The following is a 57054-nucleotide window of genomic DNA, read 5'->3' on the forward strand; positions in this document are numbered from 1 at the left end:
TAGCTAGCGTCTAAAAGTCTTTTTTTAAAAAAGACCGATTATACTGTATTCTGGTCTTTCTTATCTCCTTCGTCGTTCCCATCGTCCTCTACCGCGAGATCCATAACCTCTTCGTCCACGTCTATTACAGGGGAGGGCAGGTCCATATCTTCGTCGGAGTCTTTCGGGTCTTTGCCGATGTCGAATCCGAGTCCTTTTGCCGCCTCATCCAGAACGGCCTTGACTATTTCTTCGTTCAAGTCCGGATGTTCCTCCAGATAGTTGGCCACGTTGTCCTTACCCTGTCCTAGGGTCTCGCCTTTATAGGCCAGCCAGGAGCCTTTTCTCTTTATGACCCCGGCGTCTATGGCCATATCCACCGTAGACATGTTGTTGGGGATACCCTTTCCGTAAACCAAGGTGGTATGGGCGGTCCTGAAGGGAGGGGCCTGTTTGTTCTTGACCACCTTTATCCAAAGTTCGTGTCCTATGGTGTCGTCCCCTTTGGTTACGGACTTTCCTCTTTTTACCTCTACCCTTACGGATGTATAGAATTTGAGGGCTCTTCCTCCGGTGGTGGTCTCCGACGGTCCTCTGCTGTATCCGGTCGATATGGTCGCTCTCAGCTGGTTTATGAAGACCACTATGCTGTTGCTCTTGGATATGGCAGAGGTCAAACGACGAAGACTGTAGGACATGAGTCTAGCCTGTAGTCCGACCTGGGTGTCGCCTATCTTGCCGTCTATCTCCGCCTGAGGGGTCAGAGCGGCTACCGAGTCCACCACCACGATGTCTACGGCACCGCTTCTGACCAGGGTCTCCAGTATATAGAGGGCCTGTTCCCCGCTGTCCGGTTGAGCTATATAGAGATCGGCCACGTTGACGCCTAGAGATTGGGCCAGTCTGGGGTCCAGAGCATGCTCGGCGTCGATAAACGCCGCTACCCCTCCCGCTTTCTGAGCTTCCGCTAAGGCGTGAAGGGCCAGGGTGGTCTTTCCGCTTCCCTCGGGACCGAAGACCTCAACGATCCTTCCCCTGGGAAAACCTCCGATGCCCAGCGCTACGTCCAGAGGGAGAATACCTGTCGGGATTACCTCCACATTTGCCAAAGTATCGTCTCCGAGACGCATTATGGAGCCATCGCCGAATTTGCTCCTGATATCGTCTATGGCTACCTCCAGGATATCCTCTCTGGTCATGGTCTTTTTCTTTGCGGCCACTTCATCGACCTCCTCGTCGTGTTGTAAGTGGGTATTCTCCTTCTACGGAGTATATAGGACCGGTTGGGGTAAGCTCGCTCCTCAGGAGGAGGGCTTTCTCCACTGGGAAAAAGGGAGTAGGAGACCATCTTTCCCTTACGCAATCGTAGGCGACTATGTCCTCGCTTCGGCCGTGACACCTGGCCAAGGTCATGTGAGGCCTGAAGGGCCGTCTCTCCGGCGATAAACCGGTCTCGACCGCCGTTTTTTCCGCCAATTCCGCCAGCCTGGTAATTTGACGGTCTCTTTCCTCCACTGCCATCCAGATAACGGAGATGGATCCCTTGCGTCTGAAACAGCCGACCTCCCCCAGGGCCATTCCCTCCACCGAGGGAGCGTCAGAGAAGGCTGTCTTCAGGCTTTTCGCCAATCTCCGGTAGGCTTTCTCCTCCAACTCTCCGAAAAAACGTAGTGTAAGGTGGAGGTGCTCCCCTCTGACCCATCGGGGAGACCTGAATTCCCTTCTTCCCTGGACGATGAGCTCTTCCGCGAGAACCCTGAGCTTTTCCGGAATCGGAAGGGCCAGGAACGACCTGACGATGGTCAAACTAAAGCTCCTCCCAGCCCGGATATCAAGGTCTCTAGGGCGACACGGACCGTTTTCATACGGATGGTCGAACGTTCTCCGGAGAAGTTCTTCCTGAAAGACGACGGACTCCTTCCGGTTCCGGCGATACCGAACCACACAGTTCCGACCGGCTTCTCCTCCGATCCTCCATCCGGGCCAGCTACCCCCGTCACGGAGATAACCATGTTAGCTTCGTATAGTTTCAAGGCTCCTTCCGCCATGGCCTCCGCGCATTCGGAACTGACGGCTCCGTGTTTCGCGATCACCTCGGGAGATACGGACAGGATTTTTTCCTTGGCTTCGTTGGAGTAGGTTCCGGCGGTTCCCTGAAAGTAGGCGGAGCTTCCTGCTATCTCGGTGACTGCCCCTCCTATCAGCCCGCCTGTGCAGGATTCGGCGAGGGCTATCTTGACTTTACCGTCTAGGCATAGTTCCTTCAACCGTAGGCTCAGGTCCTTTATATCCGCGGGGAACAAGTCAATCACCCGAAAAGACGGACGAAACCGTCTCCTATGAATATCCATCTGAAAACCCACAGCAACAGGTTGGCCAATATGCCTGCCACGACGTCGTCGGCCATTATCCCCCATCCTCCGGGGAGTTTCTCGGCGGTGGAAACCGGGATAGGCTTGAGTATGTCGAAGACCCTGAAGAGGAACAAAGCGGGAAGCAGATAGCCAGAGGCAGCTACCGAGGTGACGTGACCAAGCATGGATATCCACACCCCTACGGCCTCGTCCACTATGACCTCCGACGGATCGGATAGTCCTCTATCCCTAGAGTATTTTTCCGCTCCCCATACTCCGAGAACGGAGAAGAGTACTATGAGAAAGAGCAACAATGGAGTCGATACCACCGGCATCACGATCAGACAGCATACGGCGGATCCTACAGTACCTGGCATGGAGGAGAAAGTGCCCAGACCGAAAAGGGTGGATAGGGCCCAGGGGAAATCCCTCCGTATTTCCTTCGTAGGACTAGCCATCAGAACGTACCCTCTCCCCGAAGAGGTCGTATTCCGAGGCGTCGGTTATAGAGACCCTAACCATGTCGCCCGGCACATCGTCCTTGGCTCCCGATATCGACACCAAACCGTCTATCTCGGGAGCGTCCCTGAAAGATCGGCCCCATCTGGTTCCGTCTTCCTCGTCCACCTCTTCTATTAGAACGTCCATCTCTTTTCCTACGAACCCTCTTTGTCTCGCTAGAGATATGCCCTGTTGAAGCTCCATCAACTCGGCGTATCTTCTGTCCTTCTCGTCCTGAGGAATCTGATCCGGCATGAGAGCCGCCGGGGTACCCTCTTCGGGACAGAAGGTAAAGGCCCCTAGTCGATCGAAGGCTACGTCCTCCACGAAGTCAAGCAAGGACTGAAAGGCTTTTTCCGTCTCTCCAGGGAAGCCCACCATTATGGTGGTTCTGAAGGCGAAGTCCGGGAACATCCTTCGTCCGGCTTTAAACAGCTTTCTGATATGCTCTTCCACAGGAGGGCGATTCATCCTGCGCAACACGTCTGCGTCTACGTGCTGTATCGGTATGTCGAGCCAGGGCAATATCCTGGAGCTGTTCAATACCCTCTCCAGGGAAGCCTCGTCGACCCTTGACGGATGAAGGTAAAAAAGCCTGAGCCATATATCCTCCGGGAGTTCGGCTTCCATAGCGTCCAAAAGTCCGGACAGGGAACCCCGCTTCGAGAGATCCGAGCCGTAAACGGTCAGGTCCTGCCCCACCAGACAGAGCTCCTTGGCTCCCTCCTCCGCCAGTTTGACTGCTTCGGCCACGATATCCTTGGGTTCCCTGCTTCTAAGAGGGCCTCTGATGGAGGGGATGGTGCAGAAAGAACACCTGGTATCGCACCCCTCGCCGACCTTGAGATATCTGGTCCAAGGCGATTCTGTCAGAATCCGTCGGCCTCGTCGAGGCGAATCGATCCCTAATGCCCTCGACAGGGAGTCCCAATCCTCAGCCTCGGCCCAAAGGTCGACCGAGGGAAACTCTTTTTTGAGGTCCTCTCCGTATCTGTTGACCAGACATCCGACAACACAGATTTTCTCCAATGTCCCCTGTGCCTTCATCTCCTCCAGATCCAGGATAACATCGATGCTCTCCTCCACCGCTGGCTGAATGAAACCGCAGGTATTGACTATGGCTATATCGCATTCTTCCACCCGGTCGACCAGGGTCCAATTTTCTGGCTCGAATCTACCGGCCAATACCTCGCTGTCCACCGAGTTTTTAGGACAGCCTAAGGTGAGGATGTAGATTTTTTTCATTGTTCGGACACGTCCCTGACGGAACCGTCCGTTTCATAGACAATTCGCCCGACCCGTCCGGGAGTCCCGGGACGCCCGGCGTCCTTGCCGTCCAATGATACGGCCACGGCGGTAGGATTGCCGAAAATAACCTTTATCGAGGACGTCAGATCCATCTCCCTCTGGTCGCCTTTTTTCAGGGTACCGACGTAGACGGTCTTTCCATCTCTGGTGGCCTTGATCCAACAATCCCCCTTGGTGGCTCTTATAAGCAACTTTTTGGGGACTGGAGCCGGCTTTTCTTCCGTATCGGCCTTTTCGGCGGATACGGATCGACTCGGCTCCTTCCAGAGGGCCTCCGCCTCATCGGAGGTGATGGCCTTCTGGGTTCCGTCGGAGGAGTAGACGAAGTGCACCGGACCGGCACCCTCGGTGGAGGGATCGACCCGCTTGCCGTTCCAGTTCACACTCAGGGTTTCTGGACGACCGTATATTACGTGTATGAGGCCGGTGGCCTCCACCTCGGAGGTGGCTCCGGCCTTGAGGGTTCCGCCGAAGACCCTTTCGCCCTCTCTGGTTATTCGAATCCAGGAATCCTTCAGGGCCTTTATAGTCAATATCGGGATGTCCGATTCAACCGAGGCAGGGGACGATGACACGGCTGAATCCACCGAGGCCCCGGCTAATGCCACCTCGGAAATATCGGAGGAGGCCAAGTCGGCGGAGGCCGCAGCTATCTCTCTCTGTCTGGCAGCCAAGAGCTTGGCCTCTCCCTCCCTCTTCTCCTGTTCGGCCACTTTTTCCTCCTGTATTCTGACCACCTCGTCGTGTAGCCCCTCCCTGTTGGACCAGACGTACCATCCGGCAGAGATGATCACCGCCATCAGCAACAGGAAGACTCCTTTTCTAGAGCCCTTGCGAAACCCCCTGGCCGGAGGGGTGAAATCTCCCAGCGCCGGCTGGGGTTCGGGTTTTTTATCACTGACATTCTCAACCAGAATGGGATCGTAGGATTTCCACAGATCCATACGGCCGAGGAAGCCCAGATATTTCTTGACGAATCCCCTCCTGTAGACGTTTCCGTTGAAGACGTCCATCTCTCCGAGCTCTATGCTCTCCAGGTAAGACTTTCTGATCTTGGTCTCGTCCGCCACGTAGTCCAGGGTAAAGCCCTGTCTGTTTCTCTCCTCTCTGAGCCTGTCTCCCAAAGATGCCAAGGACTCGTAGTTATCGGAATTAAGATCGTCGAAGCGATCTGGTTCTCTAACGTCAACATCGTCAAAGGATTCATTCATATTTTTGATCCCTCCAAGGCTATTTTTCTGATCTTTTCTACCGTTTTCCCCGGATCGTCGGTGCCGAAAACGGCGCTGCCCATGACAGCCACGTCGGCACCGAACCTGACTATCTCAGCTACATTGCCGGCACCGACGCCTCCGTCGATCTCTATCAGGAACGAAAGTTTTCTCGACGCCCTGAGCCTGCAAAGGTCGACGAGCTTGGATAACGTCTCCGGTATGAAAGACTGTCCACCGAAACCGGGATTTACCGACATCACCAGGACCATGTCCACCATGGACAACACCGGGAATATCGCGTCTACAGGGGTGCCGGGATTAAGGACAACTCCGGGACGTGCTCCTCTCTCCCTTATACGGCTCAGGACCCTGTGAAGATGAGGAGTCGCCTCGACGTGTACCGTGAGAAAATCGGGATTTTTATCCAGGAAGCTCTCTATGAAAGACTCCGGAGGCTCTACCATCAGGTGGACGTCCAGGACCTCGTCAGGATAAGCCTTCCTCAGAGCCCCTACCAAAGCGGAGCCGTAGGAAAGATTAGGGACGAAATGACCGTCCATCACGTCGACGTGAAGCCAGTCGTGAGTTCCGTTTAGCGACGCTATGCTGTCGGACATGGACAGGGGGTCCGCCGACAACAGGGAAGGGGCTATCCTGAGGCTCCCCGGGTTTAGCGATATCTGTCTTGCCATACGAATTCTCCTCCGAGATATATTGTAACCGCGGCCTCTCCGACGTAGGTTCCGTCGAGGGAGACATATTCACCACCTGAAACCTCTTTCTCGACCAAGGTTCTGGCTCCCTTTTTGTCGATGATCTCTATCTTCAACTGCAACGGCTTGGTAAGAGGCGGCACCTGATACCTGATCTTGGCAGTCTTGCCGGGCTCCGACGTCGAGGGAGGAGTCTCAGGACGACCCTGTGCCGGTTTCTGCTGAGACTGTCCGTCTTCTGGTCCCGGAGCAGGTCTCGGTCCAGAAGCATCCTCCCCGGGAACCACGACGATCCTGGCTCCGCCGGAAGAGGGCTTCGATGGCTGAGTGGAAACGGTCGTCTGGGTCCCTAGCTGGGTAGTACTTCCGGGAACGGTTATCTCCATCGGGGCGCTAGATGCAGCAGGTCTTTCGTCTTCCACCGGCCTGGGAGGTTTTGCCGATTGCCTCATAGTGGAAACCTTCACCGTAACGTTGCCCCCAGGTGGCAGAGAGGTTCCCGCTTTAGGCTTCAGTGATATGGCCATCCCTGGAGGCGAAGACTGGGTGTAGACGTACTCCACAGAGACGGACAAGCCGCTTTGAGCGACCAGTTTTCTGGCTGACTCTTCGTCCTTTCCCAGGACATCCGGAACCACTATTCTGCCGGAGCTGCTTTTCTCCGGTCCCATACTCACTAGAAGGGACACCGGCCTAGTACGGCTTATCATAACGGGAGCGGCCGGGTTCTGAGCAACAACGACTCCCGAGGGTTTGTCGTTTACAACTCTTATGACGTCCCCAAGAAGAAATTCCAGTTCCTGGAGCTTTGCGGTGGCCCTTGAGAACTCCATTCCCCTCAGGTCTGGAAGGGCTTTTTTATACCCTCCCTTGCTGACCTTGAGTATGATGATCTTCTCGCTGTTCACCTTGACCCCGGATTGAGGCCACTGGGCTATGACGGTTCCCCTCGGCTCGAGAGATTCCTCCTGATCCACTCTGACCTGGAGTCCCATACGTTCCACCATGTCCACGGCGTCGAGGACGGAGGCCCCAACCATAGGAGGCACGACCACCGACTCTCCGCCGAAAAATACCAAGTAGAAGACCGCACCGGCGGAACCAAGGATCGCCAGCAGCACCAATACCAAGCTCAAACGGATGACTTTCTTCATAAAAAACCTCGACCTCCTCAGGCGGTAACAGTCAACAGAGCCATGTAGAATCCGTCGGTCCAAGGATTGTCCGGCCATGTGTAATAGCCCCAGGGACGGCCTTTTCTACATCGGGAGACAAGCTCGTGAGGCGGCTCCAACTCTACGACGTCGGACCTTCCGGACATGACCTTGGCGACGACCTGTTCGTTTTCCTCTCGGAAAAGGCTACAGGTACAGTAAAGCACGGTTCCCCCGGTGGAGACGAGGTCCAGCGCTCTACCCAGCAGTTTTGCCTGCATAGCTCCGTAGCGTGCCAGTTCGTCCTGGGAAAGCCTCCATTTGGACTCGGGATGACGACGCCATGTACCGCTGCCGGAACAGGGAGCGTCCAGAAGTACACCATCGGGAAGGAAAGACGGATCCAGTTCCATAGAGTCTCCAACGGAGAGTTTAACCCTATCGGAGATTCCCAACCGCTCCATCTCCTTGAGCGCCGCCTTTATCCTAGGTCCGGACAGATCCCACCCCTCCAGGCAAGCTTCGGGAAAAGCCTGAGCCAGCTGTCCGGTCTTTCCGCCTCTGCCGGCACACATATCCAAAAGACGAGAGAACTTCCCTCTTCCGGTAAAGGCGAGAGGGACCAACATGGAGGACTCGCTCTGAGGGGTTATCTTGCCCTCGTCGTAACCGGGCAATATGGTGGGCAGAGCCGTGCCCTCCAGCCGAATGGAAAAGGGCAGATCCGGTGACTCGACAGCGGGGACCCCCCCCTCCTCAAGACGCTGGACCATCTCGGACCTATCAACTCCTGTAGAGACCCTCAGTGCCAGGGATACGGGCTGAGAGTGGAGCTCTATCAGGGCACGTCCTTCGATTCTACCGAAGGAGCTTTCCCAGGATTTCGCCGCCCACAGAGGTACCCCGGACCTCATAGCGAGGTCCGAAAAGGCGACACTGCGTTCTATCTCTGCCAGAATCTCGGGGCCGCCCTCTACTATGCGACGCAGCACGGCGTTCACGACCCTGGAACCCCGTTCGTCTCTACACTTCGTCCATTCTACCAGGGCGTTAACTAGGACCCTTGGTTCGAAGGTCCTAAGTTCCAGGCTTCCGGCGGCTCCTACCATCAAGGCGTCGCGAACCGCAGGTGAAACCCCGCTGCTCCCGGTTTTCAGGAACCGTCCCACTATCTCCTTCCAGAGAGATTCCCTCCGTATCAGAGAATACACCAAGGTGGCCGCCAAGGGACGATCCTTCTCGGATACCCTGTCGGAGATGGCCCTCAGACTCTCGCTGGCGAAGCGCCCTCTTCTAACCTCTCTCCATACCTCCAGAGCCGCCTCTATCCCTCTAAGGGGGCCCTTGTCCCCGCCATTTCCGCTCTTTCTAGACCCTTTTCTGTCTCTACCGATTCCTCCATGAGGCCGGCTGCCCTCTTTTTTCCTTTTTTCTATCACTTTAAACGACCTCCGCATCTATCACTCCGCTATCGTCGACGGTGCTGACGTAGACGGAATCGGCCATCCGTACAGCCGCACCAAACACCATTCTGTTCGACGAACGCAGTTCCACACCGGCAACGCGAAGAGATCTCACGTCGGGATCGATAGTCACGTGTCTCTGCACCCAGGGGCTGACCAACGGGCCCAAGATCTGAGCCGCCACCAGAGCCAATATCACGGAAAACAGACTCATGGATCCGGTGGTGATCAACAACGCTATGAATATCAGGGACGAAAGGGTATTGACCACCACCACGGTGGTGCCACATCGGGGATGTATGGCAAGCTCCGACTCTCCCGAGACCAGACGATCTCTGGCCTCCTGAGCGGCATCGAAGACCAGCGAAGGATCGGGGAGACCTCTGATGCTGAACCCCCTGCCATCGGCCTCTCCGGCGAGACCGGGATATCCTCTGTAGGATAAAACTCTCGCTGTAGCGTGTTCCAGAGCGTGGTTCTTTCTGACCTTTTTATCGAAAAGCATCTTAAAGAGCTGGGACGGGCCAGCCAAAGCCCAGAAAAAAGAGCTCGCCGCGAATCCCAAGGGGATCATTACCACGAGAAACAATCCCACCGTCAGAAGCAACATAAAGCCCAACCAGGGCATGAAGAACATCAGGGCCAATATTATCAAAAGGGGCACTGTGAGACCTCCTCTCTCCACGATAAAGGGTGGCCTCTCCATAATCAGGAGGGCCACCCTATCTTAGTATAGCCTCTACCGGCTGAAAAGCCTTTTCTGTCCGACCGGAGGGTTAATCGTCCCCGCCAAACATATTTCTCAAGACCAAAAGCCGGATCAGCTGAGCCGCGGCCATCACCGTGGCCGAAACGTATGTCAGTGCGGCTGCGTTGAGCACCTTTCTGGCACCTACCAACTCGTCGGAAGCCAGCATTCCCGTTCCGTCCAGGACCTTAAGGGCCCTCGAACTGGCGTCCAGCTCGACCGGCAAGGTAACCAGATGAAAAACCAACACTCCCAGAAACAGCACTATTCCCACGTTCATCAGGGTCTGACCTCTGAAGAGAAGTCCTATGAAAAACAACGGAAATGCGGCCATGGATCCGATGTTGACGACCGGAACTATGGCGTTTCTGAACTGAAGAGGCATATAGCCTTCCTGGTGCTGTATGGCATGGCCTACCTCATGGGCGGCGACGCCGATAGCCGCTATGCTGGTGCTTCCGTATACCGAGTCGGACAGGCTAAGGCTTCTGCTTCCGGGATCGTAATGATCCGTCAGGTTGCCCGCAATAGGACGGACCGGAACATCGGACAGGCCGAACTGCATCAGTAGGGCTCTGGCGACGTCCGAACCGGTAACTCCCCTACGGGAAGCCACATGGCTGTACTGAGCGAAGGTGGACTTGACCCTGGCCTGAGCCCAAAAAGCGAGCAGAAGAGCCGGCAAAAGCAAGACCATCGTAGGATCGAAAAAGAAGGGGAACATGTCCTCACCTCCAGAGGGGTCTTATTTTCTTCGACGATGATACCCTCGGAGAGTCTCCCGGGGCAACAGTATTTTTACATATCCAGAGCAAAAGGTCAAATTACATCAGACGAATCTGGGCTATTTCTTTCCGTAAAATGCGGCTATGGTGGAAACCACCCACTCCTGCTCCTCCTCGGTGATCTCCGGGAATATGGGAAGAGCTATTGTCTGCTCGGTCAAGCTCTCGGATACGGGAAAATCTCCCTTATCATAGCCCAGGAAGCTGAAACACCTCTGCATATGCAAAGACAGAGGATAATAGACTCTGGCGGTGATGCCCTCCGAACCCAGATGCTCGAGAAGGCGGTCTCTGTCCCTTATCACCTTGGGGACATACTGGTGGTAGATATGGTAGTTGCCCTCGTCTTCGACGGGAGGGGTGACTATCCCCAGAAGATCGTGCTCCGCGAAGAGGACCCTATACCTGTCGGCCGCTATGCGGCGCTCCTCGTTCCAGCTGTCCAGATGACGAAGTTTAACCCTCAACACAGCTGCCTGGATAGCGTCCAACCGGCTGTTCATCCCGACCTCGTCGTGGAAATAGGTCGTACCGGCTCCGTGAACCCTGAGCTTGGCGATCCTGTCCGCCATCTCCTGGTTCCTGGAGACGACCATGCCACCGTCTCCATAGCCTCCCAGGTTTTTGGTAGGGAAAAAGGAGAAACAGCCGAGAACCCCGGAAGCACCTGCTCTGACGGGAGTTTCGTCGATGGATCTCCAGGAACCGAAGGCCTGGGCGCAATCCTCCACTACCGCCACGTTTCTGACCTCGAGCTCTTTCGAGAGCTCCTCCATGTGGACCATCTGGCCGAAAAGGTGGACCGGAATAAAGGCCTTGGTCTTATCGGTGACCTTAGACAATACGGTCTCTGCCGTAACGTTATAGCTGTCGGGATCCACGTCGGCAAACACCGGAGTACCCCCTAAGCGGGTTATGCAGCTTGCCGTGGCGAAGAAAGAATAAGGGGTGGTAATGACTTCGTCTCCCGGCTTGAGATCCAAGGCCTTAAGGGCAAGCACCAGAGCGTCGCTGCCGGAGGCGCAGCCGATAGCCCTCGGGACCTCCAGATATCTCTCCACGTCGGACTCTAAACCGGATACCTGGGGTCCCATTATGAAGTACTGGCTCTCCAGCACCTCCTTGACGGCCTGATCGATTTCATCCTTGATACGAGCGTAACCTCTTTTAAGATCCAAGGTGGGAAGCTTTCTATCTTTCACAGTAAAATCCTCCAATTCGGTGTGGTCTAAACTCAAGGTTTCTATATCTTTTTCCCCTCAAGACGGCCCATTTTCTCATGGCACGGTGTTTTTGACAAAAAAGAGACGGGGCAAGCCCCGTCTCTTTCGAATTATCAGTCGTCCGAGTCCGGGTTCTTAAGACAGGACATGGACCTCCTCAGATGAGCTCTCATAAGGGCTATCGAGGCCTCCCCGTCTCGATGGGACAGGGACTCCAATATGGATTTGTGTTCCTCCAACGTGGGGTTTTCATCCTGTTCGTAGAACGGATCGTAAAACACGACGTAGGCGTTAGTCCTGGCGAGTATGTTTCCCACGAACTCGGCCAAGACCTTGTTGGCCCCGGCATCGGCTATGGTACGATGAAACCATTCGTAAGCCTCCAGATAAGCCTCCAGATTTCTATCCTCAACGGCTCTGACCTCGTCCAGGACGAGCTCTTCCAGTCGTCTCAGATGACGATCTCCTATCCTTTCAGCTGCCATGGCGATGGAAAGACACTCCAGTTTTTCCCTCACTATGAATGTGTCCTCCATCTCCTTTATAGTAGGAGATGCCAGACGGGCCCCGCTGTTGGGGATTATGTTGACCAGCCCTTCGCTGGAAAGACGCCTCAGCGCTTCTCGAACAGGAGTCCGACTCACCCCCATCTGAACCGCTATATTTACCTCAGGAAGCCTCTGTCCAGGCTTGAGCTGCTTGGTGACTATCTTGTGTCTCAACTCCTGATAAGCGTAGTCGGCAGAGGTAGTGTAAAGCCGAGGTTCCCTCATGTATTATCCCCCCGTTCGGTGTCACGGATTGTACAATCGTTATAATAGTACCATGATATCGGGATAATACACAATGGAGCCGGCTAGATCGTGTACCAACTGATATCACCCTATGAATTCTCTATCGTAGGGTTTTCCCAAAACTACAGGTCCACTGTCCTTGGACTTGAAGGAAAATGCCAGGCAACCTATGACTAAAAGATAGGGGAAAACCACCGCCAAGTCGTAAGGGAAAGAAAAACCGTAGACCTGTATCGAACGCTGAAGGGCGTGAGCCATGCAGAAGAGAAGGACCCCTCCGGCCACTCCCACGGAGAAAATCAAGGTCGACATCTGCGACGAAATCCATAAGGCTACCTCCCTTTAGGGAATATGATATCATAGTGGCTCGCTGCGACAAAAACACCTTACCCACAGGGAACTTCTAAGAAATAACGGCCGATACGACTTAACGGGGAACTTGCACTCTTAGAAATTACACCACAGTTAGGAGGAACTGTATTGCGTATAATCGTTCTCCTGCTATCCATAGCCACAATCGTGCTGTATGGTTACGCCTTAGCCGGCATGGGAGGTTTTCTGATCGGAAAAGGACGGCTGGACTACATAATATGGGGGCTTACCGGAGGAACCGGAACGGCTGTAGCCGCTCTATGGATCTGGAAAAGATCCCTCCACCTTTACTTCAAGGACGAAAGTTGACCTCTCCAGGCATCGGCTAGGACCTTCACAGCTTCAGGGATATCGTTCAAGGAGATATCGCTCACTGAGAGACGGACGGCCTCCACTACCTCGCTAGTCAAGGAAAAGCTACCTCCGGAGGCGACATCGACCCCCCTGTCCGAGGCCAACATAGCCGATCTTCCCCCACTGAGACCGGGCGTCTTCAACCACAGGTAGATACCTCCCTGAGGTCTTGAAAAGCTATCTAGCCCCGAACCGACGAGATACGTGCAGAGAGACCTCATCCTACAGGCCATCTCGAGCCTGGCCCTTTCCAGAGCCTCCTCCAGACCGCCGGAAACGATGAACCTCTCCAAAACGTGCTGGACCAAAGACGAAGCCGGGCCGCCTTTTTCCGCGAGAGAACGAAGAAAATGACCTCTTATATCCCCTGGAACCAGGGAATAACCCAGACGTATTCCGGGGAAAAGGGCCTGGCTAAAGGACCCCAGGTATACCAACCTTTTCCCGTCGTCCATCGCCCTTAGGGCGGGAACGCTTGAATCACCGTAACGAAGCTCGCCGTAGGCGTCGTCCTCCACTATCCACATTCCCTTTCTATGGGACAGAGCTAGAACCTGCTCCCTGATGGATCCGTCCATGGTATGCCCTGTGGGGTTGGAAAAACTGGGGACCAGATATAGAGCCGTATGGGCAGAACGGCTCTCCATGTCCTCCCGAGGATCCCCTGGCCGGGAAAAGGGAACGACGGAAAGCCCCTCAGCCATGGCTAGGGTCCAGGCATCGGGATAGTTCAGCCCGTCCATAAGGATCTCCGATACTCCAGCGGATTTCAGAGCCCCGAAGGAAACGGCCAAGCCCTGACGGCCACCGGAGGTGACCGTCACATCCTGCCAATCCGCCGGGATCCCTCTGGAAGCGGCGTGGACTACCAAAGCTCTACGGAGCTCGTCTATGCCAGCCGTAGGATTTTCCCTAAGAACGTCCCCTCCCCTTCTGTAGAGGACCGACTTGGCGATCTTGGCCAATTCCTCCGACGGAATGAGAGAACGAGACGGCAGCTCCCCGGCCAAAGACCACTTGTTACACGAACGATTCCGAACCTTCTCCCTTTCCCCTACGATACCGGCGATGTAAGCCCCGCTTCGTCCCCTTTGGACTATCAATCCCCGATCCTCCAGACGACGGAAGGCCTCCATCACCGTCATTCGACTGACGCCCAGGCTTTTGGCAAAACCTCTGCTTCCCGGCAGTCTCTCCCCCGGAGAAAAAGCACCGCTTTTTATCATCTTCTCGAGATGATCGGACATCTGGCGATATAGGGGAATGGTCGAGCTCTTTTTTAGCGGTATCTCTATCATGGCGAAGACCTCTCTTGATTCTAAAAGGTGTATTTGACCCTTGCCACCTCGGTTCGATAGCCTTAAAATGGGTAGTCATTCTCTATATCTTGGAGGTTTTTCATGTCCATTCTATCACCGCTAAAGGCTGATTGCATCATATTTGATGTAGACGGAGTTTTAATGAACACCGGCAAATCCTTTCCTAAGGTCATAAAGTATGCGATACCCAGAATATGGGAGGGGCTTCTCGGAAGAAAGATCGACGTCAACCCCTTCTCTCAACGTCATTTCGAGACGTCCAAACAGTTCTCGCTGCTGAACGACGATTACGACATCTGTTGGGGTCTCGTCTCTCTGGCGGCGTCCAAGGGGAAGGAGAGCCTGGAGGAGAGCTTTCCCTCTCCCTGGGAGTGGGAGGAAACGATGAAAAAGATAGAGTCCTCCGGCCTTACCTTGGTAGCATGGATGGAGGAAAACCTGGATTCGACCGCTCCATACGACGAGACCAGGAGATGCTGCGAGGAGCTTTACTTCGGATCGGACAAGACCAGGGAGCTTCTAGGCAGGGAACCGAAAAACCAGGATGACTGCGGCTTCTGGCTGGAGGAGACTCCCATGATAAAGCGTCACTGGAAGAAGATCCCTCTTCCTGTGGGCATATATACCGGAAGGTCAAGAAAGGAACTGAGCCTGGCTCTGGAGGCTATGGGCTGGGAGGACCTCCCGAGAGACATGGCCATATGCTCCGACGACGGCATAAAAAAACCCTCTCCGGAGGGATTGGACCTGCTCTGCAGGAGGCTGGACAAAAGATGGCCCCTTTTCTTCGGCGATACCGCCAGCGACAGAGCTTCCCTAAGAGCCCTCGGAAGAGGTGACTTCATGGCGATAGGGAATATGTTGAAGGACGTCGAGTTCCGCTTCTCCAACGTGGAGGACGCCATAAGGGCTCTTGGGTTGTAAGGCAGAAAACGGGAGACCGAGGCGTAAAACCGGTCTCCCGTTAAATTCTTTTTCATCGTCCTTTATCTCGATCCTCGATTCAAGTTATCTCGTAGGACCCTTCTCAGCACCTTTCCCAGGCTGTTCCTGGGAAAATCCTCCACCGTCTCTATTTTTCGAGGAACCTTGTAATGGGGAAGGTGTCCCTTGCAGTAAGAGATCAGTTCCGCCGAAGTCACAGAGGCACTGGGATCCAATATCACGTAGCCACAGGGAATTTGACCGCTGAATGAGTTCTCCTTGCCGACTACGACAGCCTCTTTTACTCCAGGATAAGAGGAAAGCACCGCCTCGACCTCCTGAGGGTGAACGTTAAACCCTCCCACAATTATCATATCCCCTGCTCTGTCCATGATACTGACGTATCCGTCGCCGTCTATGGACACCACGTCCCCCGTGTTGAACCAACCGTCCACGAACTTCTCCGCCGACACCTCGGGATTCCTGAAATATCGGGAGACCACCGAGGGACCTTTGACCCAGAGGACACCCTCTTCTCCATCCTCCTTGACCTCTCCGTCCAAGCCTCGGATCTGCCACTCCAGACCGTCCAGAATGGGACCGACCGTGCCTAGCTTACGGGTCTGGTAAGAGGGATTTACCGCCAATATAGGTGAACATTCGGTCAAGCCGTACCCTTCCAGGACCGGCACCCCGAAAACCTTCTCTATTCGGGAATCGAGATCCACGGAAAAACGATCGCCTCCGCTTATGACAAGACGAACCGAGGAAAATCTCATTCCCATCCTCAAGCTGGCGGCAACCATGAATCTCAACATGGTTGGCACCGCGACTATCGCGGTGACTCCGGAGGCCTCTATGGCCCTCAAGGTCCTATCGACCGGCATGAACGAAGGGAGAATCGCCTGACGAAAATGAAAAAGCAGAGGTAGAATTCCACTCACGATAAACCCCAGTGTATGAAAGTTTGGAAGGACGTTGAGAAAGACCTCGTCGTCCGAGATCTCCGACACCTGCTTCAGGGCCTGATCCATATCGCTTAGGACGTTCTCGTGAGAGACAGGAACGACCTTCGGACGTCCGGTCGTTCCGGACGTGGAGAAAAGCAATGCGATATGGTCCTCCGAAATTGAGGTATCGACACCTCGAAAGCCATTAAGGGGAGCGTCCAAAGACATGGAGATGACCGGGACGGGACTTTCCGATAGAGAGGTAAAAGATCCCTCCAGAGGGGCTCCCACTACGACAGCACAGGGATCGACCGCATCGATAGAGGACAGGACAGCCTCCGGGCCTGCCTGGGGATTGCCCGGAACCACCGTACCACCGAGACGCCAACATGCTATAGACAAAGCAAGCAGGGCGGGACAGTTGGGCATAAGGACCATGAGCCTGTCACCCCTTCGAAAGCCACCGCCGTACAGGACCATTTTGGAATCTTCGGCCATATCGAACAGCATCCCAGCGGTCATCCATTCACCGTTCCACCACAAAATAGGATCGCCGTCCCTCCAGACCTCGGACACCCTGTCTTCTATACGAAAAGGCTCCTCCATCATCGTCCCACCTGCCTTATCCATCGTTTGATCACCTCGGGGCAGCTCCAAAGCTCTACCCTGGCGTGACTGCCGATAACCTCTCCGACCTTCCAGCCAGCCTCTCCCAGAGAGTCTTTATTCCTGAGATCCTTGACGGACCAACCGCACATACCTCTTCCGGGAACACCCAACGCCTTTTTCATGTAATCTGGGAGGAACCCTCTCAGCTTGTCCCCTTCGTCGAGAGGCAGGACCTTCGTGATCCCTCCTTCGAAAGGAACCATCTCGACGGGAACGCCGGTCCCCTTGAAATAGGGCCCCAGGACGAAACCGTCGTTCTCCATGACGTTGAAACCGGGCATACGGTCTCTGGCCTCGGAGGATAAAGCATACCACCTGCCCCACAGGGCGGACAAACCACCGTTGATGATGGCGGAAGCCCTCCTAACAGGCATGCTCTTTATCTGATTGTACAGTTTTTCGTTCAGCTGAAGTCTTTTCATCGCCACGTGAGGCAGACCGTGGGGAACGTATATAACCGCGGCGCCGGAAGGGATCGATCCCTGAAGCAGGGGAACCTGTTCCACCCTACAGCCGATGGTCTTGAAAAAAAGCAGGTCGTTCTCCAACCCGAGGGATGTGGAATGATCGGTGATCACTGAGACCAGGGGATTCCCTGCGACAGGCTCGATCCGTCTGTCCGGCACGGACATATCCAGCGAACGTTTTCCGAAGGCCAACACGGCCTCCCAGTCGATCTGGCCTGTCATGCCCTTGAGTTGATGCCCCAGGGTCTTTATCGGCTGGGCCACTCTGGGATCGGAGCAAAGCTCCACCAGGGGTAGAGACCTTCGTTCCATATAACGGGGTATGTAACCGAGGGACATCGACGGGATCATCCTTCCGAGCTCGACCTCCAACAGCTGAAACTCCCGAGGGTTCAGAACCGATGAAAAAAGAACTCCATAAACCTCGACGTCCCTTTCCTTCAGATCCTCGTAGACACCCGTCATTATCCTCGAACTGAGAGAGGCCACCGGGTTGGCATGGGGAAGGGCCAACAACCCTACGTCCAGCATCCGGGCCAAATCGGCGGTGCCTCTATCCACCGACATATGGTCCTCCGAAACCATCGATCCAAGAGGGGATAACACCAGGTTTAGGCTATCGCTCCTGGCGGCGGTTCCGAAAAAAAGACGAAGATCCGCCTCGCTCCGAAACTGGAAAGGGTCGATAGAGAACACCTCTTGCTCACAACCGAGAGATAACATCCTGAGATAACTCTCGTCCATACAGCCACAAAAAAGCCTCAGAGGAATCCCGAGGGACTTCAACGTGGCAGCGATAACTATACCAGGAGGAATAGTCCCCTCTCTCCGTTCATCGGCTATAAGAAGTCTAGGTAGATCCAACGGAACCCCTCCCACCATTGCAAAATGGAATCTCAAACTTAGTGTATCATATACATGCCCTATTTCGGGAAGATCGAAATCCGACGAGGAGGTCTCGCTTATGGCAGCACCGTGGATAACTATCAAAGACATGCCGCAACACGTCGAAGAAGAGGTTACTATCAAAGGATGGATGTACAACAAGAGAAGCTCCGGAAAAATACATTTCCTCCAGATAAGGGACGGCTCGGGATTCGTTCAGGCCGTCATGGTAAAAAAAGAGGTCTCTCCGGAAGAATTCGAAGCGGCCAAAAAACTCTGGATGGAGGCGTCGGTGGAGATAACCGGGACGGTCAGGTCCGACGACAGGGCCCCGTCGGGGGTGGAGCTCACAGTCTCCAATATAAAGGTAAACCACAACCCGACCGACGAATATCCCATAGGCAAGAAAGACCACGGGGTGGACTTCCTGTTGGACAACCGCCATCTCTGGCTGAGGAGCCAGAGACAGAGGGCCATCATGACCATAAGAGAGAGGATAGTCTGGTCCTGGAGACAGTTCCTCCACGACAGAGATTTCCTGTTGGTGGACAGCCCCATAATAACCGGAGCCATAGGAGAGGGAGCATCTGGCCTCTTCGAGCTGGACTACTTCGACCAGAAGGCTTACCTGGCCCAGACGGGACAGCTGTACGCTGAGGCGGCAGCAGCGGCCTACGGCAAGGTCTACTGTTTCGGCCCCACCTTCAGGGCGGAGAAATCCAAGACAAGAAGGCACCTCACCGAGTTCTGGATGCTGGAGCCCGAGGTGGCCTATTACGACCACAAGGACAACATGGACCTTCAGGAGGCCCTGGTAAGCTACACGGTGGAACAGGTACTGGAACACTGCAAAGAGGAGCTGGCCCTACTGGAGAGGGAGCTCTCCCCACTCAAGTCGGTTCTCGAAGGTCCGTTCTACCGCATATCCTACAGGGACGCGGTGAAGAAACTTAACGAATTGGGAAGCTCCATAGAATTCGGAGACGATCTGGGAGCGGAGGACGAGACGATACTGACCCAGCAATACGACCGGCCCGTCTTCGTAGAATGCTACCCAAAGGGGGCCAAGGCCTTTTACATGAAGGAAAACCCCGACGACAAAGAGACCGTGCTATGTGCCGACCTACTGGCTCCGGAGGGATACGGAGAGATCATCGGAGGATCCCAGAGGGAGGACGACCTGGATAAACTGACCGCCAGGATGGAATCGGATGGTCTGGACATGGACTCCTACGGCTGGTATCTTGACCTTCGCAGATACGGCACCTTCGTCCACAGCGGCTTCGGAATCGGTCTGGAGCGAACCATAGCCTGGATATGCGGCCTGCATCACATCAGAGAGGTCATTCCATGGCCCAGGACCATCTACAGGCTGAACCCTTAAAAATCGACAAAAAGCAGGGAGGACCGATCTCGAGATCGGTCCTCCCTGCTTTCAAGCATTGGGGCGACATCTTTCGCATGGAGATATAAGCAAAAGCCTGTATTCCGCCTCGGCGAATTCCTCCGGGAGCGAATCGCGAGCTATGGGATCCCCGGAGGGCCAGACATCCCTTATCTCTCCACATATGGGACAGACGGCGTGAAGGTGTCCGTCCGGATTTCCCTCGTAGCGGCAGGGCCCTTCCTCCATCTGGATCTTCCAGATCATTCCGGCCTCGCAGAGTTGGTCCAGGTTCCTGTAGACCGTCCCGAGACTGACGTTGGGGATCTCTTTGCGAACCTCCGATAGTACTTCCTCGGCGGTTGGATGGGCCCCCTTCACCTCAAAAACCTTGAGTATGGCGTCCCTCTGTCTCGATCTTCTCTGCATGGCCATAAAATCACCTACTCCGGGAGTCCGTAATAACAGCGTTTAGGGGATACCACCTTGCCCTGAGTCTTCAGGGTCTTCAACAACTTGGAGACATCGTCCTTCTCCAGACCGATAGATTCGGCTATCTCTCCGGCTTTCATGGCCTTCTCGGAAAGAGCCTCCAGAATTTTTTCCTCGGAACCCATGATATCATCTCCTACTATATTTTTCCTACAAGATCCTTCCCTGGAACCATACCCTCGTCACCGGGCTCCCAGCTTGCAGGACACACCTGACCGTGAGTGGCGGAGAACTTGGCAGCCTGAAGCTTTCTCAGAGCCTCCTTGGCGCTTCTGCCGATATCGAGATCGTGTATCTCCACCGCCTTCAACACTCCCTGAGGATCGATAACGAAAGTACCCCTCAGGGCTACTCCATCAGCATCCAAGTATACCCCGAAATCCCTGCTTATCTTGCCGCTGGGATCTGCCAACATGGGAAAGCGGATCTTGGCTATCGTCGGCGATGCCTCGTGCCAGGCCATATGGACGAACTCGGAATCGGTGCTCACACTGAAGATTTCTGCTCCTTCCTCCACGAATTTATCGTAGTAATCGGCCATTTCCCCCAGTTCAGTGGGACATACGAAGGTAAAATCGGCGGGATAGAAGAACAAAACCTTCCACTTCCCCTCGTAATCGGACATTTTTATCTCCTTCAGGTCTCCCTGATGAAAAGCTTTCGTCTTGATATCCTCGATCTTGTCTCCTATACGATACATGTAGCGACCTCCTATCAATATTAGTAGCGATTACTGATATTTTAAACTCGATCTTTTCATTCGTCAAGCCCGACAGAGAAAAAAAAACGAGGCCGATCGAAAAATCGATCGGCCTCGTTCAAACAGCTTTATCTTCGGTCCTACATAAACACGCCTCTCATCTTTACAGCGTCGGCGACACGCTGGATAGCGGCCATAAAGGCGGCTCTGCGCATCTTGACGTTCTTGTTCTGAGAGTAATCCCAAACTCTCTTGAAGTTGTCCTTCATGATCCTGAGAAGACGGTTGTTGTAGTCCTCCTGGGTCCAGAAGAATCCACCCAGGTCCTGACACCACTCGAAGTAGGACCCGATGACTCCACCGGAGTTAGCCAGGAAGTCCGGAACGATCAGGATTCCCTTACCGTCGAGAACGGCATCCGCCTCGGGAGTGATGGGACCGTTGGCTCCCTCTACGATGTACTTGGCCTTGACTTCGTCGGCGTTCTTACCGTTGATGGCTCCCTCGAGAGCGCAGGGCAGGAGGATGTCGCACTCGGTCGTCACGAGGGCAGCGAGATCCCTCTTCTCGAGACCGGGCTGCTCGAATCCCTCGAGAAGCTTTTTGGGATGATTGGAGACATGATCGAAGGCCTTCTTGATATCCAGACCGTCCTTGCAATAGTAGGTTCCGGTAATGTCGCTGATGGCTATGACCTTGGCTCCGGCGTCTATCATCGTCAAGGCGGCGAAGGTTCCAACGTTTCCGAAGCCCTGAACGGCCACGGTGGCACCCTCGACTGGCTTGCCAAGTACATTCATCAGCTCGATGGCACAGGTAGCCACTCCGAGTCCGGTAGCGGCGTTACGGCCCTTGGAACCCCACAGAGGGATGGGCTTGCCTGTGAAGATCGCTGGCTCGAGGCGTCCGCGCATCTTGCTGATGGTGTCCATAAACCATACCATCTCCTGTCCACCGGTGTTGACGTCGGGGGCTGGGATGTCGGTCCAAGCTCCTACGACCGGCTCGATCCGAGCGGCGAAGGTCCTGCAGATACGTTCTTTCTCCTTGGGAGAGATCTCGAGGGGGTTACAGCAGACTCCGCCCTTGCCTCCGCCGTAGGGGATACCGGCCAGTGAACATTTCCAGGTCATCATGAAGGCCAGAGCCTCGCACTCGTCAAGACACACCTCGGGATGGAAGCGAACGCCACCCTTGGCCGGTCCTACCGCCGAGGAATGAGCTACGCGGAACCCGTCGAATACCTTGACCGTTCCGTCGTCCATCTCGACCGGGATGGAGACGCAAGTCTTTCTCTCCGAACGGCTGAGTATCTCTACCAGTCCGTCCTCGAGTCCCATCTCCTCCGTCGCGGCGTAGAAGTTCTTGAGGGCCGTATCGAGCAGTACGTTATCGGAAGTACGTTTCACCACTGCCATGAAAATACACCTCCTGCAAAATATGCGACCTCTTTAGGTCGCAAGGTGACCACAATCCTTGATGATATTAACACCATTTGGGCGGCAATACCAACCGTATCCCGCAATTTGATCAAAAAATATCAAGAATATATATTTTCAATATTTAAAAAAGCCCTACAGCTATACATACACCCGAGGGACCCGCTTGCTGAACATTATGGGAATTTCGTAGTTTATGGTGTTATGTCTCGCTCCGGCAAGCTCGTCCGGGGTTATGGTCTCGTCTCCCTGGGAACCAACTATAACCACCTCGTCTCCGACCGAGACGTCCAGACCGGTCACGTCTATCATGGTCTGATCCATGCATATGTTGCCGACCTGGGGAACCCTGGTTCCCTTCACGAGCATCTGGATCCTCATAGAGAAGGCTCTGGAGAGGCCGTCGGCGTAGCCTATGGGCAAAACGGCTATACGTTCGTCTCCCCTGGTCATATATCTGAGTCCATATCCGACCCCGCTTCTTGGAGGCAGATTTCTTATCATGGCTATGCTAGTCTTGACCTCGAAGGTCGGCTTGAGCTCTATAGGCCTGATGCAGTCCCCCGAGGGCCACATACCGTACAGTATCACCCCGGGACGACAGGCGTCCAGATGTTTTTCCGGAGAATTCAACGTTCCGGCACTGTTGCAGACGTGTCTGACAGGTATCCTCACTCCCTTGTCCTCCAGCATGGCCAACACATCTAGATATCGGCGATACTGGGACTCGGTGTAGTCCAGTCGTCTCTCGTCGGCGGTGGCGAAATGGGTGAAGAGCCCCTCCACCACTACCCCTGGAAGGGATATCAGCTCATCCAAGATAGCCGGAACCTCCTCGGGAAGAAATCCGATTCGTCCCATTCCCGAGTCGACCTTGAGGTGCACGTAAGCCGGGGTTCCCTCGCTCTCGGCGGCCTTGGAGAGGGCTCTGGCCATATCCATATCGGTGAGAGCGACCGATACGTTCCGTCGCACCAGCTCACCCGCTGAAGCGTAGGACGTGGGCCCCATGACCAGAAGCGCCTCTCCCACCCCTCCATCCCTTAAGGCGAAGGCCTCGTCGGACGTCGCGACGGCGAACCGCTGACACCCCTCCGAGGACAGACGTCTGGCGACCTCCATCACCCCGTGACCGTAAGCGTCGGCCTTTATAACCGACATGAGCTGCACCTCGGGACCGACGTGGTTCTTGATCGACCTGTAGTTGAAAGCCAGATTGTCGAGGCTTACCTCCATCCGGCTCGGCCTGTAGTTCACCGATAACCGCCTCCTCAAAAGACAAATTTTACGCAAAAGAGGGGCGCAGGTGCCCAGCGGACACCTCGCCCCGAGATTCGCCCTTTATATGTTACTCCAGAATTCCTTTGCGACGCTTGTCGTCGAAGTCCTTGACGAGCTTCTTAACCTCGTTGGAAAGCCAGAGCAAGGCTATGAGGTTGGGTATGGCCATGAGGCCGTTCATCGTGTCAGACATATTCCAGATGTTGGCCAGGAACTTGCCGCCACCGCCGGATGCACCGACCAGAAGAACCAGAATCCACATGACTTTAAAGCCCATTATAACCGGCTTGCTGTCTCCTAGGATATAGGTGACGCTGGTCTCGCCGTACCAGTACCAGCCCAGTATAGTGGAGAAGGAGAACAGGGCAAGTCCGGTAGATAGTACCATGACCCCCGTCTGTCCCAGAACCTCCTGGAAAGCGGTAAGACTCAGCTGGGCTCCGGTGAGCTCAGGCTGCCCGACCAGAGTGCTGGTGGTGAGGATGGCAAGAGCAGTAAGGGTGCAGATGACTATGGTGTCGGTGAATACCTCGAAGAGGCCGTAGACGCCCTGGCGGACAGGATGGTCAACCGTAGCGGCGGCGTGGACCATGGGAGCCGATCCGAGACCGGCCTCGTTGGAGAAGACCCCTCGGGCGAGTCCCTTGGTGAGAGCCATCTTTATGCTCCATCCGGCGATGGCTCCAGGCATGGCCATGGGGTCGGAGAAGGCGTACTTGATGGCTCTGCCGAAGGCGGCGGGCACGTCGGCTCCGTTGACTCCGACGGTTATGAGAGCACCTATGATGTAGAAGATGGCCATGAAGGGAACCAGATAGGTGGTGACCCTGGCTATCCCGTTGATTCCGCCCATTATGACGGCGGCGGTCAGTATGGCCAGAACTATACCTGTGGCAAGATGGGGAACTCCGAAGCCCAGGGCGAGACCTTCGGCGGTGGAGTTGGCCTGGATGGCGTTACCGATGCCGAAAGACGCGAAGGACGCGAAGAAGGCGAAGAGCCAGGCGAGCCATTTCTGTCCCGTTCCCTTCTCGAGGACGTACATGGTGCCGCCCCTCCACTGTCCGGTACTGTCCTTTTCCCTGAAGTGGACCGCCAACGTGACCTCGGCGAACTTGGTGGTCATGCCGAAGACCGCGGAGATAAGCATCCAGAACAGAGCTCCCGGACCTCCAAGGTGAAGAGCCGTGGCGACACCGGCTATGTTGCCCGTGCCGACCGTGGAAGCCAGGGCGGTTGCCAGAGCCGAGAAGGACGAGATCGAGCCCTCCGTCTTTTCCTGTTTCTTACCGAGACGTCCTATAACCTCTTTGAACATAAAACCGAAATAACGAATCTGCGGCACACCTAGGATGATCGTCAGGTATATGCCGGTACCTACCAAAAGGGTGAGAGTCCATGGACCCCACACAAAACCGTTGACTATTCCATTAATCCTCATTACTGCTTCCATAAAGACTGATACCTCCTCGCACGCATTATCGATGAATCGCTCGACACTCTCCACACGACAAGGTTACTGGATTTCATATCGTCCCTGTTCCTACCACCTCCGTCGAGGCCTCTCTGCCAGGCCAAAATATACAGTATATTGCATAACCAGGTCGACCAATACCGCCAAATAAGGTCCTGATAGACAATCTTCAAAGCTCTATCGCAAGACCAATTATTCGCAATATAAAATCGACCGGTTCTATGGTATCATGAACCTGGGTAATCTCAAAATTATCTTTTTCAGGAGGAGATGTTGTCCGTGAGGTTCTCTGATCGTATCAACGCAATGCAGGAATCACCGATAAGAAAGTTGGTACCTATAGCAAACGCGGCAAAGGCAAAGGGGAAGAAGGTGTATCACCTCAATATCGGACAGCCCGATATAATCACGCCCCCGTCGTTCCTCAAAAGCATCAGAGAGTTCGACCAGGAGGTTATAGCCTACGCCACCTCTCCGGGAGATCCCAAACTGATAGAGGCGATAGCGGCCTATTACAAGACCTACGATATGCACTTCGAGCCAGACGAGATCCTCGTCACCAACGGAGGCAGCGAGGCCCTTATGTTCGCCATGATGGCTCTCTGCGATCCCGGCGACGAGGTCATGGTTCCAGAACCCTTCTACGCCAACTACAACGCCTTCACCAGGGCCATCAACGTAAAGATAGTACCCATAACCACCAAGGCGGAAGAGGGGTTCCATCTCCCCTCGGAAGCCGAGATCGAGAAGAATATAACCGAGAAGACCAGGGCCATCGTGCTCAGCAACCCCGGCAACCCCACGGGGGTCATCTACACCAGAGACGAGATGGACATGCTCTCAAGGATCGTCAGGAAACACGACATGACCATAATCGCCGACGAGGTCTACCGCGAGTTCGTCTACGACGGCCTGAAGTACACCAGCTTCGGCAACCTTCCGGAGATCTCCGATCGGGTGGTCATAGTCGACTCGGTCTCCAAGAGGTACAGCGCCTGCGGAGCCAGGATCGGATCCCTGGCCTGCAAGAACAAGGACTTCTCCAAACAGGTCATAAAGCTCTGCCAGGGCAGACTCTGCGTTCCAACCCTCGAACAGGTCGGAGCCACGGCTCTTTACGGAACTCCCGCAAGCTACCTAAACGAGGTCAACACCGAGTATCAGGAGAGGAGAAACACCCTCTATAAGGCCCTCAAGGAGATGCCGGGCGTCATATGCGAGGAGCCCAAGGGGGCCTTCTACGTGGTCATAAAGATGCCGGTGGACGATGCGGAGAAGTTCGCCATATGGATGCTCGAGAACTTCGACGTGGACGGAGAGACCACCATGGTAGCCCCGGCGGCTGGATTCTACGCCACTCCCGGCCTGGGTAAAAACGAGGCCCGTCTCGCCTACGTGCTTAAAAACGAGGACCTGGCCAAGGCCATGGACATCCTCAAGGCCGGACTGGAGGCCTACCCCGGAAGGATCGAGTCTCCGATCCCGTCGGCGTAAAACAACAGCGCACAAAAAAAGATTGCGGCTTCCTTTTGGGAAGCCGCAATCTTTTTTATTTACCTGTTCGCTTGAGAGCTCTTTCTAGCCGCAGGAAGTGCACCCGGCGCAGCCTCCGGCGGAGGAGCCCGGAACGGCGGTAGTAACGACCAGGTTCACCATCCACAGGAAACCCTGAAGGTCTATAGCGACTACGTCGTCGTCGAAATCGACGGCGTCAGGGATCCAGACGGACATGTCCCCTTCCTTCAGGACCTGATAGTTATCTCTAACCTCGGGAGCTCCGCTCTTCACGAGAACGGCCTGTCTGGCTCCTCAACCGGCACCTAAAACTCCCTCGAAAACCGTTACTTCCGGCCCTATCTCGAGGATTCTCTCCTTCGCTCTATCGGTTACTTCCAGTTTAAGATTTCTCACAATCCACACCTCCATGGTATGTTTTACTGTCGCCATCATACCATGAAGGGGTATCCCTAGCAACCCCCACTATCGAAGAAAAGCCCTATCGGGAACGATGCCATTTTTCGAACACATATCGGCCATATCCTCCGGCATGGGAGTCCTGAAGGTCTTGGAGGACAGCGAGGACAGATCTCCGGACATATCGGGAAAGGAAACAGAGAAGGCATGTAGCATGGGCCTTTTCGCTCCCTTGACCCCGTTGAGAGCTCTGTCGCCGTATTTAACGTCGCCCAACACGGGATGGCCTATATGGCTCATATGGACCCTTATCTGATGGCTCCTGCCGGTGATCAAGGTCACCAGGCACAGGGAAAGCCCTCCACCGGAGGCCAGACGGCGATACAGGGTCAGAGAGCTCTGCCCCTTCGAATCCACGAAAACCTTGTTGGAGGACCCGTCCTTCGACAGAGGGGCGTCTATACTTCCCTCCTCGGGCAGATCTCCGACAACGAGGGCCAGATAGACCTTTTCCATCTCCCCGTCTCTCCAGCGAGAGGAGAGGTCTCTGAGAGACTCTCCGGTCAGGGCCAGCACCATGATACCCGATGTATTTCGGTCCAACCGATTTACAGCCTGAGGCTGAAAGGACGATCCGGGCAGGAAGGCCCTGGTCACCACCGAGTCTCCGCCCTTTTTGTCCGGCTGACTGAGAAGGCCCGCCGGTTTCGACACGACCCAAAGGGATTCGTCCCTATAGACCGTTACGAGATGACCTCCGGTCCTTTTAGCGCCAACGTCGGTAGGAGCGCTCTCCCACGGCACCAGGATCTCCTGTCCCTCGACGAGCCTCTGGTCGAAGGAAGCCCTGGCTCCGTCGATCCGTACCTGTTTCTTCCTGAATGCCTTCATCATGGCTCCCAAAGGCAGGGACGGCCATTTCTTTCGGATGACCTTGTCCAACCTACGACCGTCGTCGTGTCGGGAGACGACGAAACGATCCATCGGTCAGCTCCGCTCCCCGTCGGGGCGCCATTTCCAGAAACGACGCTGAGCCGAGTAGTTGAGGTCCGAGACGGAGTCCTCCGGCTCCACTCCGCCCTCAAGCTGAGAGACCGAGTCGCCCCAGCAGAACAGCTTGAAGTCGAGCTCGTCCGCCGCCGATACCACCAGGGCCTCCGGCGTGGCAGGCAACACGGGAGATCCGTATTCCCTGAGGCCGTGGTGACTCAACAGAATGTGACCCAAAGCGGTCCTGACGGTTCTGTCCAGCTTGTACCGTTCGGCGAGAGCCTCGAAACGACTGTAGCCGAGGGCTATGTGATCTATCACGGTACCCTCTACTGTCATGCCGGGACCTGGATTCAACACGTAGGCCTCCAGCTTTCCCAGATCGTGAAGCAATCCCCCTGCCACGACCAACGACCGGTCGGGACGGGCCTGCCCCTCTATGGCCTCCGCCATGGAAAGAGCCAGCTCCGTCACCGTAATGGAGTGCTCGAGAAGGCCGTGTACATAGGCGTGATGGTGGGAAACCGCCGCCGGCATCACCCTGAATTTCTTCCAAAGATCGCCGCCCTTGGAGAACAGCTCCTCCAGGAAGGAACGGACATCCCCTGAACACCTATCCACCAGCAGGTCGAAACGGCGCTCCAGCTCCTTCACGTCCACCGGAGAGGTCTGGACGAAGGACTCGGGCCTGTACTCTTCCTTTTCCTGATCGACCAGGAATACCTGGTTGAAGTTGTACTGGTTCTTGCCCCTGAACTCCGAGACCTGCCCCGTAACGCCGATCGAGCTGCCCTTGAGGTTTCCCACCAAGGTAGAGGAAGCCGGATCCTTTATCTCCGACTTCACTCCCTCTCTGAAGTCCCACCACTGGGCATTGCCCCAGATCTTGGCATCCATCGAACCAGTTTTGTCCATCAACGAAACGGTCCAGTAGCTTTTGCCGTTTTTGTCCTTCTTCTCGTGGATATCCAGCACCACACCTACGGAGGAAAACTTCTCTCCCACCGGAAGGTTCTTTACATCCTCTACGCTCTTTCTGGTCTCTGCCATAAAGACACTCCTTATCTTTACATATCGATTCTCGAGTATAGGACATGATCGGTCAAAAGGCTAACACCTCACCCATGTTTTTCTATGATACAATCGATGCACTTAAGTTTACAAAGGAAGGAAGGCATACCATGCTGAAGGTTAAGGACGGAAAGAAAAAGGATATCGGTCGCGGACTCGTCAGGATGGACCCGGTGGACATGGACAGGCTGGGCCTGTCGGACGGCGAGATCGTAGAGATCAAGGGCAGCCGGAGGACCCCGGTGAGACTGCTGGCGGCCGACCACGACGACTGCGGCCAGGGAGCTCTCTTCTTGGACGGGCTAACCAGAGGCAACGCCGGAGTCGCGCTGGATGACCGCATCTCCGTCCATAAGGTCGTGGTGGACTTCGCCTTCGAGATCGCCATAAGGCCTCTTACCACGATGCATCTCCTGGAGAAAGACCTCGATCCGTCGGGGCTGAAGGAAAAGCTGAGCGGACTCCCGGTTATCAACGGGGACAGGATAAGGCTGGTCCTCGGAGGAGGAAGGGACTGCGACTTTCAGGTAACCTCCACAAAACCGGGAGGGTCGGTGATGATAAGTCCCGCCAGCGAGCTGATCGTCGAAAAACCCTCCGCCGGAGCAAAAAGCGACAAGGCTACATATAAAGATGTAGGGGGGCTCTCCAACCAGCTACAGAGGATAAGGGAGATGATCGAGCTTCCCCTGAGGTTTCCCCAGGCATTTCTAAGGCTGGGAGTAGAGCCTCCCAAGGGGGTCCTGCTCTACGGCCCTCCCGGCACGGGCAAGACGGTGATAGCCAAAGCCGTTGCCAACGAGACCGACGCCTGGTTCACCCATATATCCGGACCGGAGATCATAGGCAAGTACTACGGCGAAAGCGAGCAGAGACTCAGAGAGGTCTTCGAGGAGGCCCAGGCCCACGCCCCGTCCATAATATTCATCGACGAGATAGACGCCATAGCTCCCAAAAGGGAGGAGATGGGCGGAGAGAAGCAGGTGGAAAGGCGTGTCGTGGCCCAGCTTCTGGCCCTTATGGACGGCCTTCAGGCAAGAGGACAGATCGTGGTGATCGCTGCTACCAACCTCCCCAACACCCTGGATCCCGCCCTGAGGCGACCGGGACGATTCGACCGAGAGATAGCCGTGCCCATACCGGACAGAAGGGGCAGAGAGGAGATCCTCCAGATACACACCAGAGGGATGCCCCTGGCCAGGGACGTAGACCTCATCAGGATAGCGGAGGTCACCCACGGGTTCGTAGGAGCCGACCTGGAGGCACTGGCCAAGGAGGCAGCCATGGCGGCCCTGAGGGGCATAATGCCCTCCATAGATTTCGAGGATTTTCAGGTACCCTACGATCATCTGAGGACCATGGAGATAGACATGAAAAACTTCACCGCAGCCCTCAGAGAGGTGGAGCCCTCGGCGATAAGAGAGGTCTTCGTGGAACGGCCTAACGTCACATGGCAGGACGTCGGAGGGCTGGACGAGGTAACCGAGGAGCTTCGAGAAGCGGTTCAGTGGCCCATGGAACACGGAGATGTGTTCCGTCGCTTCCGCATATCTCCCCCGCGGGGGATAATGCTCCACGGGAAATCCGGAACGGGAAAAACCCTGCTGGTGAAGGCTTTGGCCAGAGAGAGCGGAGCCAATTACATCTCCGTCAAGGGTCCGTCCCTCATGTCCCGATTCGTCGGAGAGAGCGAGAGGGCGATCCGGGAGGTCTTCCGCAAGGCCAAACAGGCGGCTCCTTCGCTGTTATGCTTCGACGAAATAGAGTCCCTGGTCCCTGTAAGGGGCAGGGATTCGGGGGCCGCCTCTCAGTTCACCGAGAGGGTCATAAGCCAGTTCCTCTCCGAGATGAGCGGACTGGACGAGATGGACGGGGTGGTGGTACTCGGCACCACCGACAGAATAGACCTGATCGACCCCGCCCTTTTCAGCGCAGGGCGGTTCGACATGGTCCTGGAGCTTCCTATGCCCGACCACGACGGCAGGAAGGAGATTTTCCAGATACACCTTCAGGAAAAGCCTATGGCGGATGACGTAGACATAGACGCCCTCGCAAAGGCGACAGAGGGAGCCAGCGGAGGGGACATAGCCATGATATGCCGTACCGCCACCACCGCAGCGGTACGGGAGTACATAAGGGCGGGAGAGACGGGAGAACCTCTGGTGGAATCGAGACATTTCGCGGCCGTCCTGGAAAAGAGGGGTCGGAAAACGTCGTCCGCGACAGAGAAATGAGGGACATCTAAAAACTTACGTCCGAGGAATTGCGTTTTTAGAGATGCCCATAAAGTAGAGGGCCCGGAATTCGTCTGACGAACTCCGGGCCCTTTACTTTATAAGACTGACTGCATCACATGCTCTGAGAGAGGACCGCTCCCAATCGGCGGATGCCTTCTTTAAGCCTGTCCTCCGGCACGTTGGAGAAGTTGAGACGCATGTAGTTCTCGTGCCCCGGCTCGGCGAAAAAGGCTCCGCCCGGGACGAAGGCCACTTTATGTTCCTCCACAGCGACCTTGAAGACATCCCTGGCGTTGACTCCCTCGGGGAGCTCTACCCAGGCGAAAAGCCCTCCGGCAGGGGGAACTACTACGGCTTCCTTCGGAAAGAACTCCCGAACCGAATCTATCAGAACCGACATCCTCTTTTTGTAGACCTTGCATATCCTCTCTACGTGAGCGTCCAGGTCGAACATCTCGTTGTAGGCCACTATCTGAGCCTGGTGCAGCGTAGAGGAACAGAGTATGGCGTTTTGTTTCATATCGCCGAACTTAGAGAGTATCTCAGGAGCAGCTATCATCCAGGCCACCCTCATACCGGGAGAGAATATCTTGGAGAAAGATCCCAGGGAGATCACCACGCCGTCCCGGTCGAAGCTCTTTATCGAGGGCGGACAGGGACCCTCGAAACGAAGCTCTCCGTAAGGGTTGTCCTCTATAGCGGCTACTCCGTATCGACCGACCACCTCGGCGAAGGCCTTCCTTCGCTCCACCGACCAGTCTATCCCGGTGGGATTCTGAAAATCGGGATTCACGTAGACCAGTCGGACGTCGTCGATCTCCTTCAGCTTACGCTCCAGGTCCTCTATTATCATGCCGTCCGAGTCGGTCTCGACCTCTACGAACTCGGCTCCGTAGGTCCTGAAGGCTCCAAGAGCCCCGAGATAGGTGGGACTCTCGCACAGGACAACCGACCCCTCCTCCAGAAAGACCTTTCCCGCCATATCCAGAGCCTGCTGAGATCCGTTGGTTATGAGCACCTCCTCGGCCTTCGCCGGAGTGCCGTATTTATCGGTCATCCTCCTGGCGACCATCTCCCTCAACCTGGGGTCTCCCTGGGCCGACGAATACTGAAGTGCTTTGTCTCCCTCTCGATCCAACACGAGGGCAGTAGCGGTCTTTACCTCTTCCACGGGGAAAAGCTCCGGGGCGGGCAGCCCTCCGGCCAGGGACAGGATCTCCGGATCGGAGAGAGCCTTTAGGATGTCCCCCACATCGGAGGAATCGCACCATTCCAGTCTTTTAGCGAATTTCATGTATAATCGTCCCCTTTCTCTTTAAGGCATATCTAAAAAGTCACGTCCGAGTTTCCTCGGAGAGGTCGTTTCGCCTCCGCCCTGTCTCGCCCAAACGTATTCCCGACCTGCCTGTTTCGTACAGACCGCCTCAGAAGGCACGTCCTGTGCCCCCTCGGCTTGGGGCGACGTCCTGTCGCCCCATCCGTACTACACGACGGCAGGTCGGAAATACGGGTTCGAATGGGCTTCGCCGAAACGACCTCTCCGAGGAGTAGCGTTTTTAGAGATGCTCTTTAGAAATACTCTTTGAAAATATAAAAAGGCCGAAGCTCTCGGAGCTCCGGTCTCCCATGGACTTGACGACAAAGTAGAGCTTTCGAAAATTGCAAGAATTATACACACCTATCTCTGCGATGTCAAAGCCAAACAAAAGGCGACAATACCTCCGACGAAAGAGAGACTCCGCCGGAGGATCGTCCTTATCAGCTCAGCCTCGAGAGGAGATCCCGTCCCCTCTCTATCTGTCTGGAGACCTGTCTGAATCCGGTGCCTCCCAGGGTGTCACGTCTGGCGACGGCGGCCTCCAGGTCCACCAGGGATAGTAGGTTTTCGTCGACGTCGCCAAGAAAATCCTCGAAGTCCTCCAGGGTCAGGTCGAACAGACTTCTCTCCTCCCTGACGCACCATCCCACCAGGCTTCCGACCCTGTGATGGGCCTCTCTGAAGGGAACCCCTCTGGTCACCAGGTACTCTGCGACGTCGGTAGCCAGGGCCAATCCGTCGGCGAAGGACTCTGCTGCCCTGTCTGCATCGACCTCTATGGCCCTAACCAGGGATGGAAGCACCCCCAAAACGTGAGAGAGGACGTCGAAAGAGGAAAAAAGTCCCCTCTTGTCCTCCTGGAGGTCTCTGTCATAGGTCATTGGAAGCCCCTTTAGCGTCGCCAGGATATCCACAAGATGGCCTATCATCTGACCGGTACGGCCCCTAACGAGCTCCAGCACGTCGGGGTTCTTTTTCTGAGGCATCATGCTCGACCCTGTGCAGAAGGCATCGGGAAGCTTAAGCCAGCCGAACTCGGCACTGGAATATATTATCAGGTCCTCGGCCATACGACTGCAATGTACGGCAAACATGGTGGAGAAGCTAAGGGCGTCGAATATATAGTCCCTCTGCCCCACTCCGTCCATGCTGTTCTCGCAGAGCCTGGAGAACCCCAGAGCCTCGGCCGTGTACTCTCGATCCAGGGGAAGGGTGGAACCGGCAAGGGCTCCGCATCCCAAAGGACATTCGTCCGCTTCGTCCATGGCGAACTCCAGCCTCTTGAGATCCCTGGAAAAAGACTGGAAGTAAGCCATCCATAGATGTCCCATGCTGACCGGCTGGGCCTGCTGTAGATGAGTATAGCCGGGCACGATGGTCTCTCTATGGGACTCGGCCCTGTTCAGGAGGGCATCCATTAGATCTATCATCCCAGACTTGACCTGGCACAGAACGTCCTTCACGTAGAGCCTCATGGTGGTGCCTACCTGATCGTTTCTGCTCCGTCCCGTATGAAGCCTGGCTCCGGCGTCGCCGATCTTCTCTGTAAGACGGTGTTCCAGATTCATGTGGACGTCCTCGAGAGACTCGTCCGGGATGAAATCTCCCCTCTCTATCTCGTCCATAATCTCCTGAAAACCAGACCTTATGGCTTCCAGCTCCTCCTGGGATATCAGGTCCTGCTTCGCCAACATCTCCGCATGGGCGAGACTACCTCTTATGTCCCATCGGGCCAACCTCCAGTCCAGATCGAGCGACTGGGAAAAGGCCTGGACCTTGCGATCCGTCTCCTGGGAAAAACGGCCCTTCCACATGAGAACACACTCCTCTCTTGTATAGGCATAGCATGACGACGAAAGGGGGCTCCGGGCCGTCCGGAACCCCCTTGAAGAATACCACGCAAGTTTCGATTTATCAGCAGGAGACGGAAATAGACTCGTTTTTCTCCGGATCCTGCTTATGAGCCTGTTTCCAGGTTTTGAGAGGCAATCCCCATACCTTTATGAATCCTACGGCGGCGGAGTGATCGAAGGCATCCTCCTCCGAGTAGGTCGCCAGATCGTGGTTGTATACCGAACTGAGGGACTTGAGCCCCGTCACTGTAGCCATACCCTTGAAGAGCTTCACCCTCACCGTGCCGTTGACGTTTTCCTGAGTTTTGTCAACAAAGGCGTCTATTGCCTCTTTCAGAGGGGAGAACCAGTAACCGGTGTAGGCGAGATCTGCGAAGGAAGCCTCAAGCCGCTTCTTCTCCGCCAAAACCTCCTTGGAAAGGGTCATCGTCTCCAGGGCCCTGTGAGCCGCAATAAGGGTGATAGCCGATGGACACTCGTAGACCTCGCGGCTCTTAAAGCCGACCAAGCGATCCTCGAGCATGTCGATGCGCCCCACACCGTGGGCTCCGGCAATCTCCCGAAGCTTCAGGATGAGGGAGACACCGTCCATGGAAACCCCGTCCAGTGCCACGGGAATGCCCTTCTCGAAGGTTATCTCCACGTTTTGGGGCTTGTCGGGAGCGACCTCCTGGGACACCGAGATCTTAAAGGCATCCTCTGGACACTCGTTCCAAGGATCCTCCAGGGCGCCGCACTCGATAGCCCGTCCCCAAAGATTCTCGTCTATGCTGTAGGGAGACTGGACCGAGGCCCCGACCTCTATACCGTGATCCTTGGCATAATCTATCTCCGCCTCGCGGCTAAAATGCCAGTCCCTGACGGGAGCTAGGACCTCCAACTCCGGATTCAGAGCCCCTATGGCTACCTCGAAACGAACCTGATCCTGTCCCTTTCCGGTGCACCCGTGAGCCACAGCTACGGCCCCCTCGTTCTTCGCAACCCAGGCAAGCTGCTGGGAGATAAGAGGTCTGGAGAGAGCGGAGCTGAGGGGATAGGTCCCCTGATACATCCCATTTGCCTTCAGGGCTGGCCAGACGAACTCCTGCACGAACTGTTTTTTCAGGTCCATGACGTAGGCCGCTACCGCCCCGGTCTGGAGGCTCTTGGCCTTTTTCTCCTCCAGATTGACCGACTGCCCCACGTCGGCGGTCAAGGTGACCACATCGTATCCCCGTTCCATCAGCCAACATACCGCCACGGAGGTATCCAACCCTCCGCTGTAGGCCAGAACCACCTTTCCCTTTTTCTCCATCATCTATCCCTCCATATAAACTAACATTCTCTTTATAGCAATCCATAAACTTTAGTTGCCCATTATAGAGACTCCTATGGACATGTCAAGGCTAAAAAAACCCGATCTCCCGACGGATAAGTCGAAATTTTAAATCATTTCACTTATTCGTAGTCAACGCTATAATAGAAATAGGCAGATTTTCAAAAAGACCTCCGCGTAAGGCGGAAGGACAATCTCAGGGATTTTTTCCCGCAGAAAAGGAAGGCGATCGACTTGAGTACCGTTTGGGAGGACAACTACAGCTACACGGCGAGAAACGTTCGTCCCTCGCCGGTCAGGGAGATGCTGGCGGTCATAAAACAGCCGGGAATGATCTCCTTTGCCGGCGGCATGCCGGCACCGGAGGTTTTCCCGGTGGACAAATTCTACGAGGGAGCTCACGTCCTCAAGGACGACGGCAAAAATCTGCTTCAATATGGGACAACCGAGGGCTACGCCCCTCTGAAGGAATTCCTAGCGTCCTTCACCGCCGAGAGGATGGGAAGGACCGTAGCGACCGACGAGATGCTTCTCACCACCGGATCCCAACAGGCCCTGGAGCTATTCGCCTCCGCCCTCATAGACAGGGGAGACTTCGTGGTAACGGAGAACCCCTCCTACCTGGCCGCTCTGACCACCTTCTACAACCACGGAGCCCAGTTCCTGGGAATACCCACTGATAACGAGGGGATGAAGGTCGACCTGCTTCCGGGAGTCATCGAGAAGGCCCGGGCCGAGGGCAAAAAGGTGAAGTTCATATACACCATAGTGAACTTCCATAACCCAGGCGGATCGACCATGAGCCTCGAGAGACGCAAGAAGCTAGTCGAGATATCCCAGAGGTACGACATCCCCATATTCGAGGACGACCCCTACGGCTACGTCCGCTACGAGGGAGATCACCTCCCTTCCATATTCTCCTTCGACGACAAAGGAGGGACCCTTTACGCCGGATCTTTCTCCAAGATACTGGCTCCCGGATCCAGGATCGGATGGGTCACAGGCAACAAGGAGATCATCCGCAAGATGGTGGTGTTTAAACAGGCAGCCGACCTCTGTTCGAGCCCCATATGCCAGTCTCTGGTCTACGAGTACTGCCGCAAGGGCTACCTCTCGGAGCACCTCCCGGTGATAATAGAGACCTACCGCCCCAAGAGGGACAAGATGGAGGAATGTCTCCAGAAGTACCTGGCCCCTTACGGTGTATCCTGGGTTAAACCCGAGGGAGGGTTCTTCTTCTGGCTCGACATGCCCGGCATCGATTCGAGGGAACTCTTCAAGAAAGCGGTGGAGAAAAAGGTCGCCTTCGTGGTGGGAACCCCCTTCTGCGTGGACGAGGCTGCAGGAATAGACAAGGCGAGGCTCAACTTCACATTCGTACAGCCCGACGTAATAGAGGACGGAATCTCCCGATTGGCCGAGGCCATAGGGGAGATGAAGGCCTAGGGTCTGGCGTCGAAGGGACAAGAAGGCTACAATCTAGAAGGACACTTAAGAGGTCTGCCCTAAGGGCAGACCTCTTCGTCAAAGACTTCGTCAAAGATACAATAAGGAGGAATAGAGATGTCCGATACGATCCAAGGCCTGTTGAGTCAGTCCGCCAAAGGAATAAAGCCATCGCCCATAAGGGAAATGTTCCATCTGATAAGGAAACCGGGAATGATCTCCTTCGCCGGAGGCATGCCCGACCCCGACATCTTCCCGGTGGAACAGTTCCACCAGGGAGCGGATATTCTACTGGAGGAAGGCCGGGACATCCTCCAGTACGGGGTCACGGAGGGTTACACCCCTCTCAAGGAATTCCTGTCCCGTTGGACCGCTCCAAAGATGGGCAGAGAACCTTCGATGGACGAAATACTCATAACGTCGGGCTCCAGCCAGGTAGCCGACCTCCTCACCAGGGCCACGGTGGACAGAGGAGACTACGTCGTCTGCGAGGAGACCTCGTTCCTGGGCAACACTATAAACATGTACAACCAAGGGGCGAACTTCCTTACCATACCCTGCGACGAGAACGGAATGCTGGTAGAAAAAATCTCCAACGCAGTGGACCAGGCCAGGGCGGAGGGCAAGAAGGTCAAGTTCATCTACACCATACCTAATTTTCACAACCCCCTGGGCTGTACCCTGTCGCTGGAGAGGAGGAAAGAGCTGGTAGCCGTCGCCAAGGACAAGGAACTCTTAATCCTTGAGGACGATCCCTACGGCTGCGTCAGGTTCGAGGGAGACGAACTGCCCACCCTCTACTCCCTCGACGACGCCGGGCTGGTCCTCTACGCCGGGTCGTTCTCCAAGATACTGGCCCCGGGAACCAGGGTAGCCTGGGCGATAGGCCCCAAGGATCTCATAAGGACTATGACCATATTCAAACAGGGCGTGGACACCTGCACCAGCGTGGTAGCTCAAGCGCTGGTCTACAAGTACTGCCAGTCGGGCAACCTCGACGCCTTTTTGCCTAAGATAGTGTCCCACTACAGGGCGAAAAGAGACGCCATGGAGGCGGCTTTTTCAAAGTATCTTCCCAAAGGTGAGGTCCAGTACGTCACCCCCAAGGGAGGCTTCTTCTACTGGCTCACGACCCCCAACATAAGGGCGGAAGACCTATTCCAGAGATGTCTGGAGAAAAAGGTCGCCTTCGTATGCGGCGCTCCGTTTTTCCCCAACGGAGGAGGCGAACACAGCTTCAGGATGTGCTTCACCTTCGCCTCGCCGGAGGAGACCGACCGGGGAATCAAGGCCATGGGAGAGGCCATGAAGGAGCTATTGGCCGAGAAAGGGTAACACGAGGAGGTCGCCATGTTCGGAGACACCATAGCAGCAATCTCCACGGCATGGGGTGACGCGGGCATCTCGATAATTCGGATGTCCGGCCCCGATGCCTTCGATTTCGCCAAGTCCCTCGTAAGGACCTTCACCCCGCCGGAGAAGATGAAATACAGGATCATGTACAACGGATCGCTCCTGGACGAGAGCGGAGGTCCCATAGATCAGGTGTTGCTCGTCCTCTTTCAGGCCCCTAAGAGCTACACCGGCGAGGACCTGGCGGAGATACACTGCCATGGAGGAAGCCTGGTGGCACAGAGATGTCTCGAGAGGTGCCTCCAGAAAGGCTGCCGTCACGCCGACCCCGGAGAATTTACCAGAAGAGCCTACGAAAACGGCCGACTGGACCTATCCCAGGCGGAAGCGGTGAACGGAATAATCCACGCCCGCAGCAACGAGGCGTTGAGGGCGGCAAATAGGACGCTCCAGGGAGAGCTATCCCGGTTCGTCCGAGAGATATACGATGAGTTGCTGGGGTTGTCCGCCGAACTGGAGGTAGGCATAGACTTTCCCGAGGAGGACGTTCCCTACATCGAGGATCAGGACGTCTCCGACAGGATGGAGACCCTCATTCAGGACCTGGGAGACCTGCTGGATCGCTGCACCACCGGATACCTCCTGAGAGAGGGGATAAGGGTAGCCCTGGTCGGAAGGCCTAACGTCGGAAAATCCTCCCTTCTCAACGCCCTGCTCAGGGAAAGCAGGGCCATAGTGACCTCCATACCTGGAACGACCAGAGACGTTATAGAGGAGGTATTCACCCATAAAGGCATACCTCTTAGATTGATGGACACGGCAGGGCTCAGGGAAACCCCGTCCGACGAGGTCGAGGCCATGGGCATAGAGAGAACGGCCAAGGCGATAGACGAGTCGGACGTCGTCCTCTGGATACTGGACGGCAGCGAGCCCCTGGAGATACCGGACAGGCCTCTGACAGAAAAGCTGTCGGGGAAACCTCACATAGTAGCCCTGAACAAATCCGATCTACCCAAGGCCTTCGACGAGACGGATATAGCGAAACTCCTTCCTGAATCCTGGGTAATAAGGATATCGGCACAGGAAAAACGGGGGCTCGACGAGCTGAAGGAGGCCATAGTAGACCTGGTATCGGGAACGGGGACCCTAGACGCGGGGCTCAACGCGACTGCCAGACAGGTGGAGGAGATAAGGGAGGCTATCGAATCCCTTACGGACGGGAAGGGAGCCCTGGACTCCTACTCCGATCAGACCCTGGCCGCCTCGAGCATCAGGGAGGCCCGGTCGGCCCTGGAGAGGCTTTTAGGACTCCAGGACGACGAGGCATTGCTTGATCTTGTCTTCTCTCGATTCTGTGTCGGAAAATGATGACTAATATGCAATTTGTAAAACCGGTTGTTTGAGTATATTATATAGTGGCGGAGGAGGGTGAGCCATGGAAAAAAAAGCGAGAACAAACTACCCTATAAACGACCTTTTGGTTAGACGATGGAGCCCCAGGGCCTTTTCTTCCAGGATTCCTGGGAAGGAGATAGTCCTATCCTTTTTCGAGGCCGCCCGATGGGCGCCGTCTTGTTTCAACGAACAGCCCTGGACTTTTATCTACGCCACTAAAGAGGACCCCGAGGAGTTTCAGACCATGCTGGACTGTCTGGTACCGGGCAACGTCAGATGGGCCTCGGAGGCGCCGGTGCTGGTTATAGCCGTGGCGGCGGAAAAATTCGCCAGCGGCAGGGACAACCTGTGGGCCTGGCACGACGTCGGGATGGCGGTTGAAAACCTCATACTCGAGGCCACGTCCAAGGGTCTGTTCGCCCATCCTATGGCCGGTTTCGACGGAGACAAAATCAAGGAAACCTACGATATACCTGAGGGCTACACCCCGGTCACTGCTATAGCCATCGGTTACCCCGGAGAGGCGTCTTCGCTTCCGGAGGATCTACAGGAGGCCGAGGTGGCACAGAGGGAGAGGAAAGCGGTTTACGAGTTCACCTTCCGCAGAACCTGGGGCGACAACAGAGGGGTTTAAAAAGCATAAAAGAGCCGATCCGTCTAGACGGATCGGCTCTTTTGTCGTCTCCATAGTGCCTATTATAAGCAGTCGGGTCAGCTTCTCTCGCAGAGCTCCAGCAAGACGCCGCCGCTGGCCTTGGGATGCACGAAAGCTATCTTTGCGCCGCCAGCTCCGATTCTGGGGGTCTCGTCTATCAGGCGAACGCCCTTTGCCTTCAGCTCGGCCAAGGCCTTCTCGAGATCATCAACCCTGATAGCCATGTGGTGGAGCCCCTCGCCCTTCTTCTCGATGAACTTGGAGACCGGGCTATCCTCCGAGGTCCCTTCCAGAAGCTCTATCTCCGTATCCTCGATGGGAAGGAAGGCGGTCTTCACCTTTTGATCTGCGACTTCCTCCACTCCATGACAGTGGATCCCGAGACTATCCTCCCAGAACTTGAGGGATTCCTCTATGCTCTTAACCGCTATTCCGATGTGGTCCACGACCTTTACGTTCACCACGAATCTCCCCTTTCAAGAACATGGATCAATTGTATCAGGTTTTTACCGTCCCGACACGGGGCAAAAGAAAGGACATTCGACCTGTTTGAATATCGTCGGAACTCGTCTCAGTTCTCTTCCGATAGCCCCTCCTCGTTCTCCATAGGAGGACGGTATATCAAAACGGAGCAGTGAGCATATCTGGCCACCGAGGTAGCGGTGCTGCCGACCAGGAACCACTCAAGGGCCGACTGCCCTCTGTGTCCCATTATTATCAGATCTATATCCTTGTCCTTGGCCAGGTCTATTATGGAGGTGGCGGGATTGCCCTCTTTTACTATAACGTGTATTCTGGCCGGGTCGTAGCCTATACAAGCGTTACAGTCACCGCTACAGGCGGATTTTATATACCGTCTCAGCTTTTTCTCCGCTATCTCCAGTACCTCCTGGCCGAACTGAGGCGGGAGCCAGGGCTCGTAGCCCTTCCATAGCGTTGGGTGGGGAACTATGTGGATGAAGCCTATGTCGGCATCCATCATAGCAGCCATCTCGTAACCATAACGGACCAACCCCTCAGAGAGATCGCTGAGGTCCACTGCTACCAGTATCTTCTTCATATGGATCTCCTCCTTCCTGCCGCCGACGGATCGACGCTTTCCAAGCTCGGTCTCTAAGGTTATTATGGCAATATAAAGGAGCAAACACAAGAACGAAAGTTTAGAAATAGACCGGAAAGGATGAACCGTATATGTCGCTTCCCAATCATATCCTGGCGGCCATAGGAGCGGTGATAGGTGCGGTGGCGGGATCTTTTTTCAACGTCGTCGCAGAGAGAACCGTCTCGGGAAGACCCTGGTGGGGCTCGGAGAGGTCCAGCTGTCCCAGCTGTGGTCGAACCTTGCAGACTCTGGACCTGATCCCTCTGATCTCCTGGGTCGCCTCCGGAGGAAAGTGCAGATACTGTAAAAACGCCATATCCGTGAGATATCCCATCGTGGAGCTGCTCTATTCCCTGTGGGGGGCGGTAGCCCTCTATATCTGGGGACCGTCTCCGGCAGGAGTCGGTGCTATGACGGGAGGATGGCTGATGATGCTCAACGCCCTGACGGACCTCCAGTCGGGCTACATCTACGACCACCTGGCAGGGGCTATAGCTGTGGCGGGAGCGCTCCTTCGGATCTTCGGAGGAACGGAAGCCCTGCTGGACGGGGTCATCGGCGCCGCCACAGCCGCAGGGATCATAGCGATCATAGTGATATTGAGCAGAGGCGGGATGGGCTGGGGAGATGCCACTCTGATGGGGGGAGCGGGAGCCATTCTCGGATGGAAGATGGCCTTGATAGCCACCTATCTGGGTTTCATGATAGGGGGGCTCTTCGCCGTGCTTCTGGTGCTATTGAAAAAGGCGGCAAGAAAGGACTCGGTTCCCCTCGCTCCTTTCCTGACCGCCGGTTTCATGGCAGCTCTCGTATGGGGGCCCGACATACTGGGCTATCTGGGCCAGTCGGCCGGATGGCCCTGGAGATGAGCCGACACGGTCGCCACCATAAGATCCAGAGGTTGTGTAGAGGGAACTCCATCTATGCTCCTGAAAGGATGATCGGCCCCGTCGATAACGGTAAAGTACTTATTGGAGACCGGTATCAAATCGAAAAGCCTCCGGCAGGAGGGCTTGTCGAAGGTATCGTCCTCGCTTCCGTAAAAGAAATCCACAGAGGGGACCTCCACGTTTCGGCAGGCCTCCCGGAGAACCTCGGCCTCACAGATGGAACTCAGTACAGGCAAGGATGTCTTTATAGAACTGTCGGACTTCAGGGTGTCGCCGCTGCCGGAGATGACCAAGGCCCCTATCCGGTCCAAAGGCACGGAGGGGGCCTCCAGGCCGAGATCGGAAATCGGCACCACCACACCTCCTGCGATCATGAGAGAGTCTATTCCACCGAGAAAAAACCCCCAGAGGCAGATTCTTCCATCGGGAAACATCTCGGAAACCTTGCTTAGTCCCGACATATGGTCGAAAAGCTCCTGGCCGTATTTTTTTCCAGAAAAAGCGGCGTCGGCCCAATCGGACCGGTCGGGAAAATCTGCTCTGTTCCTCACATCCCTGCTGGTCTCGACCAGACAGGTCGTTATTCCCCGTTCCGACAGCCTCCTGGCAAGCTCTCCGTATTTATTGCCCTCCTCCAGAGAAGCCACGCCATAGACACCATGAAAGAGACAGACCACCCAAGGGCTCCCATCAGGGGACTCGAGAACCTCGATCCTGACGGCACGATCGCCGTAACTTCCAGACGCATCCACATGTAAACCGCTCATCGACTAGACACCTCCCTAGGACGAGAAAACGGGAGAGAAGGATGCCCTCCTCTCCCGGCTAAAGACGACAAACTCTACGCTTAATCTCCGTCGTATTCCACTGAGTCCTCTTCCGCTATGGACAGCCAGGCCTGCCAATCGAAGCGGATGAGACCGCTTACTATGTAGACCGATATCAGGGCCAAGAGTGCCTTTTCCTTGAGGAGGAACACCATCGTGGCCACCAGTACCTTCAGGAACAGCGTCCTTCTTCGATCCACCCCGCCCCTTTTAAGACCTTTCAGGTTGCTGTAGGAAACGGTGGAAATCATGAGGGCTCCGGCCAAAGCCACCATGGCGGCCATTATGGCCGGAGACAGAGAGATTCCAGCGATGGTCCAGGAAGCCAGGAAGAGACCTCCCGCCGGTATGGGAAGTCCCTGAAAGGGACCGGGAACGTGAACGACGTTGAACCGGGCGAGACGAAGCGCCCCGCAGAGGGTGAAGAAGACCGCCACCAAAGCGCCTCCGACGCCGGGGACGGAGGACAGGGTCGTCGAGTAGACCAGAATGGCCGGAGCCACGCCGAAACTCACGACGTCGCCGAGACTGTCGAACTCGACCCCGAATGCGCTGCTGACCCCCAACATCCTGGCGACCTTCCCGTCCATGAAGTCGAAGAAGACGGCAAAGGCTACCAGCCAGGCCGCGGGGAAATACTGTCCATTCATGGTCAATATCAAAGACAACATGCCGCAGAGCAGGTTCCCGCTGGTTATCATGTTGGGAATGTAGGCCCTCCAATGAATATCGTGGCCCTTCAGCTTAATCGGTCCTCTCATGGCGACACACTCCTATACAGGTCTTGCCGGCGAAAACCTTTTGTCCGACAGATGTCTTCAACTGTACACCTTCGGGAAGATAGACGTCAACTTTAGAGCCCAACTTAATCATACCGAAACGCTGACCTCTATCGTATCTACATCCTCTTCTGATCCTGGAGACGATCCGTCTCGCAAGAAAACCGGCTATCTGGACCACCATGGATGGGCCGCAATCGGTGTGGAACCCGAGGTAGAATCTCTCGTTGTCCTCCGAGGCCTTGTCGGCGAAAGCCATCCATTTTTTCCCCGGAACGTATTTCATGTACTCCACCGTACCGGCCCGTGGGATCCTGTTTACGTGAACGCTGAGAGGATTCATGAAGATGCCGACCTTGGTGGCGGGACCGGTATAGGGATGGTCCACAGGGACTATCTCCACGACCTCTCCGTCTGCAGGGGAGACCCATCCCTCCGGACCGCATTCGGGGACCCTCTCGGGATCCCTGAAAAACCACAACACCAGAGCGGCCACAGGCAACAACAGTATCAGAGACGGAACCCACAGAACCATACCTGCCACCACCGCCCCCCAGGCCAGAGCTATCGTGGCGTAGCCGTCCTTGGCGAACCTCATTTCAGGTCCTCTCCGTCCATATTAACCACGCTCAGATCCACCACCGAGTCTCCGCCGTCCAGACGGACAACTATAGACCCCGCTGCGGTACGACCGAGCACCCTTATCTCCTTAGCGGCCACTCGAATCATGCGGCCCTTGGCGGTCATTACTATGATCTCGTCGTCCTCGGAGACGGACGTAGCGGCTGCGAGCAGTCCGGTCCTGGAGTTGATCGACATGACCTTCATGCCTCCTCCACCCCTGTGGTGGACGGTGAAGTCCTCGAAGTTCGTCCTCTTTCCTATGCCGGTCTCGCTGACCAGGATGGGTCGACGGTCCTCCGTGACGACCTCGCCGCTTATTATCCTGTCTCCGTCCTTGAGCCTCATCGCCTTGACTCCTCTGGCGGATCTGCCCATGGGACGGAACTCGTCCTCCGAGACCCTCAGGGCCTGCCCCATGGCGGAGACCAGAAGGAGGTCGTCCATTCCGGAGGTGGGAAGGATCTGGGCTATCTCGTCTCCCTCGTCGAGGGTTACCACCCTGCGGCCCGCCCTGGTGAGGTTGTCCAGTTCGGAGGAGGGAAGCCTCTTGGCTATGCCCCTTCTCGTCAGAAAGAAGAGGAAACCGGATTCCTGACCCCTGCGGGTCTTCATGCTGACGACCCTCTCGTCGTTCTCCAGGGAGATATATTTGCCGATGAGCTTGCCCTTGCCGGTCCTGCTCTCCGATATGATGTATCCCTTTATGGCAAAAACCCTGCCCTTGGTGGTGAAGAGGAAGATATCGTCGTGAGTGGTGCTCACTCCCATGAGGGACACCTCGTCCTCCTCCCTGAGCCTCGCCCCTCTACGGCCCTTGCCCCCCTTAGCCTGAAGCGAGTAGTCTTCAAGGGGGACCCTGCGCAGATAGCCGTCTCTGGAGAGCATTACCACTATGTCCTCCCTGGGAATGAGATCCTCGTCGGAGCAGTCCTGCCCCACCCTGTCCACTATCTTGGTCCTGCGATCGTCGCCGTATTTGCCCTTCAAGGCGACCAGTTCTTCCACTATGACGCCGTCCAGGACCTTTTCGCTGTCCAGAATCGAACGATACCTCTGGATGTCGGCCAGAAGCCCGGCGAACTCGTCGTTGAGCTTATCCCTCTCGAGTCCGGTGAGCCTTTGAAGCTTCATGTCCAGGATGGCCTGAGCCTGGATCTCGGAGAAGTCCAGTTCCGCCACGAGTCGTTCCTTGGCCAGAGCGGCGTTGTCCGATCCTCTGATAAGGGCTATGACCCTGTCTATCACGTCCAGGGCCTTAACCAGTCCCTCCAGGATATGGGCTCTGGCCTCGGCTTTCTTTAGCCGGAACTCGGTTCTCCGTCTGACAACGGTCCTTCTGTGCCCCAGGAAGACGTTGAGCATATCGGTCAGTGAAAGCTCCACCGGCCGGCCATCCACCAGGGCGAGGTTTATCACCCCGAAGGTGTTCTGGAGCTGGCTCCTCCTGTAGAGCTGTCTTATTACGAGGTCGGGGTCAACGTCCCTAGATACCTCGAGCACGACTCTTAGTCCCTTTCGGTCCGACTCGTCTCTGATGTCGGTCACTCCGTCTATAGTCTTATTCTGAACACAGGACGCTATAGTCTCTATCATGGTGGTCTTGTTGACCATGTAGGGGATCTCGGTGATGACGACGTTGCTCTTGCCTCTCTTGCCTTCCTCCACGTGCACCAATCCCTGCACCACCAGGCGGCCTCGACCGGTGCGATAGGCGTCTATTATGCCGTCTTTTCCGAGGATGACCCCTCCGGTGGGGAAATCCGGACCGGGCATACGGGCCATCAGCTCGCCGAAGTCGGCCTGATCTCCCGCCTCTATGAGGTAGCATATGGCGTCGACGACCTCCCCCAGGTTGTGGGGAGGCATATTGGTGGCCATACCGACTGCGATACCGGTGCTGCCGTTAACCAGAAGGTTGGGGACCTGAGAGGGCAGCACCATGGGCTCCTTCAAGGACTCGTCGAAGTTAGGGCCCCACTCCACCGTGTCCTCGTCGATATCCTGAAGCATAAGCTCTCCCAGCTCCTGGAGCCTGGCCTCGGTGTATCTCATGGCGGCGGCACTGTCTCCGTCGATGGAGCCGAAGTTGCCCTGTCCGTCGACCAGGGTATAACGCATACTGAAATTCTGGGCCAGGCGAACCATGGTATCGTATATGGCCGAGTCGCCGTGAGGATGGTACTTACCCATGGTCTCTCCGACCACCCTGGCGGACTTCTTATAAGATTGATTGTGTCTGAGTCCCAGTTCCTGCATGGCGAAGAGGATACGCCTCTGCACCGGTTTCAACCCGTCCCTGGCGTCGGGAAGGGCCCTCCCGACTATGACGCTCATAGCGTAGTCCAGATAGCTCCTTTTGATCTCCTCCACCAGAGGATGACGGATTATCTTTCCGAAAAGAGTCTGTTCTTCCATTAAAAAACCTCCGTAGGGGTAAATTTGAGAACCCCGTCTTTATGCGACGAAAAATCTTTCGTCGCAGAACCGATCCATTTTATCACGAAGGACAACGGCGGTGACGGGAAAGTCCCGCCACCGCCGCCGCCCCGTGTCGCGAAGAGATTGGAGGTAAATGCCCCGAGATGAAGGTCCCCCTCGGACCCTCACCGCGAGACAAGATTGGATTTAAATACCGAGAAATAAAGGACCGCTACGAAGAGAACTCCTCCCACGATGTTTCCGGCAGTGACCGGAATCAGGTTGTTGACGTAACCCCAGAGGCTGACGGCTCCGAGGTCGCCGGCAGGAAGAGCCGCAGCAGCGACTACCGTGGGATCTCCCTTCAGAAGAAGGCCCATGGCCATGAAATACATGTTGGCGATCGAGTGCTCGAATCCGGAGGCAACGAAGACCATTATAGGGAAGTAGATAGCCCATATCTTTCCTATCACGGTCTCGGAGCTCATGGATAGCCACACGGCCAAGACCACTATCCAATTGCAAAGGATGCCCCGAAAGAAAGCCTCCCACCAGGAAAGGCCCATTTTCCCCGCAGCGATGGCCAGAGCCTTGGCTCCTATATCACCTCGCCACAGTCCAGTATTATACACGAGAACCGCCACCAAGACAGCCCCCAGTAAGTTGGCTAGGTACACCCAAAACCAGTTTTTCAACACATTCCTCATTGGAAGTCGACCGGCCATAACTGCCAAGGGCATGACACAGTTTCCGGTGAAGAGCTCAGCACCGGCCAACACCACCAGTATGAGACCTATGCTGAAGACCGATCCTCCGATCACCTTGGCGACCCCGACCGAGCCCACGTCGAAGGTGGTCGCGGTCATAGCCCAGCCCCCGAAGGCGACGTAGGCTCCGGCCAGGCCTCCCAGAACCATCATCTGAGGAACGGACCAGGCCGCCTTGGTCTTGGCTGAATCGCATACGGAACGGGCGATGTCCAGGGGATTTTTCATCGAGACACGTCCTTTCTATATCTTACGGTCATGTCAGCTAAGTATATCAAAAATAACGGCTATTCGGGGGAAAGATTCTCGATCGATCCGACGTTCTCAGTTATATAATCCTTCAGCCACAGGGCTATGTTAGGGTCCCTCAGAGCCTCTGGATCTCCCAGGATATCCAGGATTTCCACGCTGTCCAATACGAAGACCCTGCCATCTATCTCGTGACGGTATATCCAATGAACCGTCGGGGCCGACATCAACAAGGTCACGATCGAGGAGGGGACGTCTCCCATAGGGGGAAGATCTATGGAGTCCAGCCGAAAAGAGGCCTTCAAGGATGTGCCGATCCCTAGACTAGAGGATAGTTCCAGGGACCCGCCGCATAGCTCCGCCGACTGACGAAGGAAGGGGATCCCCAGTCCTACCTTTCTGGTGGTCCTGGTGGTGTAGAAAGGATCCACCACCTTGGCGCAGGTCTCCTCGTCCATCCCTCGGCCGTCGTCCTCCACCGAAAGGGTAAGCCAGCCGCCGGATCGATCCTCGACGAGGTTTAACGTGACGTTACGGGCTCCGGCTCCTACGCTGTTCTCCGCTATGTCCAATATGTGAAGGGACAGATCGTCTAGCATGGAGATTCCTCCTTCCGTCATATAAGGACAGACCGCCCGTCCTCTCCTTTGAGAGCCAGGGAGACCTCGTCGAAGGTTGGTTCCTCCAGAAACATCAGGGAACAGCGATCCTTCGATATTTCCTCCAGCCGATGGGAATCGGACGACCTGAGAAAGGTTCGACCGGGATAGCGCTCCCTCCAAAGGCCGACTTCCTCCGTCGTGACCCTGGGTGAAAGCTCCAGTCCGTCCACCGGGAGGCCATCCGGAACGAAACCGAGAACGGCGGGATAGGAAAAGGCCGGTCTGTCCACGTGAGCCAGTATGGCCAATCCCCTAAACTCATGGACCCGATCGACCACACGATCCACCGAACGATCCGTTCCCTGTATCAAGAGCCTGGAGACCATATCGACCACCCCGTTATCCCGGTCTATTACGACCTGATACCCGAAAACATCCTCTCTGTTAGGGACGTCGGGCAGGGTCTCCCAGACCCACCCCTGACAGAGCAGGGCCAATTCGTAATCGCCGAACAGGGCGACAACATGCACGTCCTCGGCCGACTGGATCTCCATCCCCGGGATTATCCTTATGGGCTGACCCTCCGCCGCCCCCGCCAGAGCCGGGTAGTTGAGACAACTGTTGTGGTCGGTCACCGCCAGTAAGTCTATGCCCTGTTCGACCGCTCTGCTCACTATCTCGGGAGCCCCCATCTCCAGCTCACCGCAGGGGGACAGGACGGTGTGGAGATGCAGATCGACGACGAAGGGCTTCAAGGTCAGTCCCCCTCGACGAGACCCATACCGTATATCCTGCCGCACAGGCCGTAGGCGGACATCTCCGTCTTAGCCAGGGTTATTCCCTCGGCATCGCACCGGGCCACCAGGTCTTCGTCGACGGGACGGCCCGCCGCCACTATCACCAGGGGTATATCCCTGAGCACCGCCACGGCCGCCACGTTCACGTGGGAATGTATGGTTATCCATCCCCAGCCGGGCTGTCCTTTCGCCATGACGAAACTCAAGAGATCGCCTACGATCATCCCGGACAGATCCGCCTGGAGATCTCCGGTGGCCAGCACGGTCAACCCTAACTTATCTACTAGTTCCTCTACCTTCAAAGTGGGTCACCTCTTTCTATTAAAGGCATGAGGCGAACGGGACGACAGCTCCGCCACCTCCCGAGCCAGTTCATAGATCCTCTCCCTGAGCTTGAATATGCAGTCCGTGGCCTCTCCGTTCCCTCTGACCACGTCCTCGGCAAGGGCCTTGCAGGACGGACGACCACAGGACCCGCAATCGATATGGGGCAGCTCGGCGTAGATCTGGTTCATCTCCCTCAGTCTCACCATGGCCTGCCCCAGATCCTGGTCCAGAGGGAGTCTCTGTCTCGCCTTTAGGGGGGCCGAGAGCTTCCATATTTCGCTCTCGTACCATCTGTTCACCGCCTCGGATTCCTGGTCCGTCATGGTCCATTCCACGTCTATGTGATCCAACCTGAGATGGGTCAGAAAACGGGATTCCAGGTTGCCTACCCCGCCGATACAGCCGAGATCGCAGGCCCGACACTCTATGTAATCGACCCCCTCCAGCCTTCCGAGCTCCAGCTCCCTGAGGAGATCCATCGTGTTTCTGAGTCCTGCGACGGAGATGGTCCTTATAGGCCTATTGCAAAAGGCTGAGACGTGTTTGGACTCCCCTCCTCGGAGGGACCATAGGAGATACCGAAGATCGCCGCCACAGGGCTCCACCGGTTGATCTACCTCGACCCCACCGGCCAGGAGATCTCTGACGACGTTCTGTATGGACACGGCGTATTTCATGGAACTTTTCGGGCGTCCCTCCGGAGACCTGACCAGGGCCACCTTGGCGGGACAGGGAGCTATGAGGGTGACGTCGTCCCCTCGTCCCGTGTCCTCCCGCCAGAGGGAGACCGCCGTCTCCAGAGGAGAGTCGACCAACACGAAGCGACCGACCAGCTCGGGGTAGTTTATCTGTATCAGCCTTATGACCGACGGACAGTAGGTCGATATAAGAGGGAGACCCTCCGGTCCCCTCTTCTCTATTTCCTTGGCGATGGCGTAGGCCGTGACGTCGAAGGCCAGGGACGTCCAGGGAGTTATGTCCTCCAGCCCCGCCTCTTTCAACCTGGAGCTAAACACCTCGGGACAGCTGTAGCCTCTGGTCTGAACGTAGAAGGCCGGATCCGCCGCAATAAGGGTGCTGTCCTGGCTGGCCAGAAGCCGCCAGTTGTCCTCGTTGATCAAGATGGCCCTATCCTCGCACTTTCTGATGCATTCGCCGCAGTCGACGCAGAGTTCCGGAATGATCATGACCTTTCCGTCCAATACCCTCATGGCCTCGGTGGGACAGACCTTGATACACCTGGCACATCCTCTGCAAGCGGAAAGCTGAACTTTGATGCCGGTAGTCACCACATCACCCTCTCTCGAAACGCAAGGTGGCCCTTAGGGTAGTTCCCTCTCCGAGAGCCGTCTCTATGTCGAGCTCGTCCGAGTTTCTCTTTATGTTGGGCAAGCCCATCCCCGCCCCGAACCCGAGCTCTCTGATCCTGTCCGAGGCGGTGGAGTAGCCTTCTTGCATGGCCAGATCGATGTCGGCGATCCCGGGGCCGTGATCCACCGCCTCTATCACCAGGCTATCGGAGGATATGGAGGCCTTTATGACCCCTCCTCCGGCGTGGATCATCACGTTCATCTCCGCCTCGTAGACCACCACGGAGGCCCGCCTCGTGACGTCCGACGGTATACCCAGCATCTTCAAAGTGCCCTTCAACTTCGTAGAGGCCTCTCCGACCTCCAGAAAGCTGTCGCCCTTGACGACGTATTCTTCGACATAGACCTCCGTCATCTGGGACATCGCCTCTCTATCTCGCAGGGCAACATCCCCTCCCTGAAGAGGATTCCACAGGTCTCGAACATGCTCTTATAGGAGAGCAAAACGGGCATATTCAAAGAGGAAGCCAGCTCCACAGCCTCTTTCTGTGGATACTTTCCCCTGACGAAAACTACCGCAGGAATGTCCAGCATCTGGGCGGTCCTGACTATCTGTATGTTGGTAAGGCCGGTCAGCAGAAGCGATCCCGGGACGGCAAAGGCCAGGACATCGCTCATCAGGTCGGCACCGTAGACCCTCTCGACCTCCAGCCTCTCCAACAGATCGTCTCCGTAGAGGACGTCCGCCTCTATATGCCTGACAACCTCGAGCAAGTTCATGAGGCTACCACCGTTCCAGGTGAAGCCTGTCTCCCGGATCGCCGCTATGGGGCCTCTTGCTCTCGGCGGGATAACCCACGGAGGCCAGTCCCATTACCGGCACGTTGCCCGGAACTCCCAGAATCTCCTGGATTCGGGTCCCTCCGTCGGAAAGATGACATACCCCCAGCCACACCGCTCCAAGCCCCAGGGCCCGAGCGCCTATCAACAGGTTCTCCATGGCAGCGGCACAGTCCTGCTCCCAGTAGCGACGGGACAGATCGGTCTTCTCCGTATCGGCACAGATCGCCACGGCCAGAGGAGCCTTGGCCAGCATGGCTCCGTAGGGGTGAACTTTCGACAGATCCTCCAGTGTTCCTCTGTCCTTTATAACTACGAAATGGGTCGGCCTGCCGTTTCCGGCACTGGGAGCCGCGGCGGCACAGCGAACCAGGAGGTCTACCTTGTCATCCTCTACGGGTCTGTCCTCGTAGCTCCTGATGCTTCTCCTTGCAAGAATGGCCTCCACTACCTTGTTGTCCATCTCCATGGTGATACCTCCTGTTCAACTTGTGTTTCTCACGAAATCGACGAGAGTCCTCAGATCCTCCAGAGTGGAGCTGACCGGACTCCCTTCCTCTCTGGAACGATTGCGCAACAGATAGGCGGGGTGGAATATGGGCCTGATTGTCAGATCCATACCGCCCAATCTGCCATGGTGAAAGCGACCTCTCAGGGTCGAAATTCCTTCTTTTGTGTCAATGATCGTCTGGGAGGGGACATTCCCCACGGTCACCACCACCTGCGGCCGGAGAAGGCCTACGATATCCTCCAGCCACTGGAGACAGGCCCTGATCTCCCCTTTTTTGGGATTCCTGTTTCCAGGAGGACGACAGTGGACGATGTTGGATATGAACAGATCCTCCCGTCTAAGCCCCGCCTCGGCCATGAGATCGGAGAGAAAACGGCCGGAACGGCCCACGAAAGGTCGCCCCGTAGAGTCCTCCTCCGCCCCTGGCGCCTCTCCCACCAACAGAACAGGGCTATCCTCCGGGCCCTCTCCGAAGACCGCGTTGTTCCTGGTCTCCCAAAGGGAACATCCACGGCATGTCCCTACGGCCTCCCTCAGCTTCGACCAGCTCAAATCAACCACCTACCGAAAGAGCAGCCACCCCGAAAAGGATGGCCCCTATACCCAAAAGCTTCGACAGGCCCATCGACTCGCCGAACCAAAACACCGACACGGCCAGAACCAAAACGTAGACCATGGCGGACATCAGAGGGTATGCCACAGACAGGTCCACCCTTGAAAGAGCGGCGCTCATGAAGATAAAGGAGACCCCGAAAAGCAACACTCCCACTATCGCCCAAGGGTTAGAGACTATCTGAAACAAGGCCCTCAAGGCCCCACCGTCCATCAGATCCCCTCTTCGGCCGAACCCCACCTTCATCATAGAGCTACCGGCGGCGTTGGTTAAGGCCGAGCCGAGTATCAATACAAAACCGAGTCTATCCATCGGACAACTCCTCTCCCCTCGGATCGTCGAAAATTGCAAAAAACCTCGAGACCGTATATTATCGCCAAAGTCGTCTTTTCCATTATACACGGGGACATAAAACAACTGAAACGGTGGTTGGAGGAATGATATTCTATGTTCAAATCTGACGTGAGAAACGGAATACTCCTTTTCATGCTTTCCGGGGTCATGTTCTTTTCTCTTCTGGGAGGACACGGCCTGCTGGAACCCGACGAGGGGCGCTACAGCGAGATCCCCAGAGAGATGATCGAGTCGGGAGACTACGTCACACCCAGGCTCAACGGAGTGCTATATTTCGAGAAGCCGGTGCTACATTACTGGCTGACGGCATCGGCCTTCTCCGTTTTCGGCCAAAACGAGTTCGCCTCTCGGTTCTGGCCTGCCCTGCTCGGGATTCTGGGGGTCCTCTCGACCTACGCTATGGGGTCGACGCTCTACGGCAAAAAATGCGGATTACTGGCAGGGACGATTCTGTCCTCCTCGCTGCTTTACTACGCCACAGCTCAGATCAACCTGACCGACATGCCCCTCAGCGTCTTCGTGACCCTTGCCATGACCGGGTTCGTACTCGCCCTTCGAGGGAACAGACGATGGTTGATACTGTTCTATCTGGCCATGGGGGCAGCGGTGCTGACGAAAGGGCTCGTAGGCATAGTCCTTCCCTGCGGTGCCATACTCATGTACATACTGTGGACCAGAAGATGGTCCACAGTAACCTATTCTCTGTACCTTCCAGGCATCGCTCTCTTTCTGGCGGTAACCGTTCCGTGGTTCAAGGCGGTCTGCGACGCAAATCCCGATTTCTTTCATTTTTTCTTTATACAGGAGCATTTCCTGAGATACACGACCAGGCTTCACCACAGATACGAGCCTTTCTGGTACTTCATCCCCATACTGATATTGGCGACCGTGCCATGGACGGGCTTCCTGGTGCCCTCGAGAAAAAAATCGATGGAAGAAAACGGCCAGACAGCTCTGATGATCTGCTGGTTCGCCTTCGTGTTCCTCTTTTTCTCAGCCTCTAGCTCCAAATTGGTGCCCTACATGGTGCCGGCCCTTCCGCCTCTGGCCATACTGATAAGCGCCAGAGCGATCTCGTGGACGAATGAGGGGAATCTGAGATCTCTAAAGACCGCCCTGGCCTGGACCTCCACGATAACGATCCCTCTTGGAACAGCCTTGGTAGCCTATCCCTTTCTCCAGGACGACCTTCCCCGTGATATCATGGTTGGTCAACTGGTCCACAAAGGGATAATATTGCTTTTGGGTACCGTTGCCGCCTGGATCTTCGCTTCCAGAAAAAACCTGGAGAAGACCGTTATATGCCTCGCCGTCACAGGGGTAATATGGACAGGGTCCTTCAAGACGGGATTCTCCCTGTACGACCGGATAAACTCGGCCAGGGACCTGGCTATGCTGATAAAGCCCCATATCGAGGAAGGAGACGTAATGGCGCAGTACGGCCAATACCTCCAGGGCATAACCTTCTACCTCGAGAGGAGAAACGTGTTGGTCGACTACGAGGGAGAACTGGCTTTCGGGGCATCCAGGGAAAGAGATCCCCGATGGTTCATCGACCTTCCCCAGTTGACCCGGCTCTGGAAAGGCGACGACAGGGTTTTTCTGATCGCTAAAAAAGAGAGCTACGACGGCACCCTGAAGGACAGGCTAGAACCGATCTACGTCCTGGGAACCGACTGTGAGGGCGACAACGTCGTTATATCCAACAGAAAGACAGAGGAGGCACCAAGATGAGAGATTCCTTTCTTCCCTTCGCCCGTCCCGACGTGGACGAGGCATCTATAGAGGACGTATGCGACTCCATAAGATCCGGATGGCTGACCACCGGACCGAAGACTGTAGAATTCGAGAGGGAGTTCGCCGAGAAGGTAGAGGCCACCCACGCCATGGCGGTGAGCTCCGCCACGTCGGGGCTGCATCTGGCATTTCTGGCCTTAGGGATCGGACCGGGAGACGAGGTGATAACCACTCCCATGACCTTCGTGGCAACGGTCAACGCCGCCATATGGACCGGAGCTAAACCGGTACTGGCTGACATAGACTCGAAGACCCTGAACGTGAGGCCCGAGCTCATGGAAAAGCTCGTCAACGAGAGGACCAAGGCCCTGATCCCGGTCCACTTCGCCGGACGCCCCTGCGACATGGATCCCATAGAGGACCTGGCTTCCAGACACGGTCTGGCGGTGGTGGAGGACGCGGCCCACGGCCTGGGAGCTTTCTACAGAGGACGCCCGATAGGGTCGGACAGAGGGTCCAGACGATGCTCGGTGTTCAGCTTTCACCCTACGAAAAACATCACCACCGGAGAGGGCGGTATGGTATGCACCTCCGACGAGGACCTGGCTGAGAGGATATCGGTCCTGAGACAGCACGGAATGAGCAAGGGAGCCTGGAACCGCTACGCCGCAAAGGGGACCCCTCACTACGACGTCCTGTTCCCGGGATACAAGGCCAACATGATGGACATACAGGCGGCCATAGGCAGAGGACAGCTCCGTCGTCTCGACCAATTCAACCGCCGAAGACGTGAGATAGTCGCCAAGTACATGATCGAGCTATCGGACCAACCAGGGTTGATACTGCCCCAGCCTCAATCGGACGACACCCTCCACAGCTGGCACATATTCACCCCCTTCGTGGACGTGGACGTACTCGACATAGACAGGGACGGCTTCATGGCGGCCATGAGGGAGCTCAATATCGGCACGGCCCTGCACTACCAGGCCTTGCATCTGTTCTCTCACTACAGGGACAATTACGGATGGGAGAGGGGCGACTTCCCAGAGGCGGAATACGTCTCGGATAGAATAGTATCCCTCCCTCTGTTTCCTGCCATGAGCAATTCCGACGTGGACGACGTCATAAAAGGGGTTCGATTCGTTCTGAGGTCCCATCTAAGATGACCCCGGAGCTATCGATCGTCGTTCCCGTCTACAACGAAGAGGAATCCCTGCCGGAGCTGTTCAGGCGAGTCCTTCCGGTCCTGGATGGCTTGTCCAGATCCTACGAGCTGATACTGGTTGACGACGGCAGCAGGGACAGATCCCTTGCTCTATCCCTTAAGTTCAGGGAAAAAAGGGAGGATCGGGTCAAGGTGGTGGAGTTGAACGGCAACTTCGGCCAGCACATGGCCATAATAGCCGGGTTCTCCATCTCCAGAGGAAGGATGGTGATAACCATGGATGCCGACCTGCAGAATCCCCCTGAAGAGATACCCCGTATAGTGGCTGCCATGGAAAGAGGACACGACATGGTAGGCACTATAAGGAAATTTAGACAGGATCCCCTGTTTCGCAAGGCCGCCTCGAAAATGGTAAACACCGTGACCAACAGGATCACCGGCCTCAGGCTTCACGACTACGGATGTATGTTGAGAGGCTACGATAGGCGTATCGTAGACCTCATATTGCTATGCCGGGAGACCACGACCTTCATACCGGCTCTGGGACAGAAGTTCGCCGTAAACCCGGTGGAGATAACGGTCAGACACTCGGAGAGAGCAAAAGGGGAATCCAAATACGGCCTGTTCAGGCTGATAAGGCTCAACTTCG

Annotated in this window: 58 protein-coding genes (1 of these 58 cut by a window edge); 13 read left to right on the forward strand and 45 right to left on the reverse strand. The window is 55.8% G+C overall.

What is annotated here, in order from left to right:
- Nucleotides 1–38: 38 nt before the first annotated feature.
- The 14 genes from recA to DPEP_RS02905 all read right to left on the reverse strand — a co-directional run bounded on the left by recA (nucleotide 39) and on the right by DPEP_RS02905 (nucleotide 12548).
- Nucleotides 39–1199: a recombinase RecA gene (gene recA / locus DPEP_RS02840; protein ID WP_005659398.1), complete on the reverse strand. Its 1161-nt coding sequence runs from the start codon at nucleotides 1197–1199 to the stop codon at nucleotides 39–41.
- Nucleotide 1200: 1 nt separating this feature from the next.
- Nucleotides 1201–1785 carry an RNA 2',3'-cyclic phosphodiesterase gene (thpR, locus tag DPEP_RS02845; RefSeq protein ID WP_005659400.1) on the reverse strand — a complete coding sequence of 195 codons (585 nt, stop codon included), beginning with the start codon at nucleotides 1783–1785 and terminating at the stop codon, nucleotides 1201–1203.
- Entirely contained in the window at nucleotides 1782–2291 is a 510-nt protein-coding gene (locus DPEP_RS02850) for a CinA family protein (protein ID WP_005659402.1), read from the reverse strand. The genes thpR and DPEP_RS02850 overlap by 4 nt, the downstream gene beginning before the upstream one ends.
- Nucleotides 2288–2791 (reverse strand): phosphatidylglycerophosphatase A family protein, encoded by a 504-nt coding sequence (locus tag DPEP_RS02855; RefSeq protein WP_005659404.1) that lies wholly within the window; start codon nucleotides 2789–2791, stop codon nucleotides 2288–2290. Before DPEP_RS02855 ends, DPEP_RS02850 begins: the two co-directional genes overlap by 4 nt.
- Nucleotides 2784–4079: a 30S ribosomal protein S12 methylthiotransferase RimO gene (gene rimO / locus DPEP_RS02860; RefSeq protein ID WP_005659405.1), complete on the reverse strand. Its 1296-nt coding sequence runs from the start codon at nucleotides 4077–4079 to the stop codon at nucleotides 2784–2786. The genes DPEP_RS02855 and rimO overlap by 8 nt, the downstream gene beginning before the upstream one ends.
- Nucleotides 4076–5353: a helix-turn-helix domain-containing protein gene (locus tag DPEP_RS02865; protein WP_005659407.1), complete on the reverse strand. Its 1278-nt coding sequence runs from the start codon at nucleotides 5351–5353 to the stop codon at nucleotides 4076–4078. The genes rimO and DPEP_RS02865 overlap by 4 nt, the downstream gene beginning before the upstream one ends.
- A complete protein-coding gene (gene rpe, locus DPEP_RS02870) occupies nucleotides 5350–6048 on the reverse strand; it encodes a ribulose-phosphate 3-epimerase (RefSeq protein ID WP_005659408.1) in 699 nt (232 codons plus the stop codon). Before rpe ends, DPEP_RS02865 begins: the two co-directional genes overlap by 4 nt.
- Nucleotides 6027–7223, reverse strand: coding sequence for a PASTA domain-containing protein (locus DPEP_RS02875; protein ID WP_005659410.1), 1197 nt, complete (start codon nucleotides 7221–7223; stop codon nucleotides 6027–6029). Before DPEP_RS02875 ends, rpe begins: the two co-directional genes overlap by 22 nt.
- Before the next feature lie 17 nt (nucleotides 7224–7240).
- The gene (locus tag DPEP_RS02880; protein ID WP_005659412.1) at nucleotides 7241–8662 is read right to left on the reverse strand and encodes an RsmB/NOP family class I SAM-dependent RNA methyltransferase; all 1422 of its coding nucleotides are present in this window, start codon (nucleotides 8660–8662) and stop codon (nucleotides 7241–7243) included.
- Between the two features lies 1 nt (nucleotide 8663).
- Nucleotides 8664–9350 (reverse strand): DUF6391 domain-containing protein, encoded by a 687-nt coding sequence (locus tag DPEP_RS02885; RefSeq protein ID WP_005659414.1) that lies wholly within the window; start codon nucleotides 9348–9350, stop codon nucleotides 8664–8666.
- A gap of 112 nt (nucleotides 9351–9462) precedes the next feature.
- Nucleotides 9463–10158 (reverse strand): zinc metallopeptidase, encoded by a 696-nt coding sequence (locus DPEP_RS02890; RefSeq protein WP_005659415.1) that lies wholly within the window; start codon nucleotides 10156–10158, stop codon nucleotides 9463–9465.
- A 120-nt stretch (nucleotides 10159–10278) separates the two neighbouring features.
- Nucleotides 10279–11421, reverse strand: a complete 1143-nt coding sequence (locus tag DPEP_RS02895; protein WP_005659417.1) for a DegT/DnrJ/EryC1/StrS family aminotransferase — start codon at nucleotides 11419–11421, stop codon at nucleotides 10279–10281.
- A 134-nt stretch (nucleotides 11422–11555) separates the two neighbouring features.
- A complete protein-coding gene (locus tag DPEP_RS02900; RefSeq protein WP_005659419.1) occupies nucleotides 11556–12215 on the reverse strand; it encodes a GntR family transcriptional regulator in 660 nt (219 codons plus the stop codon).
- 105 nt (nucleotides 12216–12320) lie between these two features.
- A complete protein-coding gene (locus tag DPEP_RS02905) occupies nucleotides 12321–12548 on the reverse strand; it encodes a hypothetical protein (RefSeq protein ID WP_005659421.1) in 228 nt (75 codons plus the stop codon).
- Between the two features lie 168 nt (nucleotides 12549–12716).
- Here DPEP_RS02905 and DPEP_RS02910 point away from each other — a divergent pair, with 168 nt between their 5' ends.
- Nucleotides 12717–12917 (forward strand): hypothetical protein, encoded by a 201-nt coding sequence (locus DPEP_RS02910; protein ID WP_005659423.1) that lies wholly within the window; start codon nucleotides 12717–12719, stop codon nucleotides 12915–12917.
- Here DPEP_RS02910 and DPEP_RS02915 read toward each other — a convergent pair.
- Nucleotides 12896–14260 carry an aminotransferase-like domain-containing protein gene (locus DPEP_RS02915; protein ID WP_005659425.1) on the reverse strand — a complete coding sequence of 455 codons (1365 nt, stop codon included), beginning with the start codon at nucleotides 14258–14260 and terminating at the stop codon, nucleotides 12896–12898. The genes DPEP_RS02910 and DPEP_RS02915 overlap by 22 nt on opposite strands.
- 102 nt (nucleotides 14261–14362) lie before the next feature.
- Between DPEP_RS02915 and DPEP_RS02920 the strand changes: the two genes are divergently transcribed.
- Entirely contained in the window at nucleotides 14363–15205 is an 843-nt protein-coding gene (locus DPEP_RS02920) for an HAD family hydrolase (RefSeq protein ID WP_005659427.1), read from the forward strand.
- A gap of 62 nt (nucleotides 15206–15267) precedes the next feature.
- Here the strand turns inward: DPEP_RS02920 and DPEP_RS02925 are convergent, their stop codons facing one another.
- Together DPEP_RS02925 and DPEP_RS02930 are read right to left on the reverse strand one after the other, a co-directional pair.
- Nucleotides 15268–16785 carry an AMP-binding protein gene (locus tag DPEP_RS02925; RefSeq protein ID WP_156775062.1) on the reverse strand — a complete coding sequence of 506 codons (1518 nt, stop codon included), beginning with the start codon at nucleotides 16783–16785 and terminating at the stop codon, nucleotides 15268–15270.
- Complete coding sequence (locus DPEP_RS02930; protein ID WP_005659429.1) at nucleotides 16761–18155, reverse strand: hypothetical protein; 1395 nt, start codon at nucleotides 18153–18155, stop codon at nucleotides 16761–16763. The genes DPEP_RS02925 and DPEP_RS02930 overlap by 25 nt, the downstream gene beginning before the upstream one ends.
- Nucleotides 18156–18255: 100 nt before the next feature.
- Here DPEP_RS02930 and asnS point away from each other — a divergent pair, with 100 nt between their 5' ends.
- Nucleotides 18256–19560 carry an asparagine--tRNA ligase gene (gene asnS, locus DPEP_RS02935; RefSeq protein WP_005659431.1) on the forward strand — a complete coding sequence of 435 codons (1305 nt, stop codon included), beginning with the start codon at nucleotides 18256–18258 and terminating at the stop codon, nucleotides 19558–19560.
- Between the two features lie 51 nt (nucleotides 19561–19611).
- On the opposite strand, the gene DPEP_RS02940 is transcribed toward asnS, so the two are convergent.
- The 6 genes from DPEP_RS02940 to DPEP_RS02965 all read right to left on the reverse strand — a co-directional run bounded on the left by DPEP_RS02940 (nucleotide 19612) and on the right by DPEP_RS02965 (nucleotide 24925).
- Nucleotides 19612–19995, reverse strand: a complete 384-nt coding sequence (locus DPEP_RS02940) for a Fur family transcriptional regulator (protein ID WP_005659433.1) — start codon at nucleotides 19993–19995, stop codon at nucleotides 19612–19614.
- An 8-nt stretch (nucleotides 19996–20003) separates the two neighbouring features.
- A complete protein-coding gene (locus DPEP_RS02945; protein ID WP_005659434.1) occupies nucleotides 20004–20177 on the reverse strand; it encodes a winged helix-turn-helix domain-containing protein in 174 nt (57 codons plus the stop codon).
- Nucleotides 20178–20191: 14 nt separating this feature from the next.
- A complete protein-coding gene (locus DPEP_RS02950) occupies nucleotides 20192–20752 on the reverse strand; it encodes a peroxiredoxin (protein WP_005659436.1) in 561 nt (186 codons plus the stop codon).
- Between the two features lie 140 nt (nucleotides 20753–20892).
- Nucleotides 20893–22170 (reverse strand): Glu/Leu/Phe/Val family dehydrogenase, encoded by a 1278-nt coding sequence (locus DPEP_RS02955; RefSeq protein ID WP_005659437.1) that lies wholly within the window; start codon nucleotides 22168–22170, stop codon nucleotides 20893–20895.
- A 162-nt stretch (nucleotides 22171–22332) separates the two neighbouring features.
- The gene (alr, locus tag DPEP_RS02960) at nucleotides 22333–23448 is read right to left on the reverse strand and encodes an alanine racemase (RefSeq protein WP_005659438.1); all 1116 of its coding nucleotides are present in this window, start codon (nucleotides 23446–23448) and stop codon (nucleotides 22333–22335) included.
- A 91-nt stretch (nucleotides 23449–23539) separates the two neighbouring features.
- Nucleotides 23540–24925: an alanine/glycine:cation symporter family protein gene (locus DPEP_RS02965; protein ID WP_005659439.1), complete on the reverse strand. Its 1386-nt coding sequence runs from the start codon at nucleotides 24923–24925 to the stop codon at nucleotides 23540–23542.
- A gap of 291 nt (nucleotides 24926–25216) precedes the next feature.
- Between DPEP_RS02965 and DPEP_RS02970 the strand changes: the two genes are divergently transcribed.
- Nucleotides 25217–26440, forward strand: a complete 1224-nt coding sequence (locus DPEP_RS02970; RefSeq protein WP_420805890.1) for a pyridoxal phosphate-dependent aminotransferase — start codon at nucleotides 25217–25219, stop codon at nucleotides 26438–26440.
- Nucleotides 26441–26524: 84 nt separating this feature from the next.
- On the opposite strand, the gene DPEP_RS02975 is transcribed toward DPEP_RS02970, so the two are convergent.
- The 3 genes from DPEP_RS02975 to DPEP_RS02985 all read right to left on the reverse strand — a co-directional run bounded on the left by DPEP_RS02975 (nucleotide 26525) and on the right by DPEP_RS02985 (nucleotide 28900).
- The gene (locus DPEP_RS02975; protein WP_005659441.1) at nucleotides 26525–26734 is read right to left on the reverse strand and encodes a hypothetical protein; all 210 of its coding nucleotides are present in this window, start codon (nucleotides 26732–26734) and stop codon (nucleotides 26525–26527) included.
- Nucleotides 26735–26926: 192 nt separating this feature from the next.
- Nucleotides 26927–27844, reverse strand: a complete 918-nt coding sequence (locus DPEP_RS02980) for an RluA family pseudouridine synthase (protein ID WP_005659443.1) — start codon at nucleotides 27842–27844, stop codon at nucleotides 26927–26929.
- Nucleotides 27845–27847: 3 nt separating this feature from the next.
- Nucleotides 27848–28900 (reverse strand): 3'-5' exoribonuclease YhaM family protein, encoded by a 1053-nt coding sequence (locus tag DPEP_RS02985; RefSeq protein ID WP_005659445.1) that lies wholly within the window; start codon nucleotides 28898–28900, stop codon nucleotides 27848–27850.
- Nucleotides 28901–29031: 131 nt separating this feature from the next.
- Between DPEP_RS02985 and DPEP_RS02990 the strand changes: the two genes are divergently transcribed.
- Entirely contained in the window at nucleotides 29032–31155 is a 2124-nt protein-coding gene (locus DPEP_RS02990; RefSeq protein ID WP_005659447.1) for a CDC48 family AAA ATPase, read from the forward strand.
- A gap of 115 nt (nucleotides 31156–31270) precedes the next feature.
- Here DPEP_RS02990 and DPEP_RS02995 read toward each other — a convergent pair whose 3' ends face one another.
- The 3 genes from DPEP_RS02995 to DPEP_RS03005 all read right to left on the reverse strand — a co-directional run bounded on the left by DPEP_RS02995 (nucleotide 31271) and on the right by DPEP_RS03005 (nucleotide 35626).
- Nucleotides 31271–32452 (reverse strand): aminotransferase-like domain-containing protein, encoded by a 1182-nt coding sequence (locus DPEP_RS02995; protein WP_005659449.1) that lies wholly within the window; start codon nucleotides 32450–32452, stop codon nucleotides 31271–31273.
- Between the two features lie 464 nt (nucleotides 32453–32916).
- A complete protein-coding gene (argH, locus tag DPEP_RS03000) occupies nucleotides 32917–34290 on the reverse strand; it encodes an argininosuccinate lyase (protein WP_005659450.1) in 1374 nt (457 codons plus the stop codon).
- A 100-nt stretch (nucleotides 34291–34390) separates the two neighbouring features.
- Complete coding sequence (locus DPEP_RS03005; RefSeq protein ID WP_005659451.1) at nucleotides 34391–35626, reverse strand: argininosuccinate synthase; 1236 nt, start codon at nucleotides 35624–35626, stop codon at nucleotides 34391–34393.
- Between the two features lie 252 nt (nucleotides 35627–35878).
- Between DPEP_RS03005 and DPEP_RS03010 the strand changes: the two genes are divergently transcribed.
- The 4 genes from DPEP_RS03010 to DPEP_RS03025 all read left to right on the forward strand — a co-directional run bounded on the left by DPEP_RS03010 (nucleotide 35879) and on the right by DPEP_RS03025 (nucleotide 40472).
- A complete protein-coding gene (locus DPEP_RS03010) occupies nucleotides 35879–37090 on the forward strand; it encodes an aminotransferase-like domain-containing protein (protein WP_005659452.1) in 1212 nt (403 codons plus the stop codon).
- A gap of 117 nt (nucleotides 37091–37207) precedes the next feature.
- Entirely contained in the window at nucleotides 37208–38425 is a 1218-nt protein-coding gene (locus tag DPEP_RS03015) for an aminotransferase-like domain-containing protein (RefSeq protein ID WP_005659453.1), read from the forward strand.
- Nucleotides 38426–38440: 15 nt separating this feature from the next.
- Entirely contained in the window at nucleotides 38441–39811 is a 1371-nt protein-coding gene (gene mnmE, locus DPEP_RS03020) for a tRNA uridine-5-carboxymethylaminomethyl(34) synthesis GTPase MnmE (RefSeq protein ID WP_005659454.1), read from the forward strand.
- 67 nt (nucleotides 39812–39878) lie between these two features.
- The gene (locus tag DPEP_RS03025; RefSeq protein ID WP_005659455.1) at nucleotides 39879–40472 is read left to right on the forward strand and encodes a nitroreductase family protein; all 594 of its coding nucleotides are present in this window, start codon (nucleotides 39879–39881) and stop codon (nucleotides 40470–40472) included.
- A 77-nt stretch (nucleotides 40473–40549) separates the two neighbouring features.
- Here DPEP_RS03025 and mce read toward each other — a convergent pair whose 3' ends face one another.
- Nucleotides 40550–40954 (reverse strand): methylmalonyl-CoA epimerase, encoded by a 405-nt coding sequence (gene mce, locus DPEP_RS03030; protein WP_005659456.1) that lies wholly within the window; start codon nucleotides 40952–40954, stop codon nucleotides 40550–40552.
- A 110-nt stretch (nucleotides 40955–41064) separates the two neighbouring features.
- Nucleotides 41065–41553 (reverse strand): universal stress protein, encoded by a 489-nt coding sequence (locus DPEP_RS03035; protein WP_005659458.1) that lies wholly within the window; start codon nucleotides 41551–41553, stop codon nucleotides 41065–41067.
- 131 nt (nucleotides 41554–41684) lie between these two features.
- Between DPEP_RS03035 and DPEP_RS03040 the strand changes: the two genes are divergently transcribed.
- The gene (locus tag DPEP_RS03040; RefSeq protein ID WP_005659461.1) at nucleotides 41685–42464 is read left to right on the forward strand and encodes a prepilin peptidase; all 780 of its coding nucleotides are present in this window, start codon (nucleotides 41685–41687) and stop codon (nucleotides 42462–42464) included.
- Here the strand turns inward: DPEP_RS03040 and DPEP_RS03045 are convergent.
- The 14 genes from DPEP_RS03045 to DPEP_RS03110 form a co-directional block, all read right to left on the reverse strand.
- On the reverse strand, nucleotides 42428–43252 hold the full coding sequence (locus tag DPEP_RS03045; RefSeq protein ID WP_005659463.1) for an alpha/beta hydrolase: 825 nt from the start codon (nucleotides 43250–43252) through the stop codon (nucleotides 42428–42430). The two genes, DPEP_RS03040 and DPEP_RS03045, sit on opposite strands and share 37 nt — an antisense overlap.
- A gap of 80 nt (nucleotides 43253–43332) precedes the next feature.
- Nucleotides 43333–44073: a CDP-diacylglycerol--serine O-phosphatidyltransferase gene (gene pssA, locus DPEP_RS03050; protein ID WP_005659465.1), complete on the reverse strand. Its 741-nt coding sequence runs from the start codon at nucleotides 44071–44073 to the stop codon at nucleotides 43333–43335.
- Complete coding sequence (locus DPEP_RS03055) at nucleotides 44057–44689, reverse strand: phosphatidylserine decarboxylase (RefSeq protein ID WP_005659467.1); 633 nt, start codon at nucleotides 44687–44689, stop codon at nucleotides 44057–44059. Before DPEP_RS03055 ends, pssA begins: the two co-directional genes overlap by 17 nt.
- Nucleotides 44686–47130 (reverse strand): DNA gyrase subunit A, encoded by a 2445-nt coding sequence (gene gyrA / locus DPEP_RS03060; protein ID WP_005659469.1) that lies wholly within the window; start codon nucleotides 47128–47130, stop codon nucleotides 44686–44688. Before gyrA ends, DPEP_RS03055 begins: the two co-directional genes overlap by 4 nt.
- Before the next feature lie 188 nt (nucleotides 47131–47318).
- Nucleotides 47319–48128: a formate/nitrite transporter family protein gene (locus tag DPEP_RS03065; protein WP_005659471.1), complete on the reverse strand. Its 810-nt coding sequence runs from the start codon at nucleotides 48126–48128 to the stop codon at nucleotides 47319–47321.
- Nucleotides 48129–48187: 59 nt separating this feature from the next.
- Nucleotides 48188–48748, reverse strand: coding sequence for an ATP-binding protein (locus DPEP_RS03070; RefSeq protein ID WP_005659472.1), 561 nt, complete (start codon nucleotides 48746–48748; stop codon nucleotides 48188–48190).
- A gap of 17 nt (nucleotides 48749–48765) precedes the next feature.
- The gene (locus tag DPEP_RS03075; protein WP_005659474.1) at nucleotides 48766–49506 is read right to left on the reverse strand and encodes a PHP domain-containing protein; all 741 of its coding nucleotides are present in this window, start codon (nucleotides 49504–49506) and stop codon (nucleotides 48766–48768) included.
- 2 nt (nucleotides 49507–49508) lie between these two features.
- Complete coding sequence (locus DPEP_RS03080) at nucleotides 49509–49850, reverse strand: hypothetical protein (protein ID WP_005659476.1); 342 nt, start codon at nucleotides 49848–49850, stop codon at nucleotides 49509–49511.
- Nucleotides 49851–49856: 6 nt separating this feature from the next.
- The gene (locus DPEP_RS03085) at nucleotides 49857–51164 is read right to left on the reverse strand and encodes a [Fe-Fe] hydrogenase large subunit C-terminal domain-containing protein (protein ID WP_040382912.1); all 1308 of its coding nucleotides are present in this window, start codon (nucleotides 51162–51164) and stop codon (nucleotides 49857–49859) included.
- Between the two features lie 4 nt (nucleotides 51165–51168).
- Nucleotides 51169–51600 carry an ATP-binding protein gene (locus DPEP_RS03090; protein WP_005659481.1) on the reverse strand — a complete coding sequence of 144 codons (432 nt, stop codon included), beginning with the start codon at nucleotides 51598–51600 and terminating at the stop codon, nucleotides 51169–51171.
- Entirely contained in the window at nucleotides 51597–51965 is a 369-nt protein-coding gene (locus tag DPEP_RS03095; RefSeq protein WP_005659483.1) for a DRTGG domain-containing protein, read from the reverse strand. Before DPEP_RS03095 ends, DPEP_RS03090 begins: the two co-directional genes overlap by 4 nt.
- Before the next feature lie 4 nt (nucleotides 51966–51969).
- Complete coding sequence (locus tag DPEP_RS03100; protein WP_005659484.1) at nucleotides 51970–52494, reverse strand: nitroreductase family protein; 525 nt, start codon at nucleotides 52492–52494, stop codon at nucleotides 51970–51972.
- 15 nt (nucleotides 52495–52509) lie between these two features.
- Complete coding sequence (locus DPEP_RS03105; RefSeq protein ID WP_005659485.1) at nucleotides 52510–53088, reverse strand: uracil-DNA glycosylase; 579 nt, start codon at nucleotides 53086–53088, stop codon at nucleotides 52510–52512.
- A 1-nt stretch (nucleotide 53089) separates the two neighbouring features.
- Complete coding sequence (locus DPEP_RS03110) at nucleotides 53090–53461, reverse strand: DMT family transporter (protein ID WP_005659487.1); 372 nt, start codon at nucleotides 53459–53461, stop codon at nucleotides 53090–53092.
- 135 nt (nucleotides 53462–53596) lie between these two features.
- Here DPEP_RS03110 and DPEP_RS03115 point away from each other — a divergent pair, with 135 nt between their 5' ends.
- The 3 genes in view from DPEP_RS03115 to DPEP_RS03125 are tightly spaced (each overlapping or abutting the next) and all read left to right on the forward strand, a layout consistent with a single transcriptional unit that may run on beyond the window.
- Complete coding sequence (locus DPEP_RS03115; RefSeq protein WP_005659489.1) at nucleotides 53597–55237, forward strand: glycosyltransferase family 39 protein; 1641 nt, start codon at nucleotides 53597–53599, stop codon at nucleotides 55235–55237.
- Entirely contained in the window at nucleotides 55234–56406 is a 1173-nt protein-coding gene (locus DPEP_RS03120; protein ID WP_005659490.1) for a DegT/DnrJ/EryC1/StrS family aminotransferase, read from the forward strand. Before DPEP_RS03115 ends, DPEP_RS03120 begins: the two co-directional genes overlap by 4 nt.
- Nucleotides 56403–57054 carry the 5' portion of a glycosyltransferase gene (locus DPEP_RS03125; protein WP_005659492.1) on the forward strand. Its footprint extends 290 nt past the window's final position, so 652 of the gene's 942 nt are visible here — the first part of the coding sequence; its start codon is at nucleotides 56403–56405; its stop codon lies beyond the right edge, outside the window. The genes DPEP_RS03120 and DPEP_RS03125 overlap by 4 nt, the downstream gene beginning before the upstream one ends.

Origin of the sequence: Dethiosulfovibrio peptidovorans DSM 11002, from assembly GCF_000172975.1 — a bacterium.
Lineage (GTDB): Bacteria > Synergistota > Synergistia > Synergistales > Dethiosulfovibrionaceae > Dethiosulfovibrio > Dethiosulfovibrio peptidovorans.

What these genes read in the sequence shown, in the direction of transcription:
- mnmE (WP_005659454.1), top strand. Translation starts at nt 38,441, where the DNA reads ATGTTCGGAGACACCATAGCAGCAATCTCCACGGCATGGGGTGACGCG.
- DPEP_RS02990 (WP_005659447.1), top strand. Translation starts at nt 29,032, where the DNA reads ATGCTGAAGGTTAAGGACGGAAAGAAAAAGGATATCGGTCGCGGACTC.
- DPEP_RS02965 (WP_005659439.1), bottom strand. Translation starts at nt 24,925, where the DNA reads ATGGAAGCAGTAATGAGGATTAATGGAATAGTCAACGGTTTTGTGTGG.
- DPEP_RS02950 (WP_005659436.1), bottom strand. Translation starts at nt 20,752, where the DNA reads ATGTATCGTATAGGAGACAAGATCGAGGATATCAAGACGAAAGCTTTT.
- DPEP_RS03035 (WP_005659458.1), bottom strand. Translation starts at nt 41,553, where the DNA reads ATGAAGAAGATACTGGTAGCAGTGGACCTCAGCGATCTCTCTGAGGGG.
- DPEP_RS02925 (WP_156775062.1), bottom strand. Translation starts at nt 16,785, where the DNA reads ATGGATAAGGCAGGTGGGACGATGATGGAGGAGCCTTTTCGTATAGAA.
- DPEP_RS03090 (WP_005659481.1), bottom strand. Translation starts at nt 51,600, where the DNA reads ATGACGGAGGTCTATGTCGAAGAATACGTCGTCAAGGGCGACAGCTTT.
- DPEP_RS03070 (WP_005659472.1), bottom strand. Translation starts at nt 48,748, where the DNA reads ATGCTAGACGATCTGTCCCTTCACATATTGGACATAGCGGAGAACAGC.
- pssA (WP_005659465.1), bottom strand. Translation starts at nt 44,073, where the DNA reads ATGAGAGGACCGATTAAGCTGAAGGGCCACGATATTCATTGGAGGGCC.
- DPEP_RS02900 (WP_005659419.1), bottom strand. Translation starts at nt 12,215, where the DNA reads ATGAGGGAACCTCGGCTTTACACTACCTCTGCCGACTACGCTTATCAG.
- DPEP_RS03100 (WP_005659484.1), bottom strand. Translation starts at nt 52,494, where the DNA reads ATGGAGATGGACAACAAGGTAGTGGAGGCCATTCTTGCAAGGAGAAGC.
- asnS (WP_005659431.1), top strand. Translation starts at nt 18,256, where the DNA reads ATGGCAGCACCGTGGATAACTATCAAAGACATGCCGCAACACGTCGAA.
- DPEP_RS03005 (WP_005659451.1), bottom strand. Translation starts at nt 35,626, where the DNA reads ATGATGGAGAAAAAGGGAAAGGTGGTTCTGGCCTACAGCGGAGGGTTG.
- DPEP_RS02945 (WP_005659434.1), bottom strand. Translation starts at nt 20,177, where the DNA reads ATGGGTTCCGAGGAAAAAATTCTGGAGGCTCTTTCCGAGAAGGCCATG.
- DPEP_RS03055 (WP_005659467.1), bottom strand. Translation starts at nt 44,689, where the DNA reads ATGAGGTTCGCCAAGGACGGCTACGCCACGATAGCTCTGGCCTGGGGG.
- DPEP_RS02865 (WP_005659407.1), bottom strand. Translation starts at nt 5,353, where the DNA reads ATGAATGAATCCTTTGACGATGTTGACGTTAGAGAACCAGATCGCTTC.
- DPEP_RS03065 (WP_005659471.1), bottom strand. Translation starts at nt 48,128, where the DNA reads ATGAAAAATCCCCTGGACATCGCCCGTTCCGTATGCGATTCAGCCAAG.
- DPEP_RS03015 (WP_005659453.1), top strand. Translation starts at nt 37,208, where the DNA reads ATGTCCGATACGATCCAAGGCCTGTTGAGTCAGTCCGCCAAAGGAATA.
- DPEP_RS02970 (WP_420805890.1), top strand. Translation starts at nt 25,217, where the DNA reads ATGTTGTCCGTGAGGTTCTCTGATCGTATCAACGCAATGCAGGAATCA.
- DPEP_RS02875 (WP_005659410.1), bottom strand. Translation starts at nt 7,223, where the DNA reads ATGAAGAAAGTCATCCGTTTGAGCTTGGTATTGGTGCTGCTGGCGATC.
- DPEP_RS02890 (WP_005659415.1), bottom strand. Translation starts at nt 10,158, where the DNA reads ATGTTCCCCTTCTTTTTCGATCCTACGATGGTCTTGCTTTTGCCGGCT.
- DPEP_RS03040 (WP_005659461.1), top strand. Translation starts at nt 41,685, where the DNA reads ATGTCGCTTCCCAATCATATCCTGGCGGCCATAGGAGCGGTGATAGGT.
- DPEP_RS03045 (WP_005659463.1), bottom strand. Translation starts at nt 43,252, where the DNA reads ATGAGCGGTTTACATGTGGATGCGTCTGGAAGTTACGGCGATCGTGCC.
- rpe (WP_005659408.1), bottom strand. Translation starts at nt 6,048, where the DNA reads ATGGCAAGACAGATATCGCTAAACCCGGGGAGCCTCAGGATAGCCCCT.
- DPEP_RS02955 (WP_005659437.1), bottom strand. Translation starts at nt 22,170, where the DNA reads ATGGCAGTGGTGAAACGTACTTCCGATAACGTACTGCTCGATACGGCC.
- DPEP_RS02995 (WP_005659449.1), bottom strand. Translation starts at nt 32,452, where the DNA reads ATGAAATTCGCTAAAAGACTGGAATGGTGCGATTCCTCCGATGTGGGG.
- DPEP_RS03025 (WP_005659455.1), top strand. Translation starts at nt 39,879, where the DNA reads ATGGAAAAAAAAGCGAGAACAAACTACCCTATAAACGACCTTTTGGTT.
- gyrA (WP_005659469.1), bottom strand. Translation starts at nt 47,130, where the DNA reads ATGGAAGAACAGACTCTTTTCGGAAAGATAATCCGTCATCCTCTGGTG.
- DPEP_RS03120 (WP_005659490.1), top strand. Translation starts at nt 55,234, where the DNA reads ATGAGAGATTCCTTTCTTCCCTTCGCCCGTCCCGACGTGGACGAGGCA.
- DPEP_RS02915 (WP_005659425.1), bottom strand. Translation starts at nt 14,260, where the DNA reads ATGATAGAGATACCGCTAAAAAAGAGCTCGACCATTCCCCTATATCGC.
- DPEP_RS02905 (WP_005659421.1), bottom strand. Translation starts at nt 12,548, where the DNA reads ATGTCGACCTTGATTTTCTCCGTGGGAGTGGCCGGAGGGGTCCTTCTC.
- DPEP_RS02855 (WP_005659404.1), bottom strand. Translation starts at nt 2,791, where the DNA reads ATGGCTAGTCCTACGAAGGAAATACGGAGGGATTTCCCCTGGGCCCTA.
- argH (WP_005659450.1), bottom strand. Translation starts at nt 34,290, where the DNA reads ATGTGGAAGGGCCGTTTTTCCCAGGAGACGGATCGCAAGGTCCAGGCC.
- DPEP_RS03095 (WP_005659483.1), bottom strand. Translation starts at nt 51,965, where the DNA reads ATGAACTTGCTCGAGGTTGTCAGGCATATAGAGGCGGACGTCCTCTAC.
- DPEP_RS03110 (WP_005659487.1), bottom strand. Translation starts at nt 53,461, where the DNA reads ATGGATAGACTCGGTTTTGTATTGATACTCGGCTCGGCCTTAACCAAC.
- DPEP_RS03115 (WP_005659489.1), top strand. Translation starts at nt 53,597, where the DNA reads ATGTTCAAATCTGACGTGAGAAACGGAATACTCCTTTTCATGCTTTCC.
- DPEP_RS02985 (WP_005659445.1), bottom strand. Translation starts at nt 28,900, where the DNA reads ATGGCAGAGACCAGAAAGAGCGTAGAGGATGTAAAGAACCTTCCGGTG.
- DPEP_RS02980 (WP_005659443.1), bottom strand. Translation starts at nt 27,844, where the DNA reads ATGGATCGTTTCGTCGTCTCCCGACACGACGACGGTCGTAGGTTGGAC.
- rimO (WP_005659405.1), bottom strand. Translation starts at nt 4,079, where the DNA reads ATGAAAAAAATCTACATCCTCACCTTAGGCTGTCCTAAAAACTCGGTG.
- DPEP_RS02940 (WP_005659433.1), bottom strand. Translation starts at nt 19,995, where the DNA reads ATGGCCATGCAGAGAAGATCGAGACAGAGGGACGCCATACTCAAGGTT.
- DPEP_RS02920 (WP_005659427.1), top strand. Translation starts at nt 14,363, where the DNA reads ATGTCCATTCTATCACCGCTAAAGGCTGATTGCATCATATTTGATGTA.